Genomic DNA, 57,671 nt, shown 5'->3' on the forward strand with positions numbered 1-57,671 from the left:
TGACGGAGGTGAGGACGCCGACCACCAGCCGGTCCACGGGTTCCTTGCCCGCTTCGAGCAGCACCGAGTTCTGCCGGATCCACTCGCGGCCGCGCGCCCGGCGCATCAGCTCGAAGCCGGGCGGGCCGTCGCCGTCCATCCACAGCTCGATCAGATCACGCCGCCGCCAACAGCCCTCCAGGAAGCTGCGGGTGCCGACGAGGAACAGCTCCAGCGGATCCGTCTCGCCCGCCGCCCGCGCCGCGGCCACCGCCTCGGCCGCCTCGCGTTCGCGGGAGCTCTCGTAGTCCTCCCACAGCGCGACGAACAGCTCCGTCTTGCCGCCGAAATGGTGGTAGAGGCTGCCGACGCTCGACCCCGCCCTGCGCACCACCGCGACGATCGCCGTGTCGGTGAACCCCTGCTCGCAGAAGACCTCGCGGGCGGCGTCCAGCAGGGTCCGACGGGTCTGTTCCGTGCGGCTCCACTGCCACGCGTTGTCCTTGGCCGAGATCCGCTCCGCCTTGCGTGTCATCCGGTCGTCACCCCCTCCGTACCCACTGTTGCGCACCCACTGCCGTACCGAACCGAATTTTAGAATCAGCCAATTCTCCGCGCCAGAAGCCCGGTTGAACTTGTTCCGACCTCTTGACCGACCGCCGGGCCGCGGGCAACTTGAACTCATTCCTAGATTCCCGTTCCAGGATTCCCGCATTCGGATTGAGGGGGCACTTCCATGGTCGACTTCTCGCTGTCCACCGAGGAACGTCAGATCAGGGACACCGTGCGCGCGTTCATCACCAAGGAAGTGATGCCGCTGGAGCAGGACGTCCTGCGCAACGAACGGGCAGGTCAGCCGGGTGTCGAAGCCGAGGCCGTCGCCGAACTCCGCGCCAAGGCGCGCAGGTCCGGCTTCTGGGGCGTCAACACCCCGGAGGAGTACGGCGGGATGAACCTCGGCGCCGTCATGTCGGCGATCATCGCGATGGAGATGGGCCGTACGTTCGTCCCCTTCAGCTTCGGTGGCAGCGCCGACAACATCCTCTACGCCTGCGACGACCAGCAGAAGCAGGAGTACCTGCTGCCCACCATCGAGGGCGAGCGCCGCTCCTGCTTCGCCATCACCGAACCCGGCGCCGGCTCCGACGCCCGCAACATCCGCAGCCGCGCCGTGCGCGACGGCGACGACTGGCTGATCACCGGCGAGAAGACCTTCATCACCGGGGGCAACGAGGCCGACTTCGTGATGGTGTTCGCGGTCACCGACCCGGACAAGGGCGCCGACGGCGGTGTCACCTGCTTCCTCGTCGACCGCGACATGGGCTGGAAGTCGGAACCGATCGAGACCATGGGCCAGTGGGGCCCGGCCTCGCTCGTCTTCGACGAGGTACGCGTCCCCGGCCGCAACGTCCTCGGCGAGGTCGGCAAGGGCTTCGAGCTCGCCATGCAGTGGATCGGCCAGGGCCGCTACCTCATCCCCGCCCGGGCCATCGGCTCCGCCGAGCGCATGCTCCAGATGGGCGTCGACTACGCCCGCCAGCGGCACTCCATGGGCCGGCCCATCGCCGACTACCAGGCGATCCAGTGGCACATCGCCGACTCCCAGGTGGAGATCGAGTCCGCGAAGTGGCTCACCCTGTACGCGGCCTGGCGCGTCCAGCAGGGCCTCGACGCCCGGCACGCCTCCTCCATCGCCAAACTCAACGGAGCGGTGATGGCCAACCAGGTCGTCGACCGCGTCCTGCAGATCCACGGCGGCATGGGCTACACCAAGGAACTGCCCATCGAGCGCTGGTACCGCGAGCTGCGGCTGCTGCGCATCTTCGAGGGCACCGACGAGATCCAGAAGCGCACCATCGCCCGCAACCTCATCAAGGGGCACGTACGACTCGGCGGGATCGGCGAGTGACCGGGCGGCGCCCGCGCATCCGGATCTTCCGGGTGCGCGAGCTCGACCAGTACCCGGACGCCGGACAGCGGATGCGCATCCTGTCGATGGCGGTCCTCGCGGTCCTCATCGCCTCCTACGAGGGCCAGATCGCGCCCGTGGTGCCGCTGCTCCTCGACGACCTGGACATCACGCTGACCACCTACGGCGCCGTCTCCGCGACGGCGCTCGTCGCCGGGGCCATCGCGTCGATGGTCGGCGGACGGCTCACCGACACCGTGGGCCGGGTGCGGCTCATCGTGCCGCTGCTGATGCTCACCGCGGGCTGCTGCTTCCTGATGACGACCGTCCACTCAACCGGCCAACTCCTCGCCGTGCGGGCCGTGTTGTCGGTCGTCGACGGCATGGCGATGGCGGGCACCGCGCCGCTGGTGCGGGACTTCTCGCCGCGGATGGGCCGGGCGCAGGCCTTCGGCTTCTGGACCTGGGGCCCGGTCGGGGCGAGTTTCCTGGCCGCCGCGGTCGCCAGCCTCACGCTGCCACTGTTCGACGACTCGTGGCGCTCGCAGTTCGTCATCATGGGGGCGGTGTCCCTCGTGCTCTCCGTGGTGATCGCCTTCAACATCGCGGACCTCTCACCGGAACTGCGCGCCCGCATCGTGCAGTCCGAGCGCGAGACCCTCGGCCGGGCGGATCACACCCAACCGGCCCGTTCTCGCGACCTGTTCAAGCACCGCGCCATCTGGGCCCACGTGATCGGTATCGCGTCCTGGCTCGTGCTGTACGTGACACTCGTCGTGTACGGGCAGACGATGCTCGCCGAGAGCTTCGACCTCGACGCCGCGACGGCCTCGCAGATCATGGCGGCGTTCTGGACGCTGAACATCTTCACCCTCGTCCTGTCCGGCCGGTTCTCCGACCGGCTGCAACTGCGCAAGCCCTTCTGCGTCGCAGGAACGGTGGGCAGTGTGCTGCTCACCGGGTACCTGGCGGGTCTCGTCGGACGCGACGACGTCTCGCACCTGCACATCGCGATCACCGGCGCGCTCCTCGGCGGAGTGATGGGCTGCGCCTACGGGCCGTGGATGGCGAACTTCTCGGAGAACGCCGAGGACGTCGACCCACGCCTGCAGGGCACCGCCTGGGGCGTCTTCACCTTCCTGACCAAGGCGATGGGCGTGGTGGTGCTCATCGCCGTGCCCCGCGTCGTCGAATCGCACGGCTGGCGGGCCTGGCTGATCGTCTCGCTGTGCTGCATGGCCGTGTTCGTCCCGGCGTCGCTGCTCTTCCGCGGCCCGTGGCGCCGGGCGAAGTCGGCGCCGGTGGAATCCCCGCAGGACACCCCGGCCGCCGCCCCCGCGAGCGACTGACCAGCGTCAGCCGCGGGCCACCGCGATCGCCCCGGCGAGCCTCTCCCCGGCCTCGTACACCATGTACGGCACGCCGCCCTGCGTGCCGAACGAGGGGGCGGCCGCCCGGCCGTTCTCCGGGGCCGAGGCGCCCGAGTTGTAGAAGACGCCGAGGTGCTTGCGGAGCGAGAAGTCGGCGCCGACCTCCGTGATCATGAGGTCGCCGCCGCTCTCCTTGTCCTTGTTGTAGACGACGTAGGCGGAGCCGCCGCGCGTGAGCAGGTGCGGTCCGCCCACATTGACCGCGTCGACGTCGGAGTGCCGCACGAGCGGGGTCTGGTCGAAGGTCCAGTCGCGGCCGTCCGCCGACCAACCCCAGCAGATGTCGCGGTGGTTGGTCGTGTTGTTCAGCATGAACAGCATCACGTAGTGGGCGCCGCGAGCCGGCAGCTCGTGAGCGAAGACACGGGCGTACGAGGTCTCGGTGGTGCCCGCCGGCATCATCGACGTCGACAGGACCACCTTGTCGTACGTGAAGTGGATGCCGTCCTTCGAGCGGGCGAGCCGCGTCGTGGTGTTCTCGCCGTGGAAGTACAGCCAGAACTCCCGGTGTTGGGGCATCCACTGCACATGCGGTGAGGAGACGTGGCTGACCGAGTAGTGCGGGGACCAGTCGTTCGACACGATCGGGTTGTCCGGGTACTCCGTGAACGGGCCCTCCAGCGAGTCCCCGTACGCGAGGCAGATGCCGCCGGGCGCGTCGTGCGGCGCGTAGTACAGGTAGTAGCGGCCCAGCGGCTCGGCCAGCTTGTCGAAGACGCCGCGGACCGTCGGGAAGATGATCTCGCCCGTCGGGTTGTACTTGAGGTCGGCGGGGGAGAGTAGCGTGCGGACGTAGGTGTAGTCGGGGAATCCGCCCGGCGCGGCCGAGGCCGAGGGGACCGGGATCCCGCCCAGGGCCATGGCGGATCCCGTGACGGCGGCGGCGCGCAGGAAAGTACGACGTTGCATGAGCGCTCCTGATGTCGAGGGGTGGCGGAAAGAGGTCAGAGGTAGGTCGCGGCCGTGACGCACAGACCGCCGAGCGCCACCACCCACACGTACGGCAGCGTGCGCACCATCACCTGCTGCGGCGAGACACCCGCGTACTGGGCGCTCCACACCGTCTGGGTGCTGGTCGGGTCGGCGACGCCGAAGACCTGGTTGTACGAGGTGGCCATGCCGAGGACGGCGACGGCCGGGTAGATGCCGGTGGCGATGAGGACGCCCGCGATGCCGGCGCCGAGGCCGAACACATTGAGCGGACCCCGGTACAGGCACAGCGGCACCAGCACGGTGAAGACGAGGACGAACAGCACCGCGTTCTGCGGGCTGACCGCCTTCAACAGTGGTTCGAGCGCGTCGACCGCGCCCGGCAGATTCACCGCGGCGAGCAGGATGCCGATCGCCACGAACAGTGTGATCGGCGGGGCCGCCACCTCGAAGCCGCCGTACAGGGTGCGCAGCAGGCGGCGGTTCATGTCGCGCGGCCGCGTCGTCGTCACCAGCGCGTACAGCACACCCGCCAACAGCGAGGGAATGATGGCCAGTTCGAAGCCGAGGGCCAGTACCAGCGGAACGATCGGCGTCAGGAGCGCGTACCACGGGGCGTCGCCGAGCGGCTTCCGTTCGCGCGCCCGCGGCTTGTCCTGGACCGACCGCAGCGACCATGTGTGCTCCACACCGCGTCGCCGCGACTCGATCAGCACGTAGGCGAGGGCCGCCACGAGCGCGAACGGGAACAGCTTCACCATGAAGCCGCGCACCGTCGGGATCGGCAGGTCGAGGGCGGTGGAGAAGAACTGCCACACCGGGAGCTCGAACGGGATGCCCACGGCGATCCCCATCAGGATCGTCCCGGCGGCCGTCACCTTCGGGACACCCACCGCGATCATCGCCGGGATCCCGATGAGCCCGGCGAGCATCGCCGCGGGCGCGGACCCGGTCACCGTGCCCACGAGCGCCGACACGACGAGCACTCCGAGCGCCACGAACACCGGCCGGTCACCGCCGAATTCGACGATCTTACGGACCAGGGTGCCCGCGATGCCGGTCTCCTCCAGGAGCTTGCCGAGCCACGAACCGAGCAGGATCGCGATCATCGTTGCGGCGAGCGCCGGGGCACCTTCTTGGAGGACCGTGTCCAGGACACTGTTCTTGCCGGTCAGCGGGGCGCCCGCAAGGAACGCGATCACCACGGCGAGCAGCACGAGGGCGAACGCGGTGGGGAGTTTGCGGCTCAGCATGGCGGCCACTCCGGCCGCCATGACGAGCAGGATGACGACACCCATGTCACTTCTCGCTTCTGTCGGGGTGCACGGCTCTGTCGGGGTGTACGGCTCTAGTGGGTTGTACGGTGCCGGCGTGTTGTGTCACGGCCGTGGCGAGCGCCTCCGTGAGCAGCAGCGGGCTGCGGCCCAGGCCGCAGGCGACACGCGCATAGGCGTGCGCGGCCAGCTCGTCGGCGCCCGCGACATGCGCGTACACGCGGCGCCGCCCGAGCCGCAGCGCCGTGTGGCCGAGCGCCCGCTTGAACTCGGCCCGCACGCGCGCGTGGTGGAGATGTTCGTGGGCCCGCTCGTGGGCGAGCGCCGCCGCCCGCACCGAGCCCTCGGGGAACCAGGAGCGCCAGCCCCGCTCGTCGATGAGCCGTTCGGCGCGGTCGATGGTGTCGACGTACAGCTCGATCTGCGCGGGCCTCGACCGGAAGCGGGCGAGCAGCCCCTCGGTGAGGCCGCCGTCGCGCTCGACGATCCGCGCGGTCATCGCGTCGGGGGACAGGCGCGCCCCGAACTCCTCGGCGGCGAGCGCCCATTGGCCCATCAGGAGCGGATCCCGCCCCTCGTGCGTCGGGGTGCCGGCGAGCAGCCGTACCGCCAGGTCCAGGTCGTGGTCCCGGCCGGCGCCGCCGCTCATGCGCGGGACTCCACGACCGCCACGACCGGCTCGTCGGCCGCGCGCGCCCGCAACTCGCTGCGCGCCAGGGCCAGTAGCGCCTCGGGTTCGAGCACCCCCGACAGATCGGCGATCCGGCCGCCGACGAGCAGCCGCACCGCGGGCGCCCGCGTCCCGCCGTCCCCGTACGAGGTGGCGTCCCGCACCAGCGCCGCGAGCGCCTCGCCGGCCGCGCCCACGGTCGTCGTCTCCACCCGCGCGTCCGGCGCCCCGAGCCGCACGACACCGTCCGCGTCGACCACCCGCACCGGCCGCCGCGTGCCCCGGAGCCGGCGCCGCACCTCGGTGCCGTACACGGTGTACGCGTCGGTGCCCGCCAGCACGTCGACGGCGTCCTGCTGGGTCTTGAGGCTGGTGGCGGCCGCCTTCAGCCGCTCCGTTTCGTCGGCCCGGTGCGCCCGGTCCTGCGTGCGCAGTTCGGTGGCGCCGGTGGCGACGGCCCGCACCGTGCTGGTCTGCGGGTCGACGGTCACCTCGACCTCGACACCGTCGGCCGCGGCGCCCTGCGCGACGACCGCCCGCTCGGCCTCGGCGCGCACGGCGAGGATCTGCTCCTGCGTGGCACCCGGCACGATCCGCTCGACCTGCTCGCGCACCAGCGCGAGGGCCACGCCGATCGGGCTGATCACCTCGCTGTGCCGGGCGATCCGCCCTTCCATGTCGGTGGTCGCCGCGAGATGCGGGGTCACGGACGCGGCGCCGCCGCCCCCGCCGACCAGGACCGCGGTGTCGCGGTCGAGCCGGTAGTCCTTGACCATCGCGTCCACGACCGCTTGCACCGGCGCGGCCCCCGCGTCGAGCACGGCACGCGCCGCCCCCGCCACGTCGGTGCCGAGCCGGGCGGCCAGCGGGGCCAGCGCGGCCCGCGCCACCTCCTGGTCGCAACGCGCGAAGTCACCCTCGGGCACCCGCCCGAGCGCGTTCGCCGCACACGTCATCGTGAGCGCGAACCGGCCGCCCGCCGCGTCGAGCACCACATGGTCGTCCGGGTCGCCGGTCATCGGCGTCACCGTGGCCAGCTTCGCGTCCCGCAGATCGTCGAGCGTGGCGAAACACGCGTACGGAAGCCCGGCGATGTGCGCGCTGCGCGGCCCGACGCCCGCCACCTTGTCCTGTCCAAGACGCACCATCGAGCCGCCGCCGACCCCGACCGTACGCACATCAAGGGCGTTCAGATACGAGGTCTTGCCGAGGATCGTCGCGTGCCGCACCGCGACCTTGCCGCGCCGCACCACACTGATGTCCGTCGACGTGCCACCCGTCTCCAGGAACACCCCCTCGCTGATCCGCTCCTGCATCAGCGCGCCCGCGACCCCGGCCGCCGGACCCGACAGGACCGTGAGGAGGGGCCTGCGTCGCATCTCGGCGAGCGACATGACACCGCCGTCGCAGCGCATCACCATCAGCGGCGCGTCCACCCCCGCCTTGGTGATGGAGGAGTCGACGAGTTCCGCGGTCGCCAGCATCCGCGGCAGGATCGCCGCGTTCACCACCGCCGTACGCGTCCGCTTGTGCAGCCCGTACAGCGACGTGATCTCGTGGGCGGCCGCCATCGGCAGCCCTGAGGACTGCGCCGCGTCGAGCACGGCCTGCTCCCCGTCGGGACGGTCGACCCCGAACGGCTCGGTGGCGACGAGGACTTCGGCGCCCTCCTTCTGAACGCGGGTCACGGCGGCCCGCACCGCGTCGGTGTCGAACGGGTCCGGGACGTGGGCGTATGCGAGCGGCAGTTTCTTGCCCGGTGTGAGTTCCAGCTTGCCGAGCGCGGCGAGCCGCCGGGTCAGCACCGCGCCCGCGCCCGTGCCGATGCCGATGAGCCCGACCATCGCCACGTCGCCCTCCAGGAGCGCGTTCGTGGCCTGCGTCGTGCCGTGCGCCAGGAACGTCACATCGGCCGGAGTGCGGTCGACCTGCTCCAGGAGCCGGTCGAGTGCCTGCACGATGCCGTGCGCGACACCGTCCTCATGATGATGGCTCGTGGGCACCTTCACCTGGCCCACCAGGCCGAGCGTCGCCGCGTCGACGGCCACGGCGTCCGTGAACGTGCCGCCCACGTCGATCCCGACGCGTATCCGTGTGCTCATGTCGTACGCACCTCCTTGTGCGTTGTCGGTCGGAGCGCAGGCCGGTCGGTCAGTAGCCGCGCACATCGGGCCAGTGACGTTGCACACCCGACCGGTCGAGCAGCCGCCCGAACTCGTCGAACCACTTTTCCTCCGCCTGCACCTGATGCGGCGTCACGTCCTCGGCGAGACAGTGCGCGGCCAGCGCTCCCGCGACCGCGCCGATGTTCCACTCCACCGGGTGCAGCCGGTAACAGCCGTTGGTGATGTGGGTGGTGCCGATGTTCTTGCCGGCCGGCAGCAGATTGCGCACCCGCCGGGGAACCAGCGCGCCCAGCGGGATCTCGAACGGCACCGAGCCGACGTCGATGTAGTTGTCGCCGCCGGTCGAGGGGTGCAGATCGATGCGGTAGTTGCCGACGCCCACCGAGTCCCGGTAGCGCGTCCTGCCGTACGGACCGACGACGTCGATGGCGACGTCCTGCTCCACGACCGTCGTCACCGCCTTGATGCGCCGCGACTCGCGGACGTACGGCGCCTTCGCGAGGCCGTCCGTCGTGCCGGTCACATCGGGGCGGATCCGCAGCCCGGGGAAGCCGGTGCCGCCGTCGGCGCGCGGGGCCTCGGTCTGCAGCCAGTACAGGACGGACAGCGACAACTGCCGCGCCTCGCGCAGCGCTTCGGCCTCCTGCCCGATGTACGGCTTCAACCAGTAGTCGTTCAAAGGCCAGTTGACGAGCGTGATGTCCGAGTCGAAGGCGCCCGGCTGATGCAGCTTGCGGGCGAGGATCCGCCGGAAACCCCACAGTTCCTTGTCACCCGCGTCGGCGCTCTGGTCGGCGCTCACGGCCAGCGGGTCGAGCTCCGGGTTCGGCACGAAGGTGCGGGGGACCGGTGCGAGGCTGCGCGGGTCGGGAGCCTCGAAGCCGAGCAGCGGGCCCGGCCAGAAATCCGGCCGGTAGGAGCGCCAGAAGTCGTAGTCCTCGGGACGGTCGATGGTGTGGTCCTCACCCTCGTGGTGCGAGAGCGCGAAGCACACCGTGATGCCCTGCTGATTGTCCGGCTGCGCCTCGGCGGGCGCGTGCGGCTCACCGAACTCCCCTTGCGCCTCGGCGCCGTTGGCGTGCTCGACATCCGCGAGGGCGAGCAGCGCGCCCGTCTCCGTGGCGTCGATGACATAGGGAGGAGTGAATCCGCGGACGATCCCGGTGCGCAGATCCTGCACGGAGACCGCGGTGATGACATCGTTGTCCGACTCGGCGGACACCGCCCGGTGCTCCGTCAGAACGGTCAGCAGCCCGCTCGCCCGGTACGGCGCGAGCATGCCCTCCAGGACGGCGAGCGCGATCCGCGGCTCGTGACACAACTTGCTGACCCGGCCCGCGCCCGGGTTGAACTCGGGCAGGGCGAGCGCCTCGCCGCGCAGCGGATACCACTGCCGGTAGTACGCGCGGATGCCCTCGCGCAGCGCTCGGTACGAGGCCGTCGTGCCGAACTGCTCCACCCAAGGGTGCTCGTCCGGCGGCACGGCCTGCGCGGTGAGCTGCCCGCCGATCCAGTCGGTCTCCTCGGTGAGCACGACACGGCGTCCCGCGCGGCAGGCGGCAAGCGCCGCGGCGACACCGCCGAGGCCGCCGCCGACGATGAGGATCTCCGGTTCGGGAAACACATGACTCCTTCGTGCTGTGCGTGCGCGTGTCGTTGTGTACGTGTGTCGCTATGTACGTGTGTGGGGGTGTAGCTCTGTGGGTGTGTCGCTTACGGACGGGGTGCCGGTCCGGCCGTGAGCCCGGCCCGGAACTCGCAGGCCACCAACGGCTCGTCCGCTTCCTCACAGGCCACCTGGGCGGACAGCAGCCGTACCGCCGCCGCGCCCAACTCGTGCCGTGGCACGTCGAACCCGGTCGGTACGGGACCCGCGGCCAGCTCCGGCGGCGGGCTGCCGAGCAGCGCCAGGGAGACATCCCCCGGACACGAGAGCCCGGCCTCCGCCACCGCCCCGCTCAGCGCCTGCCACGCCGCCCCGGTGTCCGTCTCCTCGGCGACGAACGCCGTCACGCCGTCCGCGACCAGCTCCCGGACCCGCTCGGCCGTCATCTCGGCCACCGGGTCCGCGCACCGCAGCACGGAGCCGGGACCACCCGCGAGCCCCGCCCCTTCGAGCCCGTCGAGGAAGCCCTGCTGACGGTCCGTGGAGGCGGGGGCGTCGTCGTCCTCGCGCACGAGCACGATGCGGCGATGCCCCAACCCGGCGAGATGCGCGACCACGTCGCGGCTCGCGCTCACGTAGTCGGCGCCCACCCAGGCGAGCCCTTCCAGCTCCTCTCTACGCCCGAGGTGTACGACCGGGAACCCGTCGGCGACGAGCCGCTTCAGTTCGGCGCGCGGCACATGCCGGCCGAGGAAGAGACAGCCGTCGGCGAGTCGCACCCGGCTGAGCGCGTCCGGACCTCCACCGCTGGACGCGGTGAAGAGGACCAGGTCGTAGCCGCGCGCGGCGGCCTCCTGCTCCACACCCACCAGGAACGGGTAATACGAGTGCTGCACATCGGTCGGGAACGCCGACGTGAAGCTGAAGACGCCGAGCAGGTTGTTGCGGGCGGCCGCGAGGCGGCGGGCCGCCGGGTCGGGAACGTAGCCGAGGTTGCGCGCGGCTTCGAGGACGCGCTGCCGGGTTTCCTCGGATATCGTCGCGCCCTTGCCGTCACGCCGGGCGTTCAGGACCAGCGAGACGGTCGCCTGCGACACACCGGCGAGCCGCGCGACCTCGGCCTGCCGGGGACGGGACTTCCGGCCCGCCGGAGCCGGGGCACGCCCCGGCTTCGCCCGCTTCCTGGGTTGCTCCACGCCTGCCGCTCCTCGGGGTGTCCGCCGTTGGTAATGCGTATTAGGTAATGCGCATTAACGGGTACTGTGCGGGCGCCTCCCGTGCGGGGTCAAGGGGTTGTACGGAGATTTCTGATGCTCAACGAGAGTGCTGCGCACACCGGTTGAGCACGCCGAGGAACCCGGCCGCGGACGGCGACCGGGTTCCTCCAGAGATGGCGATACGCAGGTCAGCGCACGGAGAGCCGAACCAGGCGCGCGTCCGTGGCCCGCTCGCCGGTCACCTTGAAGGCGACGTAGCGGGCCGTGGCCGAGCCGAGCGACAGCGCCCGGTCCGGCCGCTTCCCGTCGAGGCGGCCCGCGAGCCGGTAGTCGAGCCCGTCGGTGCTGAGTTCCACCTCGGCGGCGGGCGCGCCGCCGACCGTCCACTGCGCCTCCACGGTGCGCAGCGCGACCTCTTCGCCGAGGTCGACGACCAGGCGCCCGCCGGGCCCCGGGCGCCACGAGGTGCCGGGGTCGCCGTCCACCGCTGTCGCCGGGTCGGACATGCCCTCGGGCAGCGGGCTGGTCGGGAAGACGGTCCGGCCGAGCGCGCGGTCGTCCGACGGGAAGGCGGTGGCGCCGGGGAGGTGCAGCGTCGTCTCCCGCGTATGGGACACCGTGGCCACGGCGTGGCGGCCCTGTGCCTCCACACGGACCCGGCAGGCCGCGCCGGAGAGTCGGATGGTGGCGCCGTCGACGACCCGCACGCGCAGACCGGCAGGCAGCCGCCCGCCCGTCAGCGGAGCCAGCGTGAACCGGGGAGCGAGCAGCACCGCCTCGGCCGCGTCGAGGTCCGCGCGGTAGGTGACACCGTCGTCGGTGACGCTCTGGTCGCCCTGGAACACGGTGCGGCGGTCACCGGGCTGCGGGACGTGGGCCGTGGTGGTGACCCGCTCGCCCGACAGGTTGAACAGGCTCAAGTACCCGTCGGTGAGACCTACTTGGACCCCGTCGGCCTTTGCCGAGGGGGCGGGCCTGCGGGCGACCGTGCGCAAGGCGCTCGCCGACGAGTCGGCGAAGCCCTCGACCACGACGGGCGCCGCCGGACCGTCCGCCGCCACGATTTTGTCGCCGTACACCGCGAGCGGGTGCTTGCCGCCGCGGACGACGAGTCCTGCCCTGCCGTCGACGTCGAGCCAGCCGCCACGGCTGCTCACGTCCGGCTCCGGCCAACTGGCGAGGTCCTCCCAGGTCTTGCCGTCGGTAGAGCCCTGGATGCGGTAGGCGCGGCCCGCGGCGGCCTCCCAGCGCAGTGTCACCTGGTCGATGTCGTGCCGTGCGCCGAGGTCCACCGCGAACCAGCTGTCCGCGCGCGGACGGTCGGCCTTGGACACGGCCCACCGGGTCGCCGGGTCACCGTCGACGGCGAGCCCCGGCCCCTTGCCCGTTTCGCTCGACGACGCGGTCGCCGCCGCGCCGCGCGCGAGGTCCGCCCCGTCGGCGCCGTCGCGCACCTCCAGGGCGAACAGCGAGTACCCGTACGTCGGATCGGGCCGCACTCCGAGCATCCGGATGTGCCGCACGGCCGTGCGCGGGACATCGACCTTGTCGACGCGCGCCGCCGTGCCCGAGCCGTCCTGCGCCCGCACGGAGACACTGCCCTCCTCGAAGCGGTACGTACGCGACCCGTCGAGCCCCGCCATGCCCGGCATCGTGAGGTTGTGGATCTCCAGGTGGCCCTCGCCCGCACCGGTCCCGGTCGTCGCGTAGACGACCGAGCCGGTCGGGAGCGTCGCGAACCCCGCGTAACCGCCGTCCAGTTGGAGGACGCTCGCGCTGCCGTCGAAGCCGTCGCGCAGGGACTCGTAGAGCCGCACCGCGCGGTGCGTGACCGTGCCCTTGGAAGAGGGAAGGAACATCGGCGTCGCGCCGCTCAGCTTGAACAGCCAGTCGTCGTGCCCCGGCTGCCAGGCGAACTTCACGAAGTCGGGCTTGCTGACGGTGCCCGCCCAGGCGGCCGGTGTCTGGTGCGAGACGAGACCGGGCCCGGTGCCGAAGTCCGTGACCCCGGACGCGTGGGCGAACAACTCCTCCGCCGAGTACGGACGGACCGGGTCGCGCCCCTCCTCCGCCGCCCACACATGCAGCAGATAGCTGATGGCCAGCTCGGCACGCGCCTCCGGCTCGTACTTCGGCTCCCCGGAGAACTTGGCCAGGCGGTGCTCCGGCGGATACTTCTGGTACGCCTCGAGCCGCTCGGCCAGCGCCTGTTCGGCACGGGCCGCCGCCCGGTCGCCCACCACCTGCGCGAAGAACGCGAGCGGGATGACGTCCCGGCCGTACAGGTGCTCGCGGTCGTTCACCATCGGCATCAACGGCTCACCGGCGTCGCTCATCACACCAAGGAGCGTGCGCCACAGCGGATCCGCGTTCGGCTGCTTCGTCAGCACCTCGGGCAGCGGCCGGCCCGCCGCCAGGAAGTGCGCGGCGTTCCGTCCCGAGGTGCGCCACAACTCCTCCTGGTAGTGCGGGCCGAAGGAGCCGTGGTTCTCGACGATGAACGTGTCGTACAGGTTCCTCGCGGTGTTGCGCGAGACGCGCACGCCGTCGACGACCGCCGGATTGGCCAGGTCGGCGGGCGGAAGCCCGGCCTCGTTGCGCGACCACGTGCCGTAGCCGGACTCCCAGTCGGCGTGGCGTGGATCGTCGGGGGCCCAGGCCAGGGCGGGCGCGAGGGTCTGCGCGTACAGACCCATCTCCTCCAGCTTGGTGTCACCGACGTGGCCGCCCTTGAGGCCGTTCGGTGTCCAGTCGCCCGAGTCGGGGTCGTCGCCCGTTCCCAACGACGTGGTGTACGCGGCCTGTTCACGCGTGATGGTGTCGATCCGGTCGCGCGTCGTGTCGTCGAGCTCGTCCCACAGGAGGCGCGCGGCGAGCACGAAGTACGACTGGAAGGTGGTGTCGAAGAACAGCTTGCGGCCCCATTCGGTGCCGCCCGTGAGCCGGTTCGACGCCGCGAAGTGCCGGATGGTGGCGAGCGTGCGCGCCTTGAGGGTGTCCCGGTCGATGCCGGCCCGGTCACCGTCGTACGTGCCCTGCGTCAGCAGGACCGCGTTGCCGAGGACGACGGCGAATCCGAAGTCCTTGGCCGTGTAGTGGCCGAGCGTCGCGTCCCACTGGGTCTCGGACCAGCGGGTGTGGTCGAGCAGCACCCGGTGGTACGTGGCCGCGATGCCGTCCGGGGGAGCGGCCGAACGGCCCGCCGCCCGCGCCGGGTTCGTGCCGGCGAGGGCAGGGAGTGCTGCCATGGCGCCGGTGAGGCCGACGGCCTGCAGGAACCTGCGGCGATGGAGCTGCGGGAGGTGGTGCGGCATGGCCAGGACCTCTTTCGCGAATCACGAGACAACGTTGTCAGGTGGAAGGGGCTCAGTATTCGATCTCTGTCGGCGGGCGTCAACGGTCGGACGGGGAGGGCGTGATGGCCTGTACGTGCCCACGGACGAGATCCTGTACGTGCCCGCGGACGAGACGTCGTCCGCGGGCAGGCACAGGCCATCACCGAGGTCAGTCGCGGGTCCGGGTGAGGATCGCGCGGAGTTCGGGCACGGGGAGCTTCGGTTCGCGGTCCGCCGTCAGCAGGCCGTTGACCTCCTGCTCGGTGTCGGTGAACTGGGTGTAGCAGAAGCCGGCGAGCCCCGAGTTCACGGCGGCCCCCACCAGCGAGGACAGCCGCTCGGCGAAGTCCTTGTCGGTGGCGACGGTGTCGTAGCCGAACCACTCGGCGCCCTCGGCCGGTTCGAAGGTGGCGCCGCCGAACTCGCTGAGCACGACCGGCTGCCCCTGGTGGCGCACCCCGTCCAGCGTGAGGCGCCGGACGCCGGGCCACTGCTCGGTCAACTCACCCTGGCGCAGGGACGCATGGCCGTAGCGTTCGCGCAGCACATCGGCGCTCTGCGTGTAGTCGTGCACGCCCCACATGTCACCGGCCGAGATCTCCCAGCCGTCGTTGGAGACGGCGGGCCGCGAGGGGTCGAGGGCCTTCGTCAGGTGGTACAGGGCGTCCATGAAGTGGCGCTGCTCGGGGACGAGCGCCGGATTGGGTGCGGACCAGGATTCGTTGAGGGGAATCCAGGCGACGATCGAGGGGTGACTCAGGTCGCGCGAGACCGCCTCGGTCCACTCGGCGACCACCCGCTCGACGGTGGTCGTGGAGAACGCGTACGCCGACGGCATCTCGCCCCACAGCACGAGGCCGAGCCGGTCCGCCCAGTACAGGAAGCGCGGATCCTCGATCTTCTGGTGGATGCGCAGCCCGTTGAGGCCGATCTCCTTGGCCAGTTCGGCCTCCCGCCGCAGCTCCTCCGCCGACGCCGCGAGGTGCGAGCCCGACCAGTAGCCCTGCTGCAACGCGAGCCGCAGGAAGTACGGCTTGTGGTTGAGCAGGAAGAGTCCGTCGTCCCAGCCGATGTCACGCAGCCCGAGGTACGACGAGACATGATCGACGGCCGCGCCGTCCGCCGCATCGTCGATGTCGACCGTCGCGTCCACGAGGTGCGGGTGCTCCGGGCTCCACAGCACACCGTCCAGGTCCTGGCCGTTGCGCAGCGCGGGCACCGCGATGTCGAACGTCGTCTCCTGTCCTTCGGCGAGGGTCCGCTGGTCGGCGAGGACGCGCCCGCCCAGCGCGAGCCGCACCGACACATGCACGGGCGACGCCGGCCACCCGCTCAGGCGCACCCGGCAGCGGACGCGGGCGTTCGCGACATCGGGAGTCCAGTGCAGCGTCGTCACGTGAAGTTCGGGCACCTCCTCCAGCCACACCGGCTGCCAGATCCCCGAGGTGCGGTGGTACCAGATGACGTGCGGGTCGTGGTGCCAGTCCTGCTTGCCGCGCGGCTGCGTCACGTCGAGCGGCTGGTCCTCCGCGCGCACCACGAGGACGTGCTCGCCGTCCCCGTCGAGCACGTCCGTGACATCGCAGGAGAAGCCGGTGTGTCCGCCCTCGTGCCGGCCGACCAGGCGGCCGTCCACCCAGACCTCCGCACGGTGGTCGACCGCACCGAAGTGCAGAAGCAGGCGGCGGCCCGGGGCGGGCCGTGTCACGTCGATCGTGCGCCGGTACCAGAGCACGGGGTGGAAGCCGGCGTCCCGCGCCCCGGACGCCTCGGACTCGGGCGGGTAGGGCACGGTCACGACGCCGGTGAACGGCGCGGTGACCTCCGGGTCCATCCAGCGCTCCGCGCGGCCGCGGTCGGCGTCGTCACGGGCGAACCGCCACGGACCGCTCAGGTCGTGCCAGTCCGGGGCCCGGACGAGCTGCGGCCGGGGGTGTCCTGCGACGTCGTGGTGGGTGTGAGACAAGGAGAACTCCGGTGGTGTGGTGCGCTGTTCAGGGGACGGGTCGGGGTGTCAGGGCGCGGTGCGGACCGTGGGGGAGCGGAGGTCGACGGCCGTGGCGGCGAAGGCCAGCGGGCCGGGCAGCAGTGGGACGAGCATCGGCATCGCCCACGCGAGGAGCGCGGCCAGGACCACGGCGCCCGCGAGGAGCAGGCTGCCGCGCGGATCGGCGACCGAGCGGACGAGACTCTCACGGGCGGACAGCCGATGCGGTTCCTCCAGCGCCGTGGCGCGCAGCCCCACGACCGCGGCGCCCAGGGCGAGCAGCAACAGGGCGGGTGCCAGCACCTGCGCTCCGGGCAGGTCGGCGCCGAGCAGCCGGCTGTCGAGGAACAGGAGCAGGGCGAAGAGCGGCGGGACGAGGCCGGCCAGCAGCGTGCGCGCGCCGAGGCGTGCGCGCAGCTCACCGACGTATCCGCGGACACTGATCTGGACGCCGCTGCGTGCCGTACCGCGCAGCGTCGCCGACGCGGCCGAGAAGGCTGCGGGCGCCGTGACGACGGGCAGGCAGGCGACGCTGGTCAGCAGGCCGACGAGCAGCATGTCCGCGAAGAGCGAGAAGCCGCCGCCGAACACCTCGCCGGGCTCCCGGCGTTGCCGTCCCGTGCCTCGTGGCGCGACAGGTGTGTGAGTCATGTGTGTGTCTCAGCCCTTCAGCCCGGAGGTCGCCATGCCCTGGACGAGATAGCGCTGGAAGACGAAGAAGAACAGCACGATCGGCAGGACGGAGATCACCGACATGGCGAACATCGGCCCGTACGCGGAGGTGCTGCCCTGGTCGACGAAGCTGCGCAGGGCGAGGGTGATGGTCGACTTCTCCGGCGAGAACAGATAGATCATCTGCGTGAAGAAGTCGTTCCACGTCCAGATGAACGTGAAGATGGCCGTGGTGATCAGCGCCGGACGGCTGAGCGGCAGCGTGATCGCCCAGTAGGTGCGGAACGGGCCGCAGCCGTCGATCCGCGCCGACTCCTCGAGCTCCCGCGGAAGCCCCCGCATGAACTGCACGATGAGGAACACGAAGAACGCCTCGGTGGCAAGGAACTTCGGCAGGATCAACGGCCAGAACGTGTCCGTGAGGCCGAGCCGGTTGAAGATGATGTACTGCGGGATCAGTACGACGTGGTGCGGCAGCATCAGCGTCGCCACCATGAACCCGAACATCGGCTTGCTCATCCGGAACCGCAGCCGCGCGAAGGCGTACGCGGCCAGCGAGCAGGACAGCACATTGCCGAGAACGGCGCCGCCGGCGATCAACAGGGTGTTGCCGAGCAGCCGGCTCACCGGCACGCCCGACACCCCGTCGAGCGCGGTCGTGTAGTTGCCCCACTCCAGGTGGCTGGGCCACAGGTCGAGGCTGGCGATGACCTCGTCGGCCGGCTTCAGCGACGTGGCGAGCAGCCAGGCCAGCGGGTACAGCAGCACCAACAGGCCCACGGCGGCGATCGTGTGCGGCACCCACCGCTTCGCGGCGATGTTCATCGGCCCTCCTCGTCGGCGTAGAAGACCCAGGACCGGGACGTCCGGAAGAGGATCAGGGTGACCACGCCGATCGCGATCAGCAGCAGCCAGGCCATCGCCGAGGCGTAGCCCATGTGCGAGGCCGTGAAGCCGCGCTCGTACAGGTACAGCGTGTAGAACAGCGTGGAATCGGCGGGCCCGCCGTCGCCGCCACTGACGGCGAACGCGGGGGTGAACACCTGGAAGGAGTTGATGACTTCGAGGACCAGGTTGAAGAAGACGACCGGGGACAGCATCGGCACGGTCACCGACACGAACTGCCGCCAGCGGCCCGCCCCGTCGAGCGCCGCGGCCTCGTACAGATCGGGCGAGATCTGCTGCAGACCCGCCAGGAAGATCACCATCGGCGCGCCGAACTGCCACACCGTCAGCAGGACGATCACGTAGATCGAGAGGTCGGCGTTGCCCACCCAGCCGCCCGTGTGGATGCCGATCGAATCCAGCGCGCGGGAGATGGTCCCGCCGTCGTTGAACAGCGCACGCCACACCAGCGCGATGGACATGCTCGCACCGAGCAGCGACGGGGCGTAGAACGCGGAGCGGTAGAAGGCCCGGCCCCGGCTGAGGTTCTTCAGCAGCATGGCCGCACCGAGGGCGAGACCCAGCTTCAGCGGGACGGCCACGACGACGTACAGCATCGTGGTGCCCACCGAGCGCCAGTAGCGGGGGTCGTCCGTGAGCATGTCGGTGTAGTTGCGCAGGCCGATCCACTTCGGCGGGTCGAACAGGTTGTAGTCCGTGAACGACAGATACAGCGACACCGCCATCGGTACGAGCGTCAGCACGACCGCGCCGATGATCCACGGCGAGAGGAACACGTAGGCGGGCCACTGCTTCTCGCGCACCCGGCGGACGCGGCCGCCGGACGTCGACCGCTCGGGGTCCTGGTGTGCGGGGGCGGGCGCCTTGGTGGTGAGTGCGCTCATGACCTCAGCTCCTTGTTGGCCTCGTCGACGAGTTCGCGCGCCGCCTGGCGGGGAGTGGCCTTGCCGTACATCACGCGCTGGTACACGCGGTTGAACGTGGGCTGGATCGCCAGGTCGGCGGGCGGCGGGGCGGTCGGCGGAGCGTCGAGGCCGTACTTCTCCATCGTCTGCGCGTAGCGGTAGATCTCCAGCTCGGGGCCCTTGAGGGTCTTGCCGACGCGTGCGGCGATCGTCCGGTTGGGCGGGGTGGACCGGGAGAACCCGAGAATGTCGCCGACCCGGCGGTCGTTGAGCAGGAAGTCGACCAACTGGGCGGCCTCCTTGGGGTGCGCGGAGTGCGCGCCGATCCCGACCAGCATGCTCGGCTTGAAGTACGCGCCCTGCCTGCCGTCGGTCGTGGGCACGGACGCGTAGTGGATGTGGTCGCCGAGCAGGTCGACATAGCCGGGGAAGGGTGCGTCCCACGTGAAGTCGGAGGCGGCGAGATGGCGGCCCATCGGGGTCATCTCGGTGTTCTTGGCCTGCACGGAGTCCCGGGGCTCGGCGACCGCGCCCGCCTTGCGGAGGCGGTCGTAGAACGTCCAGAACTCGGCGAGATCGTCCTCGGTGAAGGCGAGTTCGGTCTGGCTCTTGTAGAGCTTCCCGCCGCGGCCGCGCAGCCAGTCCTCGAAGATGTCCTCGTTGCCGCCGCCGTCGTTGGAGCCGCGCAGCGTGCGGCCGTCGGGGGCCTTCAGGTCGAGGGCGGTGATTTTCTTGTTGGCCTCCGCCCACTCCTGCCAGGTCCAGTCGTTGGGAGGTGTGCCGATCCCGGCCCGCTCGAAGATCTTCGAGTCGTAGGCGAACCCGGTGATGCCGCGACCCATCGGCAGGGCGTACTGGCCACCCCGGTACGTGCCGGTGCGCAGGAAGCTGTGGTCCATGTCGGACGTGTCGATGGTCCCGCGCTTGATGGCGTCGTCCAGGGACAGCAGCGCGTCACCGCCGGCGTACTGGGACACCTGCCGGTAGTCCAGCTGCACCACGTCGGGGATACCGCCGCCCGCGGCCTGCGTGGCCAACTTCTGGAGGTACGCGCCGAATTCACCGTTCGACGTGCGGACGGTGACGCCGGGGTGCTCCTTCTCGAAGAGGCGCACCGCCTTCTCGGTGCGCGCGGCACGGTCGTCATTGCCCCACCAGGAGAACCTGAGGGTGACACCGCTCGACGTGCCGCCGCTCGCGGTGGAACAGCCGGACAACGTGCCGGTCAGCGTGGCACCGACCCCGGCGGCCGCGGTGGTCAGGACGGCCCGGCGGCTGAGGTGGGGGCGCGGGCCGCTTCGGGGCTCGGGCATGGGAGACCTCTCGTGAGGCAGGCGTGTGGGGCACCGCGACTGGCGCGCAGGGGCTGCGACGCGCTCCGACGGCGGCGGATTCCAACGTTGTAACCAGTGGGTGTCGTCGAGGTCAACCCTCTGACGTAAATGAACGCGGACCGGAACCAGGGCTGTGAATGGCGGGCGCCACGTGCATAATCAGGGGCAACAACATGAGGGGAGCCGGTCAGTGGCAGCAGTGACGCTCAAGGACGTCGCCGAGCGGGCGGGGGTGTCGATCAAAACGGTTTCCAACGTTGTAAGGGACGCGCCACGGGTCTCGGAAGCCACGCGGACCCGCGTGATGCGCGCTGTGCAGGAGCTGGGGTACCGGCCGAACCCCTCGGCCCGCAGGCTGCGGACCGGGCGCAGCGGCCTGATCGCCCTCGCCGTCCCCGACCTGGCCACGCCCTACTTCGCGGAACTCGCCCACCATGTGCGCACGGAGGCGGCGGCTCTCGGCTTCACCGTCCTCATCGAGGAGACCCTCGGCGACACCAAGGAGGAACTGCGCCTCGCGACGGGTGTGGGTGCGTCACTCCTGGACGGTGTGATCCTCTCCCCGCTGCATGTCTCGCCGCACGAACTCGCCCCCGTCACCGACCAGTTCCCCCTCGTCCTCCTCGGCGAGCGCAGCTACCAAGGCGACCGCGTGGTGGCGGACCACGTCCTCATCGACAACGTGGCGGCCGCCCGCGAGGCCACCGCACACCTCGCGAGTCTTGGCCGCACCCGCATCGCCGCGATCGGCGTCGACAAGGCGGGCTCCGCCACCAGCCGACAACGCCTGGAGGGCTTCCAGCAGGCCCTGCACGACGCGGGCCTGACCTACGACCCCCGCCTCGCACCCCAGATCAAGGACTTCGACCGCCGCAACGGCCTCCAGGCGATGCGCACCCTCACCGCCCTCCCCGAGGATCAGCGCCCGGACGCGGTCTTCTGCTTCAGCGACCTCCTGGCCGTCGGCGCACGCCGCGCCCTGCACGAAGCGGACCTGACCATCCCCGGCGACGTGGCCCTGGCCGGCGTCGACGGCTCGGAGGAGGCCCTCTACGGCACCCCGTCGCTGACCTCAGTGGTCCCCGACAAGTCGGCGATCGCCGCGCTGGCGGTGAAGTGCCTGGTCGACCGCGTCCGCGCGGAGGACCCACCGCCGTTCGAGGTGCACATGGCGCCGCATTGGCTGGAGGTGCGGGAGTCGAGCGGGGGCGAACGGAAGCCGTTGGAGCCCTGAACGCTCCTGCTCAGCCACGCCGTTCGCCCCTCGTTGGAGTCTTGAACGCTCGTGCTCAGCCCGTCCGTTCACCCCTCGTCGGAGTCCTGAACGCCCGCGCCCCGCCCCGCCGTTCACCCCTCGAAGGACGCCGCCAGAATCTCCTGCACCCGCGCCGCGTTCGACGCGATGTGATGCCGTGCCTCCCGCTGCGCGCGCTCCGCGTCGCCCGCGCGGATCGCGGACATGAGAGGTTCGTGCTCGCCGAGCAGCTTGCGCGGGTTCTCGTTCTCGCGTTCGTGGGCGGACAACGCCATGAGGTAGAAGCGCAGTTCACGGGTGAGCCCGGCGTAGAACGCGTCGAGGCGTGCGTTGCCGAGCGTCGCCACGATCGCCCCGTGGAAGGCCAGGTCCGCGGCCACGATGTCGGCACGCCGCAGTGAGCCCGTGACCGTGACGAGGTTCTCGTACGCCGCCTCCACAGCGGCGAGTTGAGCCGTGCCGAGGGGCGCCGCGAGGGCCGCCGCCTCCAAGTGCTCGCGCGCCATGTAGAGCTCGTCGACGCTCCGCGGCGTGGGGGAGATGACCACGGCCCCGCGGTTGGCCTGGAACCGGATCAGACCGCCGTGTTCCAGCAGACGGACGGCCTCGCGCACCGTGTTGCGGGCGATGCCGAGTTCGGCGGCGATGGCGCTCTCGCGCAGGCGCTCGCCCGGCCGGAAGGAGCCGGCGAGGATCCGCTCCGACAGACCGTCGGCGATCTGCTGCGCGGTCGTGGTCCGCTGGGCCACCAGCCCTTCAAGTGCCGTCATGGCGTCATCGTAGCCACCCTGTGACCCTAGGTCCCTTCTGGCGGATCCTGCTGGAGTCGCGGGGCCTGGCACGCACATCTGCTGCGTTGTCGTCGGTTGCCAACGCTCCGCGTTGACGCCCTCCTCCGCCTTGCAGCTGCACGCACCAGGCCCCGCTCGCCTGCACCGCACGTGGACGCCGTCCGCATCCAGCCTGATCCGCCAGAAGGACCCTGGTGCCGAACAGTAGAACTGTTCTACAGTTGCGCACTGCTTCGGCCGCTCACGGCCCGTCGCCTGCGTGACCCACTGAACCGATGTTGCAGGAGGGCTCTCCACAGTGCGGACAACTCGCGAGAACGACAGGATCGATCCGGGTGAGGGGGCGGCCCCCGAGCAGCAGCCCTCCGACGCACCCCGCACCCTCAGGCAGCGGCACGTCCGCATGATCGCCCTCGGCGGCATCGTCGGCGCCAGCCTTTTCGTCGGCAGCGGCGCCGTCATCCACACCGTCGGCCCGGCCAGCATCCTGTCCTACGCCCTCGGCGGCCTCCTGGTCATCCTCGTCATGCGGATGCTGGGCGAGATGGCCACCGCCTCGCCGACTCTCGGCTCGTTCATGGAGTACGCCAGGACGTCCCTCGGTGGCTGGGCCGGATACACCATCGGCTGGCTGTACTGGTACTTCTGGGTCGGTGTCGTCGCCTTCGAGGCGGTCGCGGGCGCCAAGCTGCTGATGCTCTGGATACCCGGCGTACCGCAGTGGCTCTTCTCCCTGGTCCTGATGACACTGCTGACCGCAACGAACCTGGTGTCGACCCGCTCGTTCGGGGAGACCGAGTTCTGGCTGGCCTCCATCAAGGTCGTCACGATCGTCGTGTTCCTCGTCGCGGGCACACTCTTCGCGCTGGGGCTGTGGCCGGACGCGAAGCTGTCGGTGGGCAACGTCGCCCTCGACGGATTCGCGCCCAACGGTGTCTCGGCCATCCTGCACGGCGTCGTCCTCGTGATCTTCTCCTACGTCGGCACCGAGATCGTCACCATCGCCGCCGCCGAATCCGACAACCCAGTGAAGTCCGTCGTCAAGGCGACCTCCTCCACGGTGTGGCGGGTCATCATCTTCTACGTCGGCTCGGTCACCCTGTTGGTGATGATGACTCCGTGGGACCGGATCCCGACCGAGACCAGCCCGTACGCGGCCGCCTTCGGCAAGATGGGCGTCCCCGCGGCGACGACGATCATCAACGTCGTGGTGCTCACCTCCGTCCTCTCCGTGCTCAACTCCGGTATCTACACGGCCTCCCGCATGCTCTTCGCCCTCCAGCGCAACAAGTGGGCACCCCGCTGGGTCGCCCACCGAAGCCGCAAGGGCACCCCGTGGAAGGCGATCCTGGCCTGCACGTCCGTCGGGTACGTGACCGTCGCCATGAGCTATGTCGCCCCTGACACCATCTTCAACTTCATCATCAACTCGGCAGGCGCCGTCGGCCTGTTCGTCTACGCGATCATCGCCGGCTCGCAGCTGCGCATGCGGCGGCAGCTGGAACGCGAGTCCCCGGAGCGGCTCAAGCTGCGCATGTGGGGCTACCCGTACCTGAGTTGGGCCACCCTCGCGGCCATCATCGTCGTCCTGAGCTCCATGCTCCTGGTCCCCGACGCCCGCTCGCAGCTGTATCTGAGCGTCCTGAGCCTGGCCGCGATCCTCGCCACCTACGTGCTCGTACGGTTCCGGCGACGCGGCACCACACACTGACCGCCCACCCCCACACCTCATGGAGACCTCATGGCCCAGGAGAACCCGCCCGTCCTGCCCGGCCCCGCCCTGTGGAGCGCGCAGGCCCACCTCCCGTCCGTCCTCGGACGCCAGCTGACCATCGAACGCGCCGAGGGCAGCTACCTGTTCAGCACGGACGGCCGCCGCCTCTTCGACGGCACCGCCGGCCTGTGGCACGCCAACGTCGGTCACGCACGCCCCGAACTCGCCGACGCCGCCCACGACCAGATGCGGCGCCTGGAGACGTACCACGTGTTCGGCCGCTACCTGAACGACCGCGCCGTCGCCCTCGGCGAACGCCTCGCTGCCCTGTCACCCATCGACGACCCCAAGGTCATCCTCAACAGCGGCGGCAGCGACGCCATCGACGTCGCCTGCAAGCTCGCCCGCAGGCACTGGCAGCGCGAGGGCCGCGAGGACAAGACCATGATCCTCAGCCGCGAGTTCGCCTACCACGGGCTGCACGCCTACGGCACGAGCATCGCGGGCCTCGAATTCAACCGGACCGGCTACGGCACCGAGTCCCTGGTCCCGGAGACCGCGCGCGTGTCCACGTACGACATCGACGCGGTCGAACGCACCGTGCGGGAGATCGGTCCTGAGCACATCGCGGCGATCGTCGCCGAACCCGTCCAGGGCACCGGCGGTGTGATCCCGCCCGCGGCCGGCTACCTCGAAGGCCTGCAGCGCATCTGCCGGGAGAACGACATCCTGCTGATCATCGACGAGGTCATCACCGGATTCGGGCGCACGGGCCACATGTTCGCCACCGAACGCTACGGCCTCACACCCGACCTGATCACCTTCGCCAAGGGCGTCACCTCCGGCTACGCCCCGCTCGGCGGCGTCCTCGTCGCCCCGCACATCTGGCAGCCGTTCTACCGGGACGCCGACGACACACCCATGTTCCGGCACGGTGCCACCTACTCCGGGCACGCGACCGCCTGCGCCGTGGCACTGCGCAACCTCGACATCCTCGACGAGGAGAAGCTGGTGCCCAGGGTGGCCGAGCTGGAGCAGGTACTCGCCGACGAACTGCGGGTCCTGGGCACGCGGGAGTCCGTCGTCGAGACACGTGTCGCGGGACTGCTCGGCGGTGTCGCCCTCGTCGACGACATCAGCGCGGAGGCGGTCACCGACGAGCTCGTCGAGCACGGCTTCGTCACCCGTCCGCTGCGCGGCAACACCGTGCAGATCAGCCCGCCGTTCATCACCACCGACGAGGAACTGCGCGGGCTCGTGACCGCCATCGGCACGGTGCTCGCGGCACATGAAGGCCGGTGAAGCGATGCCGATGACGCAGGGGCAGTCCGGCGGCCTGGTCGAGTCGCGGTCGATCGACGTCGTGCCGGACGAGGAACGGCACGGCACCGCGTTCAGCCAGTTCACGCTGTGGGTGGGCGCGAACCTGCAGATCACGGCCGTGGTCACGGGCGCCCTCGCGGTGGTGCTCGGCGCGACCGCCTTCTGGGCGGTCATCGGGCTCCTCGCCGGAAACCTGCTCGGCGGCTCGGTGATGGCCCTGCACTCGGCGCAGGGACCCCGGCTCGGCCTCCCACAAATGATCTCCTCGCGGGCCCAGTTCGGGGTCCGCGGCGCGGTGGTGCCGCTCGTCCTCGCGGTGTTCATGTTCATCGGCTGCACCGCGAGCGGCACCGTCCTCGCGGGCGAGGCGGTCGGCGAACTGACCCACCTGGGACCCGTCGCGGGCATCCTCATCTTCACGGTGGTCACCGCGGTGGCGGCCGCCGTCGGCTACCGCCTCATCCACTTCCTCGGCCGCCTCGCCGGAGTGGTGTGCGGCGTGGCGTTCGTCTATCTCGGCGTACGCCTCCTGCAGCACGACGACATGGGTACGGTCCTCGCCGACCACAGCTTCGCCCTGCCGGCGTTCCTGCTCGCCGTCTCGCTGTCGGCGTCCTGGCAGCTGTCGTTCGGCCCGTACGTCGCCGACTACTCGCGCTATCTGCCGCGTTCCACCTCGGCCCGCGCGACGTTCGGCTGGACGCTGGCCGGGACCGCGCTCGGGGCCCAGTGGTCGATGGCCTTCGGGGCACTGGCCGCGGCCGCCGCGGGGGAGGCGTTCGTCGGCCACGAGGTGACGTACGTGGTGTCACTCGGCGGGGCGGGCCTGATGGCGGCGGTGCTGTACTTCGTCATCGCCCTCGGCAAGCTGACCGTCACGGTCCTCAACACCTACGGCGCGTTCATGTCGACGGTGACGAGTGTGACCGGGATGCGGCGGCGGGGCGCGGTGCCCCACCGGCTCTCGCCGCGCGGGCGGGTCGGCTACATCGCCGCGATCATCGTGGCGGGCGCCGCCCTCGCCCTCGCGGGGCGGGGCGACTTCCTCAACACGTTCTCGACGTTCCTGCTCATCGTGCTGGCCTTCTTCACCCCGTGGAGCGCGGTGAACCTGGCCGACTACTACCTGGTCGCGAAGGAGCGCTACGACATCCCGGCCCTCAACGACCCCGACGGGCGCTACGGATCCTGGCGGGCGCCGGCCCTGGTGTCGTACGGAGTGGGTCTGGTGGTCCAACTCCCGTTCATGGCAACGGACCTGTTCACCGGCCCGTTCGTCGCGCCGCTGGGCGGCGCGGACATCTCGTGGATCGTGGGTCTCACGCTGCCCGGAGTCCTGTACTGGTTCCTGGCCCGCCGCGAACGGCACCGGATCCCGGACCGGATGATCTACCCGGAGGATGCGATGCCGAGTCAGGCGTCCCGGGGCGCGACGGAGGTGCCCGCCTAGCGCGGAGTCACCTGCGCGGCCCCGCTCTCGGCGATCAACGGATGGTGACGGTCACTGCGGGACGGATTCGTGCGGGGGAGCGGCGGGCACCGGCTCCTCCCGGCGGGCCGTGCGGTCGAAGAACTCCGGGGCGACACGTGCGTAGCCGAGCATCAGCAGCCAGCCCAGGAGGAGCGTGCCGACGCCGATGAGGAAGACGCCGCCGATGTGCCAGTGCGGTGCGAAGGGCAGCGTCCAGGAGGTGTAACTGTTCGCCGGGTCCCAGTCGTTGCGCAGGCTCCACAGGCCGGCGGCGACCAGTATCAGGCCACCGATCGCGGGCAGTACGACCCGCAGCCACAGATCCCCGGCGCTGCGGCGCCACTGGTCCCGGTACGCCCAGGCCGAGGTCAGCCCGGTGAGTCCGTAGTAGAACGCGATCATCAAGCCGCAGGAGGAGACCGCGTCGCCGATCACCTGCCCGTCGCTCAGGAAGTTCATGACGATGTAGCAGATCGCGCCCGCGATCCCGGTGGCGATGGTGCCGAACTGCGGGATCGCGTACCGCGGATGCACCTTTGCGAGGATCCGCGGGCCGGCGCCGCGCCGCCCCATCGCCAGCATCGTGCGCCCCAATGTCAGGACGGTCGTCTCGGTGGAGGCCGCCGCGGACGACAGCACCATAAGGACGAGCAGATGCCACAGGAAGGACCCGAGGCCGCTGTCACCGAAGACGGCGCGGCCGATGGCGGAGAACACATCACCGAAGTTGTCGGGGTTGCCGAGGCCGACCCCCGTCGTGCCGATACCGGCGAACGCCAAGGTCGCGATGGTGGCCACCAGATAGAGCCCGAGGAGCGTCAGCGTGGACCAGGCGGCGGCCCGCCCCGGCGTGCGGTGCCGGTCGGTCGTCTCCTCGTTCACGGTGAGCGCCGTCTCCCACCCCCAGTAGATGAACAGCATCAGTACGAGCCCGCTGACGAAGGCGCTCGGCGAGGGGATCTCGAAGGGATTCAGCCACGACAGCTGCGGATGGTGTGCGCCGGGGCCGGCGCTGCCGGAGTAGACACGCACGAGCGCGACCACGGAGAGCACGGCCAGCATCCCGAACTCCAGGAACAGCAGCGCGCGTTGAACGGCGGCCGCCACCTCGATGCCCCGATAGCAGACGGCGCTCATCAGGGCGATCCAGCCGAGCCCCACCAGCAGCACCCACGGGCTCGACGGGTCCGCGCCGATCCCCTCGGCGCCGAAGAGGATGAAGACGTACTGACCCGCGACCTGCGCCAGGCTCGCGAGGACCAGGACGAACGAGGTGATGATGGCCCAGCCACCCATGAAGCCCACCCGCGGGCCGAGCACCCGGCTCGCCCAGGTGAAGATCGTGCCGCAGTCCGGCTCCTGACGGTTCAACGCCGCGTAGCCGAAGGACACGAACAGGATCGGCACAAAGGCCAGCACGACGATCGACGGTGCCTGGAAACCGACGAACGCCACGATGAACGCGAGCGTCGCCGCGAGGCTGTACGCGGGAGCGGCCGACGCCACCGACAGGATCAGGCTCGTCGTCATGCCGAGCGCGTTGGCGCGCAGACCCTGCTGAGGAGGGTCACCGGAAGGCTCGTCGGTGGTGGTGCGTGGGATGACCGGCACGGTCGAACTTCCTGTCGGGGATAGGTGAATCGCAACGTTGACGCGAAGATCAATCATGCGCGCGACGCGCGGCATGTCAAGGGTGCCGGGCGCTCCCGGTCGCAACATTGACTGAATGATCAGTGTTGCGACATGCTCTCGTGCCATGTGGGAACAGAGCGAAAAGAACCTGGTCGAGACCGAGGTCGTCATCGTCGGCGGCGGCTACGCGGGTCTCGCCGCGGCGCTCCAACTGCACGACCACGGCGTCGACTTCGCGCTCCTCGAGGCGGCGGACCGGGTCGGCGGCCGCGTACACACCGAGTCCCGGAGCGGCCTGCGCCTCGACCACGGAGGCCAGTGGATCGGCCCCACCCAGACCCGGCTGCACGCCCTCGCCACCCGCTTCGGCTGCACCACCTTCCCGACCTGGGAGACCGGAAAGCACATCGAGGTGTGGCACGACGGAGCCACCGTCCCCTACCTCGGTGCGGCGCCCGCCGACGGGCCCGGAATCACCGCGTACACCCACATCACCGAAGCCCTCGACACACTCGCCCGGACCGTGGACACCACCGAACCGTGGCGCACCCCCGGCTTCGCCGAACACGACGCGCAGACCGCGCAGTCCTACTTCCGCGCGCACACCGACGACCCGGACGCGCTGCGCCGACTCGCGCTCGCCGTCCAGGGTGTGTGGTGCGCGGAGCCGTACGAGATCTCGCTGTTCCACGTGCTCTTCTACGTCGCCGCGGCCGGCGGCTGGGAGCAGCTCATGGAGACCGGCGGCTGCGCCCAGGACAGCCGCTTCGTCACCGGCGCCGCCGGACCTGCCCGAGCCGTCGCCGAACTGCTCGGCGACCGGATCCGCCTCGGCGTCGCGGTCCGCCGCATCGAGCACGACACCGACGGCGTACGCGTCCACACCGCCGACACCGTGTACGAGGCCCACAGGGCGGTCGTCGCACTCCCGCCGCCCGCGGTCCGCGCCGTTGAATTCGCCCCGGCGCTGCCGGTCAGCAGGGAGGGCTGGCTCTCGCACAGCCCGATGGGGCGCGTCGCCAAGGTCCACGCGGTGTACGACACCCCGTTCTGGCGCGAGGCGGGCCTCTCCGGCATCGCCACGCTGTACGACGACGGTCCGCTCGGCGTCGTCTTCGACAACTCGCCCGCGGACGCGGCGCAGGGTGTGCTCGTCGGTTTCGTCTACGGCGACCGGCTCTCCGAGTGGAGCCGCCTCGACGACGCTGCCCGACGCGAGGCCGCCCTCGCGAGCCTCACCAGCGTCGTCGGGGACGCGGCCGCCTACCCCCTCGACTACACCGAGAAGAACTGGTCGAAGGACCCGCACGCACGCGGCGGGTACGAGGCCTACGTGACCCCCGGCGGCTGGACCGGCTACGCACGTCACGGCTGGCGGACACCCACCGGGACGCTGCACTGGGCCGGCACGGAGACGGCTAGTGTGTGGAACGGCTACATCGACGGCGCACTCTCCTCCGGGATCCGGGCGGCCGACGAAGTCATCACGTCACTCCCGGCGCAGGCGGAAGGCTGAATCAGCATGGGCCCCGACACCGAGGGCGAGGAGACGCTCGTCGAGCGGGCCCGCCAGGTGGTCCTCTCCGCACCCATGAGTCAGCGGGAGTTCGCCGACCGCGTCGGCATGGACCCCACCGCCCTCTCCAAGGCGCTGCGCGGCAACCGCCGTCTGCGGGACGTCGAGGTCGCCGCCATCGCCCAGGTCGGCAAGGTGTCGCAGCGCTATCTGCGGACCGGCGTCGGCCGGCCACCCGTCCCGCGGCAGGGCACGAACGGTACGCAGAGCACCCGCAGGCGCGCCGACGCCGTCGACGCCGAACTCCGGCGCACGCAGATCCTGGAGGCCACGGCCCGGCTCATCGCCCGTCGCGGCTTCCACAAGGTGCGCGTCGCGGACATCGCCGAGGCCTGCGGCACCAGCACCGGCACCGTGCACTACCACTTCCCGACGAAGGACGCCGCGCTGCGCGCCGCGCTCGTCTTCTACGCGGACCGCTTCCACACCCGTCTGGAAGCCGAGTTCGAGACCGCCGACAGCACCGTCGAGAAGCTGCGCCGCCTGATCGAGGTGCAGTTGACGACCACGGAGGAGGACGCCGACGAGTGGTCGGTGTGGGTGCAGTCGTGGAACGAGGCGATCCTCGATCCGAGCCTGCGGGACGGCCAGCGCGGTGTCTACGCCGGCTGGCACGGCGTCGTCCTGGACCTGGTGCGCACCTGCCGGCGCGAGGGCATGGCCGAAGGCGTCGACGCGGAGGCCCTGGCCGCCCGCTTCACGGGACTCGTCGACGGCCTGGCCATCCAAGTCCTGGCAGGAACGGGCGACATGGACGCGGCGCGCATGCGGGAACTGCTCCTGGACGCGTTCGAGCCGTACATCAGCCTGCGAAAGGGCAGTTGAGCGCGCCGTTCGCACGTGGGTTCTGGAGTAATCTCCAAGATCTTATGCGGAGTTGATGTGGGGGCTTCCGCGCCGGATGGGTCTCAACGATAGTGATGCACCGCGGAATTGATCTTCCGTGATGCAGAATATCCGCCCATGTAGGAGTGCCCCATGGCGCACGCCAACGGAAACATCGCACGCCGCGCAGGCCGTCTCCTGCGCACCAGTCTCTTCGCTCAAGTGCTGCTCGCCCTGCTGCTCGGAGTCCTCGTCGGACGCCTGTGGCCGGACGCCGGATCGGCCCTGCAGCCCCTCGGGGACGGCTTCGTCCGGCTCATCAAGGCGATGATCGCGCCCCTGGTGTTCTGCGTCGTCGTCGCGGGCATCACCAAGGCCGGTGACCTGAAGGCCTTCGGCCGGATCGGCGTGAAGGCGCTGATCTGGTTCGAGGTCGCCACCACCGTCGCCCTCGTCATCGGGCTGCTCGCCGGCAACATCCTGGCGCCCGGCGCCGGTATGAACGTCGACCCGGCAACCCTGGACAAGGGCGCGGTCGACGAGCAGACCGGCGGCGGGCATCTCCCGTCCACCGCCCAGTTCGTGCTGGAGTCCCTGCCGGACAGCGCCGTCGGCGCATTCGCCGAGAACTCCCTGCTCCAAGTGCTCGTCCTGGCCTGCCTCGTGGGCGCCGCGCTGCTCCACCTCGGCCAGCGCAAGGTCCCGCAGATCCTGCCCTTCATCGAGCAGGCCCAGGACGTCGTGTTCACCATCGTCGGCTACATCATGAAGCTCGCCCCGCTCGCGGTCTTCGGAGCCACCGCACACCTCGTCGGCGAATACGGCGTGGGTGCGATGTCGACGTACGGAAAGCTGATCGCCGTCTGCTACGGCGTCGCCCTGCTCTTCCTGGTGCTGCTCGGCCTCGCCCTCAAGGCGGTCACCGGTCTCAGCCTGTGGAAGTTCGTCCGCTACACCCGCGAGGAACTGCTGCTCGCCCTCGGTACCGGCTCCAGCGAGACCGTGATGCCACGGATGATGCAGAAGCTGCGCGCGGCGGGCTGCCGGGACGACGCGGTCGGGCTCGTCCTGCCCACCGGGTACTCCTTCAACCTCGACGGCGCCTCCATCTACCTCTCCATCGGCACCCTCTTCATCGCCCAGGCCGTCGGCGTCGACCTCAGTCTCGGACAGCAGGTCACGGTCGTCCTCGTGCTCATGCTGACCAGCAAGGGCATGGCGGGCGTGCCCGGTTCGGCGTTCCTCGCGCTGTCCGCGACCGCCTCCGCCCTTGGTGTCATCCCGGCCGCCGCGGTGGCGCTGCTGCTCGGCGTCGACCGGATCATGGACTCGATGCGCGTCGCCACCAACCTCCTCGGCAACTGTGTCGCGGTGTTCGCGGTGTCGCGCTGGGAGGGAGCCCTGGACCGGGTCACCGCGAAGCGGGTGATGAACGGCGAGGAACCGGGTGCGGCACCCGCGGCCACGACCGAGGGCGTGACACCTGCCGAGGACGTGACGCCCGCAGGCGAGGCGGCGCCCGCCAAGGACAGCTGACGCCCGGCCATCACCACATCAACCAACTCCCTTGCCGCGCCCAACATTTGGCAAAACTAGATTCATGCCGCATGGATCTCGACCGGCAGGGCAGACGGCCGCCCAGTAGCAGATCAAGCGAGCGACCTCGAAAGAGTGGGCCGCAGATCAGGGACGGATGTGGTGATGGCCACGCTGACTGAGTCTTCGGGCAAGACCTCGGAGCAACAAACAGCGCTACGCAGAGACATGGGTCGCATCAGCCTGCTTTTCGCGGGCGTGGGATCCATCATCGGGTCCGGCTGGCTCTTCGGCGCGTTGAACGCGGCGAAGATCGCCGGGCCCGCTTCCATATTCTCGTGGGCGATAGCCGCCGTGATGATTCTCCTCATCGGGCTGTGCTTCGCCGAACTCGGAACCATGTTCCCGGTGTCCGGGGGAGTGGTGCGCTTTCCACACCTCTCCTTCGGCTCCTTCGCCAGCTACACCATGGGCTGGATCACCTGGATCGCCGCCGCGACGGTGGCACCCATCGAGGTCGAGGGCGCCCTCCAATACGCCACGAAGTGGGCGCACTTCACCGATTTCCACAAGGCGAACGGCGCCTACACCCTGACCACACTCGGCTATGCCGTCGCGGTCGTCGCCATGGCGTTCTTCGTGCTGCTGAACTACTACGGCATCCGCTGGTTCGCCCGCGTTAACAATGTCCTCGTCTGGTGGAAACTGCTGGCCATCGCCCTGGTGATCGTGGCGTTCTTCGTGACCGCATTCCACGCGCACAACCTCGGAGCCGCCGAGTACGGGGGCTTCGCCCCCGGCGGCGCCAAGGGCATCTTCACGGCCATCTCCACGGCGGGCATCACCTTCTCCTTTCTGGGCTTTCGGCAAGGCGTGGAACTCGCGGGCGAGACCGACAATCCGCGGCGCAACGTCCCGTTCGCCGTCATCGGCTCCGTACTGCTCACCGGCCTGATCTACGTACTCCTCGAAATCGCCTTCCTCGGCGCGGTCCCCAAGAGCGACCTGCAGCACTCGCACGGCTGGCTCAACCTGGCCTTCGCCAACGACTTCGGACCGCTCGCCGCCATCTCCAGCGCCATCGGCCTGGGCTGGCTGGCCTACATCCTCTACGTGGACGCGGTGATCTCACCGGCCGACACCGGCCTCATCTACACCACCGTCACGGCCCGTATCTCCTACGCCATGGCCCGCAACCGCAACGCGCCCGCAGGGCTGGCCAAGACCACGCCCAAGGGTGCGCCGTTGGTCAGCCTGGTCGTGACCTTCGTCCTCGGGCTGATCGTCTTCCTGCCCTTCCCGAGCTGGCAGGAACTGGTCGGCTTCATCACCTCGGCGACCGTCCTGTCCTTCGGGTCCGGCCCGCTCGTCCTGGCCGTGATGCGCCGTCAGATCCCGGAGCACGAGCGGCCGTACCGGATTCCAGGCGGCGACATCATCCCGTTCCTCGGCCTCTACTCGGCGAACCTGATCGTGTATTGGGCGGGCTGGAACACCAACTACAAGCTGTTCCTCACCATTTGCATCGGCTTCGTCGTCCTGGCGGTCCTCCAGGTGCTCGACAAGGGACACGCTCCGAAGATGGACTGGAAGGCGGGCGCGAGCTGGGTGCTGCCGTGGCTCATCGGCCTCGCCGTGATCAGCTGGCTCGGCGACTACGACGGCGGGCTCGGCTGGATCGGCCTCGGTTGGGGCTTCGTCGCCAACCTCGCACTCACCGCGCTCGTCTACCTGCTGGCCCTGCGCGTACGACTCCCGCGCGAGCGCGTGCTGGAGCACATCGAGGAGGCGCGCGAGGAGTCCCGTATGGAGGACGCGGAACTGGGCGCGACGCACTGACCGTGCCTGGCCGATCCCAGGCCCACGCACCGCATGTGGAGGCCCGCCCGACAGTCCGGGCGGGCCTCCACATGTGGTGCGGTACGGCTCCTCGGATTCGCCCCTCCCCGGAAAATCGCCCAGATCGCGATATCAGTGGCAATCCCTAGCGTTACGGAATCATCACATCATCACGACCATAGGGCTCCAGGTACGGGGCAGGCGAAAAGGGAGAAGTCGAGGAAAGGAAGCCACCGATGCTGATCGTGGCTCTTTTGCTCCTGCCGGCCATGGCACTGCTCTTGCTCGGCATGGACCGCATAGAGGACCGAATGGGCGGAGTGACCCGCCCGGGATCCGGACACCATCGACTGAGTCATCTGCGCCTCGTCCACGGTGACGAGCAAAGCAGCCGAGATACGGACACCACGAGAAGGTCCGACCGTGAGGCCGCCTGAAGTGTCCGGCACGCTCAGGCCGCGTGCCCGGGCCGCCACACCGCGACACCGAGCACCGAATCCGCCATGCCGTAATAGAGGAACCAGGCATCGCGGAACCGCACCAACCCCTCGGTGAACACCACGTGGTTGACCTGGCCGTCCTGCTCGTCCGCCGACGTCGGCACGAGGAACGGCCGCTCAAGCCGGGCCACCGCCTTGGTCGGGTCGGCCGGGTCGATGAGGAGCTGACCCGTGGAGTACTGGCCCTTGGTGTACCCGCCCTTGCCGTCGGAACGGGCGTTGTAGACGAGCAGGATGTGTCCGTCGTCCGTACGCAGCGGCGGCGGACCGGGCTCGATCAGGGACCCCTCCCAGGCGTGCACGGGCTTCGCCACCGGATCGTCGTTCCCGACGGTCTCCCAGTGGATCAGATCCTTCGACCGGGCCCAGAAGACGTTGGACTCACCGAAGTACATCCAGTACGTGCCGTCGATGGGTGTACTGAGGATGGCGCCCGACTTGTTCCAGGGCTTGTCACCATGGATCGGGTCGTGCAGCTCGGGGAAGAGCGGCCCGTGCTTCTCCCAGTGCACCAGGTCCTTCGACGTCGCCAGGCACAGCAGCGCGCTCGTCCCGTCGTAGCCGGTGTACGTCATGTAGAAGGTGTCACCGATGTGCACCACCCGCGGATCCTCGCACCCACCGGGCAGCTCGTACGGCTCGCTCGGCGTGAGCACCGGCTCCGCCCTGCGCCGGAACGTGATGCCGTCATCGCTCCAGGCGAGCCCGATGCTGGACCTCTTCGCCTTGTTCTGCGCCCGGTACAGCAACGCGATCCTGCCGCCGACCACGATGGCGCAGGGGTTGTACAGATACGCCGACTCCCACTCGTGTGCCGGCTCGGGACGCAGAATCGGATTCGCGTCGCTCTTGGTGAACGGCCCCATGGGGAACGTCGCGGGACCACGCGGGAACCGTTCGGGCTTGTCCGCGGCCGCGGCGCTACCCGCGCCGGCGAGCGACCCCGTGAGCGCCGCGCCGACCACGGTCGCCGAGGCCTTGAGCATGCCGCGGCGCCCGTGCGCCTGCCGGTCGTTGTGCGCCATGTCGGGTGAACCTCCTGGTCGTCGAGTTCTCGAAAGGACGGGGCCCCGCGCACACGCACGCGGGGCCCCGTCACACCTGCCGCGTACTCAGTCCCGTACGGCCGCCAAACGCACCGTCAGGATCTGGAACGGCCGCAGTCGCAGCCGCACCCCGTCGTCCGTGACCTCGCACGCGGGCTCGTCGGCAGCGCGCGGGCGCTCCAGCAGGTCCGTGGCCGTCGCCGAGGCGAGGCGGAAACCGGGGGTCAGGAGAGCCGTGGCGCGGGCGCCCCGGGACTCGTACAGGCGGACCACGACGTCGCCCGAGCGGTCGTCGGCGAGCTTGACCGCCTCGACCACCACGGCGGGGTTGTCGATGGCGACCAGCGGTGCCACCTCCGCCGAGCCGGACACCGTCCGCTCGGGCAGGTTGAGGTGGTAGCCCTCGCGGATCGCGTCGTCGACGTCCGCGCCGATCAGCAGGGCATAGCGCAGCCGGTGCGTGCCCTGGTCGGTGTCGGGGTCGGGGAAGCGCGGCGCGCGGGCCAGGGACAGCCGGACCGTCGTCGTGGTGCCGCCGTCCTCGCGGACGTCACGCGTGACGTCGTGCCCGTACGTCGAGTCGTTGACCAGGGCCGCGCCCCAGCCCCGCTCGCCGACGTGCACGAAGCGGTGCGCGCACACCTCGAACTTGGCGGCGTCCCAGCTGGTGTTGGTGTGCGTGGGCCGCTCGACGTGCCCGAAGGGCACCTGCGCCGTGGAGTGCCCGGCCCGCACGTCCAGCGGGAACGCCGCCTTGAGCAGCTTCTCCGTCTCGTGCCAGTCGAGGACCGTGTCGACGTCCAGGCGACGCGAGCCCGGCGCGAGCGCGAGGGTCTGCTCGATACGCGAGTCACCAAAGGCACGCACGACACGGACGCCGCCGTCCACGGCGGTCACCGACTCCGCTGCCGTCAGATCCGTGACGGTGTTGCGGTAGAAGGCGTCCAGGTCCCAGGCGTCCCACTGGTTCGGGAAGTCCTGGTGCAGCTGGAGCAGGTTGGCCACCGCACCCGGCGGCAGCGCCTCCCGCTCGCCCTCGATGTCGTACGCCGAGGTGACCAGGCCCCGCTCGTCGATGACGATGCGGACCAGGCCGTTGTCCAGGACGAATCCGCCGTCCTGCGGCTGCGGGTCGACCGTGACCGCCACCGGCTCGCGGCGCACCGTCGTGCCCAGGGCGGCGGCGCCCGAGCGGGCGTGCGGAGCGGCGTTGAAGACGACCCGCGAGCCGTCCCCGGCGGCCGGCCCCGCGAGAGCTTCCTGCGCCGACCTGATCAACTCGCCCAGTTCGGCCGCGACCTGACGGTACGTCTCCTCCGCCTCCCGGTGCACCCACGCGATCGACGTACCCGGCAGGATGTCGTGGAACTGGTGCAGCAGCACCGTCTTCCACAACCGGTCGATCGCCTCGTACGGGTACGCCGCCCCCGTGCGCAGCGCCGCCGTCGCCGCCCACAACTCGGCCTCCCGCAGCAGGTGTTCGCTGCGCCGGTTGCCCTGCTTGGTGGCGATCTGACTGGTGAGCGTGCCCCGGTGGAACTCCAGGTACAGCTCGCCCACCCACACCGGCGCGTCCGGGTACTCCTCCAGGGCCTTGGCGAAGAAGTCGCCCGGCTTCTCGATCTCGACGCGCGCCGAACCCTCCAGGTCCGCGAGGCGCTCGGCGCGCGCGAGCATCTCGCGGGTGGGGCCGCCACCACCGTCGCCGTAACCGAACGGGGCGAGCGAACGGTTCGCCGCGCCCTTGTCCTGGAAGTTGCGCACACTGTGCGCGACCTCCGCGCCGGACAGATCACTGTTGTACGTGTCGACCGGCGGGAAGTGGCTGAAGATACGGGTGCCGTCGATGCCCTCCCACCAGAACGTGTGGTGCGGGAACTTGTTCGTGGTGTTCCACGAGATCTTCTGCGTGAGGAACCAGCGCACCCCGGCCAGCTTCATCAGCTGTGGCATCGCCGCGTTGTAGCCGAAGGTGTCCGGCAGCCACATGTCCTCGGTCTCGACACCGAACTCGTCGAGATAGAACCGCTTGCCGTGGATGAACTGGCGGGCCAGCGCCTCACCCCCGGTGATGTTGGTGTCCGGCTCCACCCACAGGCTGCCCGTGGGCACGAACTGCCCCGTCTTCGCCTTCTCCTGGGCTCGCTCGTACACCTCGGGCCGGTGCTCCTTGAGCCAGGCCAGCTGCTGCGCCTGGGACATCACGAACCGGAACTCCGGGTACTCGTCCATCAGTTGGGTGACATTGGAGACGGTACGCGCGACCTTGCGCACCGTCTCGCGCAGCGGCCACAGCCACGCAGTGTCGATGTGGGCGTGCCCGATCGCCGAGATGCGGTGCTCGCCGGCCGCGGCCTGTGAGGCGAGGGCCGGGGCGAGGATCGCGCGGGCGGCGGCCGCGGTGCCGCCGATGTCCTGGAGGTCCACGGCGTCCAGCGCGGAGGACAGCGCCCGCAGGATCTGCCAGCGGCGCGGCGACTGCTCGGGCAGCTCCCGCATCAGCTGGTCGAGGACCTCCATGTCGTGGACGAGGTCATAGACCTCCGCGTCGAAGACGGCCAGGTCGAGGCGGCGCAGCCGGTAGATCGGCTCACCGTTCGAGGCGCCCTCCTCGTCCAGCCACGGGGCGCGACCGCCCAGCGGCGTGATGGCGAAGGTGCGGTCCTCGGGCCCCGAGTGCATGACGAGCGGGTTCGCCGCGGCCTCGACGTAGCAGACGAACTCCTCGCCCCCGACGGCCTGTTCGGCCACCGGCAGCCAGGTGTTGCGCGGGTTGAGCGCCTTCACGGCCGTGCCGTCGGGCCGGTACGCCAGGCCCTCGGCGGAGAATCCCGGCTCGGTGGTACCGAAGCCGAGGTCGACGACGGCCTCCACACGCCGGCCCGCCCACTCCTCGGGGACGCGGCCGCTGACCTTGAACCAGTTGGTCGTCCAGGCGGGGCCCCAGGGCGCGCCCACCTCGGTGGGCCGGTACTCGGCGGCCAGCCCCTCGGCCACCGGGACGGGCTCGCCCGGCACCTGCCAGATGCCGATCTCCAGGGGGACGGAGGTGGCGTGGACGGCGGGCCGGATGCGTTCGTCGAGGACGCGCCGGAGGCGGTGCTGGACGATGTCGCGGTCGGAGTGCACAGAACACCTTTCGAAGAGCGTTGAACAGGACTGCACGGGAGGGAAGTTGGGACCTCCCGGGGGTGCGGGCTCAGCCCTTGAGGGCGCCGCCGAGGGCGAACCCGCCGCCCAGCTTGCGGGTCAGCAGCAGGTACAGCATCACCACGGGCAGCGTGTACACGAGGGAGAACGCGGCCAGCTGCCCGTACTGCGTCTGGTCATGGGCACTGAGGAACGTGAACACACTCACCGACGCCGGCAGCTTCTCCGGCGACAGCAGCAGCACGAACGGCACGAAGAAGTTGCCCCACATGCTGATGAAGGTGAACACGGTGACGACGGTGACACCCGGCCACATCAGCGGCAGCACCACACGCCCCAGCGACTGCATGGCGTTCGCGCCGTCGATCCGCGCGGCTTCCTCCAGGACGATGGGCACCCCGTCCATGAAGTTCTTCATCAGCCAGATCCCGATCGGCAGCGCGGAGGCCGCCAGGAACAGCGTCGTCGCGAACATCGAATCGATCAGCTCGACCTGCACGAACATGCTGTACACGGGGATCATCACGGCGGTGATGGGCAGCCCGGTGGTGAACAGCACGGTGTACAGGAACGGGCGGCGCAGCCGCGAGCGGTAGCGCGAGAGCGGATACGCGGCCAGGATCGACGTGACCACGCACAGCAGGGTCGCCCCGCCGCACAGCAGCAGCCCGTTGAGCAGCGGCCGGAACGTCGTCTCGGTGTTCAGGATCGCGTGGAAGTTGTCCAGCGTCGGCGGCGAGGGAACGCTCAGCTCGAAGCTGGCCGTCGAGCTGAACGACGCGAACACCATCCACACCAGCGGCAGCACGAACAGCAGGCTGATCACCAGCAGGACAACATTGACGGCGATACGTCCCGGACGGATCCGGCGGCGTGCCGTGCCCGCCGCGGGAGACGGCCGGGCGCCGCCGTCGGCGCGGCCGGCCTCGGCAGCGGGCAGCAGATCGGTGGTCGCCATCAGTCCTCCTCCACCTTGAGCAGCTTCAGATACACGGCGGAGAACAGCGCGCCCACGACCAGCAGCACCAGAGCGATCGCGGTGCCGTAGCCGATCATGCTGTTCTGGAACGCCTGCTGGTACATGAACACCGGCAGGGTCTGGCTCTTGTTGCCGGGCCCGCCCCGCGTCATGGCGTAGATCAGCCCGAAGACCGAGAGCGTCTGCAGGGTGATCAGCATCAGGTTCGTCATGATGGTGCGGCGGATCACCGGCAGCGTCACGTGCCACAGCCGGTGCCACACGCCCGCGCCGTCCATCTCGGCGGCCTCGACCAGCTCGCGCGGCACCTCGTTGAGCGCGGCGGAGTACACCATCATCGAGAACGCGGTGCCGCGCCACACATTGGCGAGACACACCGCGAGGATCGGCAGGGTGTACAGCCAGTTCTGCTGCGGCAGCCCCAGGAAGCCGAGGACGTCGTTGAGCGCGCCCTGCTTGTAGAAGAACGCGTACATCAGGTACCCGGCGACCACCTCGGGCAGCACCCAGGCGGCGATCACGACACCGTTGGTGAGCGTGCGCAGCGGCTTGGTGGCCTTCTCCGCCATCACCGCGAGGCTCAGGCCGAGGGTGTTCTGCCCGATGACGGCGGAGCCGACGACGAACACCAGGGTCAGCCACAGCGCGTTGAGGAAGTTCGGATCGTCGAGCGCCCGCGTGAAGTTGTCCAGGCCGACGAAGTTCGTCTCGGCGGCACCCGTCAGCTGGGCGTCGGTGAACGCGTCGTAGACGCAGTACAGGATCGGTCCGGCCAGGAACACGGCCAGCAGGACGATCGACGGCAGCAGCGGCATGCCGCGCAGCAGTGAGCGACTCGCGGCGCTGCGGCCCGCCGCGCGCCCACCGGGGGCGGTGGAACCGGCAGTGGCGACGGCGGATTTCATCGGGCGCCCTTGACGGTGGCGTCCGGGCCGACGGCCGTGGCCAGGTCCTGGTCATAGGTCTTGGCGGCCTCGCCCACCGAGGCCTGCCCGGTGGTCACGGACTCCATGGCCTTGGTGACGGCGTTGGAGACCTGCGGGTACTTCGGCAGCGCCGGGCGGAAGTGGGTGTACTTCACGAGGTCGGTGAAGAACTTGTTGGTCGGCGTGGCGTTGAGGTACTTCGGGTCGGCGGCCACGTCGGTGCGCACGGCGGTCGTGGACTCGATGATGTTCCACTTCACCGAGTTGTCCTTGTCCTTGATCGCCTTGGTGAACTGCCAGGCCAGATCGGGGTTCTTGGCCTTCGACGGAATCGACCAGGCCCACCCGCCCGACATGCTGACCTTGCCGGGCGCCTGGCCGTGTTGAGTCGGCATGGCGGCGGACTTCATCGTCTTCGCCCAGTCGGGCCACGGGCTCGGGCCGGTCTTCAGCCAGTTGTTGGCCATCCAGGAACCGTCGATGTTGATGGCGAGCTTGCTCTTCGGCAGCAGCTTCGTACCCACCTCGGTGCCCGCGTTCGGGCCGAGCGCGGTGGACTTGTCCAGGCCCAGGTCCTCGTCGTAGACGCTGTGCACGAACTTCAGCGCGTCCTGGAAGCCCTGCGAGCCGACGATCCACTTCTTCTTCTTGGCGTCGTACAGGGAGTCACCGGCAGCATCGGTCCCGTACAGCAGCATCTCGAAGCCCTGCATGGTGGACTGCTCACCACCGGCCTGACCGGTGTAGAGATTCATCGGAATGACGCCCGGGAGCTTCTTCTTCAACGTGCGCGCGGTGTCGAGCAGCTCCTGCCAACTCTTCGGCTGCCAGGGCGTCTTGATGCCCGCCTTCTTCAACAGCTTCTGGTTGTACCAGATGCCACGGGTGTCGGTGTCGTCCGGGACGGCGTACGTCTTGCCGTCGGTGGGGGAGGAGACGGCGTCCTTGGCGGCCTTCGCGAACTTGCTCCAGTCCGACCACTTGGACACGTACTCGTCGAGCGGCTTGAGATAGCCGCTGGCGATGTCGGAGTTGATCAGCGCGGTGTCCTCGTAGACCAGGTCGGGCGCGGTCGAGGGTGACCGCATCATCAGCTGGATCTTCGTGTAGTAGTCGTTCTCGGAGGCCGTGACCGGAACGATCTGGACCTTCTTGCCCGGGTGGGCCTTCTCGAACGACTTCTTCATCGAGGCGAGGAATTTCTGCTGCTTGTGGTCGTTCTGATCCAGGTGCTGCCAGTAGACGACCTTGATCGAGTCGCCACCGGCGGAGGATCCGGAACCACCGCAAGCGGTTGCGGACAACGTTGTCGCGATGGTGACCGCGAGGGCGGCGAAAAGCTTCTTGCGCAAGGGGTTCCTCCAGGAGGTGGCGGCTCGGCACCCGAAGACGGGCGCTCAACTGCAGGCGGTACCAGAGGTGTTGCGATGCACCGGTCGGGTGGCGATGCGGAAGCCACCGACGATGCGGGCGTTGTGCGTGATGCGTTGGCGATTACCTAAATCCAATGGATGGACTAAGTCAACGCCTGCTGCATAATCTCGACGCCGAAACCCGGTGCGCCGGCCACGAGTTGGCGGGAGTGCCGGGGCGGACTTGCCCGAAGGGAGGAACGCCATGGCGCGCAGCGGCACCAACCTGCCCAGGGTCGGCGGCTACAACCAGGCCGTCGTCCTGGCCGCCATCCGCACCAAAGGGCCGGTGAGCCGCGTCGAGTTGGGCCCACTGACCGGACTCACCAACCAGACGGTGTCCAACGTCGTACGCAGACTGCTCGACGAGGGCCTGATCGCCGAGTCGGGCCACGCACCCTCCAGCGGCGGCAAACGCCGCACCCTGCTCACCCCGCGAGCCGACGGCGCCTACGCCCTCGGGGTGCACCTCGACCCGGACGCCGCCGTGATCGTCCTCGTGGACCTCGCCGGATCGATATTGCTCAGCCGCCGCTTCGCACTGCCACGCCCCAGCGATCCCGCCGAGGTGGTCGACCGGGTGGCGCGTGCGGCGCTGCGGCTGCCGGAGCGCGCCGCGATCGACCGCAGCCGGCTCCTGGGCCTGGGCATCGCGGCGCCGGGCCCCATCGACGCGGAGACGGGCGCGGTCGTGGACCCGCCCAACTTCGACGGCTGGCGGCGCGTACCCCTGCTCGACATGTTCGCGCAGACGACGGGCATGCCGGTCGCGATGGACAACGACGCGACGGCCGCGGCGATCGGCGAGCGCTGGATCGGCGGCGAGAAACGCGCGGACGGCTTCCTCTACCTGTACATGGGCGCGGGGATCGGCGCGGGCGTCATGCTGGGCGGTCATGTGCTGCGCGGTGATTCGGGCAACGCGGGCGAGATCGGCCACGCCCAGACCGAGCCGGGTGGCCGCCGCTGCGACTGCGGTAGTGACGGTTGCCTGGGCCCGTACTGCAACCCCGCCGCGCTGGTCGAGGACCTGTTCACCCGACACGGAGGTACGGCTGCACGCCGGATCGGCCTGAGTGGTGTCCCTGGTGCGGTACGCGCCGACTGGAAGCTGTTACGGCGCGCGGCGGGCGCGGGGGACGAAGCGGCGCTCGATGTGGTGCGCCTGGCGGGGCGTCGGATGGGGCAGGCGGTGCGAGGGGCGGTGGCGCTGCTCGACGTGAGCCGGGTGGTACTGGGCGGCGAGGCGCTCGTCGGGGTGGAACAGGTGCTGGGCGAGGAGATCGACAAGGCGATCAATACGACGTCGGTGGCTCGTGCGTTGGGTGGTGTGGTGGTGGAGCCGAGTCTGATTGGTGAGACAGCGGGGGCAGTAGGGGCGGCGTCGCTTGTGCTGTATGGGCGTTACGCGCCGGGGTGGGGGATGTTGACAGAGGTGTCGGGGTGAGGGGGCGCTTGTACGCGGGGGAGCGGCGCTCCGGCGCGGGATGCCGCCCACGGAACGTCCCTCGCTGCCACCGGCACCGGCACCGGCGGCGCCCGCCTCGGTCACGGGGATGGCAGTCTGCCTGTCACCGGCCGCGACCGCCTGCCTGTCATCGGCCGGCGGTCGCGGCCGGTGCCGGATAGGGGGCGCGGAAGGTGAACGCCTCGGGCCCCGGACCGTGTTGACGGATCTGCGCGACCCGCTCCATCGCCTCGGCGGCGCTCGGCCGATGGCCGGCCGGCACCCACCACAGGGCCTGGTATGCCTCGGCCATGCGTTGGAACCACTCGCGGCGGCGGCTCAGCACCCGTAGGTGGTCGCTGTGGTAGGTGAACGCGCGCAGTGCCTCGACCGACTCCCAGACGGAGCAGTTGATGATGACCATGTCGTCGTCGCTGTCGGGCCGGAGGTCGGTGGCGTCCTCCCCTTCGTCGCCGACCATGCGCCAGACGAATCCGGGGCTGCCGTCGGCGAGCGCGTTGATCTCGGGGAGCTGTGCGACGAAGTCGGCGAGCTCGGGTCCGGTCAGCGGGGCGACGAGGCGGCCGATGTTGACCTGTGCGAGGTGGAAGTCGGTCATGGGCTCAGCATGGCCGAGCCCGTTTCTATAGTCAACACTCGCTTGTTTTAGAAATTCACCCGGATTCGCGAGCGGAATCCTGCTCGGAGTTCCGGCGGAGCGCCACGCAGCAGCCGCCCGGGCGCGGATCCATCGCCGGCGACCACGCCGCGGGTGCGAGTCCCTCCAGAAGTGCGAGATTCATCCCGCAAATGAGGGCGGGGAACTCCTCGGCCAACGAGTGGAAGGGGCAGTTGCGCAGCCGCAACGTCTCCTCGTCCCAATAGGGTTGATAACCGCGCTCGCTCAGCACGTCGACCAGATCGTCGGCGGCCACGTCGGGCTGCGCCGCCCCCGCGGACCGAGCGGCCTCCTGCAACTCCCGGTCCAGGCCCGCGTTTTCCACGGTCGAGGCGAGCAGATGACTGACGGAATCGTAGGACCGGGGCGGGAGGGACACGGCGTGCTCGCCCTCCCCGCGCCGGTACACCTTCGCCGGCCGCCCCGCTCCTGGACCGGTGCGCCCGGACAGCCGCCGCGACGACGGGACGAGCAGCCCCGCCTCGACCAGCTTGTCCAAGTGGAACGCGGCAAGCGACCGCGAGACACCGACCGCCTCCGCGGCCGCGTCACGTCCTACGTCGTCCGGTTGGGCGGCGACGTAGCGGTAGAGGCGACGGCGTACGGGGTCGCTCAGCGCGCCCACTGCTGCGAATGCGGAATCGTCATTGGTCACGCGTCGAGTCTATGACCAACGAGGGCCCTCGATAGAGCGCGAGGCGCGAGGCGCGAGGCATGCGGCGCGAGGCGTGCGGCGCGCGGTCGGGTCCGCTGCGTCCTCAACACACCGCGAGGCCCGGCACCGGCTGATCGTTCTTCCCGCCGGTGAGATACACATCGCTGACGAACACCCCGGAGTTGCCGCTGTCGTCATCGGTCTTCGCCCACCACACGTTCGTCCACTCCCCGTGGGTCTCCCGCTGCGGCCGCTTGGCCTGGCAGTAGAAGTAGTTGGTGCCCGGGCGGATGGTGCCGACGGGGCGGTGCTGGGAGTCGTACGAGGTGGCGGAGCGCCACACGCGGCAGTTGGACCTGCCGCCGCCGATGTGTGTGCAGGCGGGGGAGGGGGTGGCACTCGCGGAGACGCTGGGAGCGGCGCTCGTGGAGGCGCTGGGGGTGACGGTCGCGGGAGGCGTTGCCGACGGGGTACCGGACGGCGGGTCGGAAGGCGAATGTGACGGCGGCGTCGGCGACTTGGAGCGATCTGCGGCGACGGTCCCCGCCGCACTTCCGCTCCCCTCGTCGTCGCCCTGGCTGGTCACGAGGTACGTGGCGCCGGCCCCGACGAGCAGCGCCGCGGCGACCGCGACGGCGACGGTGCCGCGTCGCCGAGTGTCGCCACGCTGCGCGCTGACGGTCTCCGCGCCGGCCGGTCCGGGGTGTCGCGGTGGAGCGGCCATGGGGGATGCCCCGGCGGCGAAGGCATGGGGACCAGGTCTGGGCACCTGCTGCTCTGCCTGTGTCTCTGTCCCTACCTCGGGCCGGCGCAGCCGCATGGTGTCGGGGGATCGGGGTGGCAGCGGCTCACCCGCGGCCGTGGCTCTCAACAACTGCGCGGCCCGCACGGCGTCGGCCCGCAGCGCCGGATCCTTGTCCAACAGCTCGGCCAGCGCGGGCGCCAGAGGCCCGGCTCGCCGCGGCTCGGGCAGCGGTTCCGTCACTATCGCCGTGATCGTCGACCACGTGGAGGTCCGCCGGAACGGCGGCGCACCCTCGACGGCCGAGTACAACGAGGCACCCAGCGCCCACACATCCGTGGCGGGCCCCACGTCGCCGCCGCGAGCCTGCTCGGGCGCGAGGTAGTCCAGCGAACCCACCAGCTCGCCACTGCGCGTGATCCGTGTGGCGGCGCCATCATCCGGCTCCTGGAGCGCGGCGATCCCGAAGTCGGTGAGCACGACCCGGCCACCGTGCTCGAGCAGAATGTTGCTGGGCTTGACGTCCCGGTGCCACACCCCGGCCCGGTGCGCGGCCGCGAGCGCGTCCGACACCTCGGCGCCGATACGAGCCGCCTCCACGGGATCGAGGGGGCCACGCCGCTGCAACAGTCCCTGGAGCGACTCGCCGTCCACCAACTCCATCACGATCACCGGACGGCCCTCGTGCTCGACGACGTCGTGCACGGCGACCACACCGTGGTGGCGTACCCGCGCGGCCGCCCGCGCCTCGCGCTCCATCCGCAACCGCTGCTCGGTAGGATCAGGCCCGTCGGCGCCGTCGAACGACCGAAGCTCCTTGACGGCGACCTCGCGCCCCAGCCGCTCGTCGACGGCCCGCCAGACGGTCCCCATCCCGCCACTGCCGAGCCGCCCGACGACGCGATAACGCCCGGCGATCACCCGTCCGTGCCCCGCGCCGCTCGCACGCTCGTCCCCCATGGCCCGCACTCCACCCGTCTCCTGTCGGCCCTTCAGGTTCCTGCCGAACCTTGAAGCCTGGGCAATCTCACCACCACCGTAGACACCACGGACCCCGATGAGTACGCCGGCCCGTATCGGCCCCGCGATTCAACCAGGAGGATGAGGGGACCGCCTCCGTCGCCTCGGCGGTGGCGGGACGTGGTTGTGGGCCGCTGGGAACGTCAGGGTGACCACTGCCCGTTGGGCTGCTTGTTCCTTCAGGTCGGTCGGTCAGGACCCGGGGCGCGGGCCACCGGCCTCATGCATCGCTGTCCGGTCGGCCGTCCTCGGCCTGAGCGGCCTGCCTTCTGGCGAGTTCGGCCTCGTAGCGGCGTACGCGCTCGGCCAGCGGCAGCGGCGCCTCGTCCAGACCGGTGGTCGACCCACTGGCCATCCGGGCGCACACGCCCCGGCACGCGAGCGTCGGTCCCTCATCGCCGCGCGAGACGACGAAGGCGTCCGCGGTCGGCGTGGTCCGGTAGTCCGTGCCGCAGATGACACAGGTCAGACCGAAGAGTGCCTCTTCGGTCGGTGTCGAGCGACCGCTGCGACGGCTGGAAATCGAGGATTGCGAATACATCGGTCTTCCGTCCTCGGGAGCCGGCGGGCTCCCCGGCTTGCCATTCCCCGAGAGCGACACCGAAAAGGGCGACGGCATGCGAGACACACCCGGTACTCGCACCGTACTCCGCCGCGTGCCGGGCCCGTGGGCAGAGCCAGATCGGGCCGAAAGTCAGAGGGCATCGAGGCGGAGCGCTTCCTTGGGAACACGTTCCGTTCAGTTCATCGGACTACATCAACCCGGTTACGGAAGTCTCGTACTGTTTTAGTGATCAAGGCCGGGGGGTTGGCGTGAAGGCCTGACGGTGATGAGGGGGCCGGATGGGCGCTGAGCGGGAGTAGTTCGGGGCGGTGCTGCGGGAATTCCGGCCGGCCGCGTCGCTGACCATGGAGGGCCTGGCGGAGGCCTCGGGCGTCAGCGTCCGCGGCATCGGTGACCTGGAGCGGGGACGGAAGGCCGCGCCGCAACGGCGTACCGTGGCCGCGCTCGCCGACAGCCTCGGACCGAGCGGGGCGGACCGGGACCGGCTCCTGGAGGTCGCCCGCGGCGATCGCGGCACCGGATACAGCCCCACGGGCGTACGGTCGTTCCCCCGCGGCATCGACGACTTCGTCGGACGCGAACAGGAACTCGCCCAGCTCACGAAACTCGCGGAGCGCGTCGCCTCGCAGGGCCTGGCCGAGGTGACCAGCGGACCGTGGAGCGCGCGGTCCCACCCGGTGGCGGTCGCGGTGTCCGGCCCACCGGGAACGGGCAAGACGACGCTCGCCCTCCACGCCGCACGGGACCTCGCGGACCGGTTCCCGGACGGGCAGCTGGTAGTGGACCTGCGCGGCATGGACGAAGCGCCGCCGGACCCCGCCGAGTTGATGCTCGGCGTCCTCAAGGCGCTCCAGGTCGCCGACCGGGACCTCGCGAAGGCCGGCCCCCAGGGACACGCCGGACTGTACCGTCGCCTGCTGGCCGACCAGCGGGTCCTGCTGGTCCTCGACAACGCCCGGGACGAGGCCCAGATGCGCCCGCTGTTGCCGGGCGCCGGAGCGGGCATGGTCGTGGTGACGAGCCGGCGCATGCTCACGGGCCTGGAGAGCGTGCACCGCATTCCGTTGGGCGAACTGAGTCCCGACGAGGCGGCCGCGTTCCTGACCACGCTCGTCGGACCGGAGCGGGCGCAGGCCGATCCGGCCGCTCTAGCCGACGTCGCCCGGTGCTGCAGGCATCTTCGGTTGGCGCTGCGCGTGGCGGCCGCCTTCCACCTGTCCTACCGTCAGCTCACCCCGGCGGGCGCCGGCCTCTTCCGCCGCTTCTCCCTCGTTCCGGGCCCGGACACCGGTGCCCCGCCCGCGGCCCGACTGACCGGACAGCACCTGTACGACGCCGAGGACACCCCCGAGGAACTGGTGGAGGCAGGGCTGCTCGGCACCGACCGGGACCGCTAGCGCCTGCACGATCTCTTGTGCCTGTTCGCTCGTGATCGTTTTGGGGTTGGTTGGAACCGGTCCACGGCGTCCCGGCTGCCGGTTGGTGCGGCGCTGTGGGCCTGTCCTCGGCCGGCAGTGCGCTGGAGTGGCTGAGGGCCGGGAGTGCCGACTGGCTGGCCGTCTTCCGTGCTGCCGTGGCGGCTGGTCGGCACGCCGCTGTGGTGGGGGTGGCTGGGGTGTTGTGCTGGTTTTTTGGTCGGTGGTTGTTCTGGGGGTGCTGGTCCGGGGTCTTTGTCAGGGTCGGGTGGGTGGTGGGTGGTGGGTGGTGGGTTTCTGGGGGTGATTCTTTTGGTTGTGTGTGTGGGAGGTTCGGGTGGGGCTGGGAATTGTGTGGTGGGGGGTCTTTTGTTGGGTTGTGTGGGTGTTGCTGGGTGTGTTGTTGTGGTTGCGGGGTGTGTGTGGTGTTTGCAGGGTGGCGGGGTGTAGTGCTCGTCAACTGCAATCGCGAAAAGGTGGGTTATGCGTTTTTCCCGGAAAGTCGGTGTCTTGGGGTCCACCGTGTTGTGTGGTGCGCTCGCGTTGGGTGTGGCCGGTCCGGCCGGTCCGGCGTTCTCGTCGGTGATGGATTCGCGGGCCGGTGGTGTGTCCGGTGCGTCGGTTGCTCCGGTTCCGGGGGCGGATGCGCTGGCGAAGCAGAATGCGGCGCTGGCGGGGGCGGGCGCGGTCCTGCAGCCGGTGACCGGCCTTGTTGCCGGTGTGCTGAAGGCGCCCGGCGGGAAGCTGTCCAAGGAGGAGGCCGCCGGGCATGCGGCCGGCGTGAAGAAGGCGCTGGACGGTCTGACGGCCGGTGCGAAGGCGGCGGCTGACAAGGCGGGTGCGCCGGGTGCCCGCGGGCAGGCCCCGGGCGCCGAGCTTGTCGCGAAGGCGGCGGCGGACCTGCAGGCCAAGGTGGACGCTTTGGTGAAGGCGTCGGCTGCGGGGGATGCGAAGGCGACGGCTGCGGCGCTGCAGGCGACGTTGACCGGGACGGTGAATGTGGTGGTTGCGATCGTGCTCGGTGGTGATCTGCCGGCGCCGGACCTGAAGGGTCTGCCGAAGCTGCCGTCGCTGCCGGGTGTGTCGCCGGCGCAGACGCTGCCGTCGTTGTAGGTGCCTGGGGCAACTCGAGGCGGGGGGAGGGGCCGGCCCGTTCGGGGCCGGCCCCTCCCTTGTGCGCGCGACCGTAAGCGGTCCGTTCACCGGTAGCCGGCAGAGCGCACCGGTATGGGTGGCTGGGCGATGCCGGTGCTGGCACACGACGTCAGGAGCGGTTGTGGCCGAGCTTCCTGTCCCGGGTCGGGGCGAGGGCGCATGCCGCTTCTGCTCGGCCGGCGGTTTGGGGCGTGAGGGCTTGCGGCCAAGGGGTTCCGTCTCGCCGGTCGCGCGCGGGGATCCTGTTCGCGTGCGTCCTGGTGCGGCCCGCGGGCGCCGAATTGCGTGGTGCCGGAGACGGGGACGGGGTGGATCCCTTTCCACCTCAACCGGGGGAAAGGTGCGCGGGCTTGGGCTGCAAGGCCACTTCCGCCACGCCGTCCCCACGGGTGGCGAAGCCGCGCCATTGCCGAAGGTTCTGTCGTCAAACTCCCGTCTGCCCGGCGGCGTCTGACACGCTCGCGGCGTTGCCGAAAGGCCTGAGTAGCTCCACGACGAGGGCTTTCCGGCGCCTTGCGGTCGCACGTTTCCCCAAGCTCTCGGCTTCGCTCGAGCAGGGGTGGCCCCATTAGGCACTGTTTCTCGGATCAGGTGCGGAGCCAGATGATGAGGGTTGCGAGTGTGACGGTGCCGAGGTAGATGTAGGCGCGTTTCTCGTAGCGGGTGGCGACGGCACGGAACCCCTTGAGGCGGTTGATGGCTCGCTCGACGGTGTTGCGCTTCTTGTAGTGCTCGCTGTCGAATCCGGTGGGCCGGCCGCCGCCCGACCCGCGATTCTTCCGGTGCCTTCGCTGGTCGACGCGTTCGGGGATGGTGTGTCGGATTCCGCGTCGGCGCAGGTAGCGGCGGTTGTTCCGGGACGTGTAGGCCTTGTCTGCCAGCACGCTGTCGGGTCGGCTGCGGGGCCGTCCAACCCCTTGGCGGGGCACCGAAATCAGCTCCAGTACCCGCTCGAGCTGAGGGCCGTCACCGTAGTGTCCGGGTGTCAGGACGAGGGTGAGGGGCCGGCATCGTCCGTCGGCGGCGAGGTGGATTTTGGTGGTGAAGCCGCCGCGGGAGCGTCCCAGGCATTCGCCGATCTGACCACCTCCTCCAGCCGGACGACCAATTTCCGCAGCACCGGATCGACCCGGTTCGTCCCCGCTGCCGCCCCCTTTTGAGGCGTGGCGGGTGGAGACTGTTTCCTCGCGCCCGCGGCGTGCTGGTGAGCGCGTACTGCGGTGGAGTCCACCGAGACGTCCCAGTCGATGCGGCCCTCGGCATCAGCGGCGGCCTGGACGCGAGACAGCAGCATCACCCACGTCCCGTCCGCCGACCAGCGCCGATGCCGCTTGTAGACGGTCTCCCACGGACCGAACCGCTCGGGCAGGTCCCGCCACTGCACCCCCGTCCGCACCCGGTACAGCACTCCGTTGATCACCCGCCGGTGATCACTCCACCGGCCTCCGCGCGCACCACCACGAGGCAGCAACGACTCAAGCCGGTCCCACTCCGCATTCGTCAGATCCCCACGCCCCATCCACCCAGACTGGCCCCAACTCCCCACTCACGTAAGGAGATCCGAGAAACAGCCCCTAGGGGCTCTCGTTTGGATCACCGTGCGGACCAGAGGAAGATTCCGGCGACGTGGAGTCCGGCCAGGTAGATCGTGGCTGTCTTCTCGTAGCGGGTCGCGATGCCGCGCCACTGCTTGAGGCGGTTGATGCACCGCTCGACGGTGTTGCGCTGCTTGTATGCCTCACGGTCGAAGGCAGGTGGCCTGCCGCCGTCACTTCCTCGCCGCATGCGATGACGGAGCTGGTCCGCCGGGGCCGGAATGACGGTGCGGATGCCGCGCCTGCGCAGGTGGTCTCGGATCGCGCGTGAGGAATAGGCCTTGTCGGCCAGGACCATGTCGGGTCTGGTGCGGGGCCGTCCCCGGTGTCGTGGAACCCGCAGACGGGCCATGACTGCTGTGAACGCGGGTGCGTCGCCGGCCTGTCCGGCGGTCAGGACGAAGGCCAGAGGCCGGCAACGGCCGTCGCAGGCCAGGTGGATCTTTGTGGTCAGTCCGCCGCGGGAGCGGCCGATGGCGTGGTCGGCCGGTTCGCCAGCCGGGGCCCCTTTTTGCGGGCCCCGGCCGCGTGCTGGTGGGCGCGCACGATCGTGGAGTCCACGGAGACGGCCCAGTTAAGGTCCTCGTCGGCGTCGGCCTGGGCCATCAGCGCGGTGAAGACGCGTTCCCAGGTGCCGTCGATGGCCCACATCCGCAGCCGGTTGTAGACGCCTCGCCAGTTGCCGTACCGCTCCGGCAAGCACATCCACGGGGTGCCGGTCTGGAACTTAAAGGCGATCGCATCGATCACCTCGCGGTGGTCTCGCCACCGGCCGCCCCGCTTCGGCGCCCGGTCGGGGAGTAACGGCTCAATCCGCGCCCACTGCACGTCAGTCAACGACACACCCGGACCAACGATCAGATGATCTGAACGAAACGGCCTAGGCCGCCGGGCCGCCCTTGGGGCGACGACGGGAGTTTGACGACAGGTCTTAAGAAGGCTGACGCGCCGCTCGATGGTGTAGTGCTGCGTGTGTGTCTCGCGCTCGGGAGCCGGTGGCCTGCTGTGCCGTGTCCGGCCGCGGGGGTGGGGCCGGCCGGGACCGGAGCGACGGTGTACCGCGTGTGGCCTGGTTCACGTCATACGGCGGCGGATGCCCGTCTGCTCGAGGGCCGGTCGGTGCGCCGGGGCGGGCGATCAAGTGCCGGCCCCGGCGTGGGGCGGTGTGGTCAGGGTCGTGGCTCGTCGAGGTACTGGTCGGCCCAGGCGCTGATGATGTGCGCGGCGCGCTGCGCCTGTCCCCGCGCGGTCAGCAGGTGGTCGGCTCCTTCGAGGGAGATGAAACTGCGGGGGTGGCGGGCTTCCTGGAAGATTTCCGCGGCGTTGTCGATGTCGACGGTGGAGTCGGTGGGGGAGTGCGCGACCAGCAGCGGAAGGTTCAGTTCGCCGATCGTCTCGCGCAGATGCGCCTTGCGGACGTCCTCGACGAAGGCACGTTTGAGGACGAGGGTGCGCCCGCCCACGAACCATTCGTGGGAGCCCTCGCTGAGTACGCGGTCCAGGACCGTGTCGTACTGGCGCTCGACGTGGCTGGGGTCGACGGGTGCGGCGATGGTGGCGAGGGCGCGCAGGCCGGGGATGTCGCGGGCGGCGGCGAGGGCGGCGGCGCCGCCCCAGGAGTGGCCGACCAGCAGATCCACGGGAGTCCCGCGCTCGGCCATGAAGGCCGCGGCTTGGATGGTGTCCTGGACCTTGACGGTGAAGGAGCCGTCTCCCCAGTCGCCGTCGGAGTCGCCGATGCCAAGGTTGTCGAAACGCATCGTTCCGATGCCCTCGCGGGCCAGCTGCTTGCTGACGCGGGAGGCGGCCGGCGAGTCCTTGCCGAGGGTGAAGCCGTGCGCGAAGAGTCCCCAGCCGCGGACCTCGCCCTCCGGCAGGTCGATCACTCCGGCCAGTTCGGGGCCGACGACGCTGGGGAATCTCACTTTTTCTTTCATCTGTGGTGCTCACCTAGGCAGGAACCGGTCGGGGGACAGGGGCGCGCGTGGCACCGGCCGGTGCCACGCGCGAGCCGGTGAGCAGCATGTCACGCGCTGATCACTCCTCTCGACAGTTCAACTGTTGACCGCTCAGGGGGGAGGGCCGGGCGGCCCCCGCCGGCGCACACGGTCCGGCGGGCACCGGGCACCGGGCACCGGGCGGCGGGCACCGGCCCGGGCGGGCACCGGGCCGGCACATACCGGGCCGGGCGGGTGCCGGTCCGGCGTATAGCGGTCCGGCGGGTGCCGGTCCGGTGGTTTCGCCGGGTGGCGGTGGCGTGGTGTGTGGAGCAGGGGTGGTGTGGCTGGGCCGAGGGGGAGTCGGGGCCGGGCCCGCCGGGTACCGCGCCCGGACGGCCCGGACGGCCCGGACGGCCCGGACAGCCCGGACAGCCCGGACGGTCCGGGCGGTCCGGGTGGCGGCAGTGGCCTGCTCGTGGGTGTCGTTGTCTGTGCCGGTCGTTAGCTGTACGGCGTTGCCGGGAAGTGCCATCACCACCGGTGCGCGGCCACAGCGCTGCACGGGCGGCCCCTGAACAGCCCGCCTTCCCCCGTTCGTACGCTTTCCGTACGGTCGATGTACGCGATGTGTGCGGTTGGTGGGGTAGGGTCTGGGTCGGGAGGTGTTCCATGTCCGAGTCCGAGTCCGGGTCCGGGTCCGGGGCTGAGTCCGGGGCTGATTTGTTTGATGCGGTCGATGCGCTGGTGGCGTCGCGTGCGTCGTTGCCGCCCGCGCAGGAGCGCAAGCGGTTGCGCGTGGCGCATGGTCTGACGCTGGATCAGGTGGCGGTGGCGTTGAAGGTGCGGCGGGCCACGGTGTCCGGCTGGGAGTCGGCGAAGAAGCCGACGGAGCCGCGTGGTCCGGAGCGGGAGGCGTATGCGCGGCTGCTGGGCCGGCTCGCGGAGCTTTATCCCGCCCCGGCGGAACCGGGCGCGCCGGTGTCCGCCGCGTTCACCGTCGCGCCCGGTCCGGCGCACGCGCGGAGTCTGTCCCCGGGCCGGGCCCCCGGGGCTGCGGCCGTGACTGCAGCCGAGACTCGCCAGCCCCAGCCCCAGCCCCAGCCCCAGCCCCAGCCCCAGCCCGCGGCCCCGGCTGCGACGGCTTCGGCCCCGGATCCCGCGGCCGCGGTCGTGTCCGGGGCTGGGACGGCTCCGGCTCCGGGCCCCGCGCGGCGTGCGGCGCGGAGCGCCGGGCCGTCGTCGACGCCGCGCCGCCCCGGTGCGAAGAAGCCGGCCCCGGCGGCGAACTCCCCGGCCCCGGCGGCCGATTCCCCGGCGCCGGCGGCGAACACCCCGGCGCGGGCGGCGGATTCCCCGGCCCCGGCGGCCGGTACCGCGGTGGCCGGTACCGCGGTGGCCGGTGCCGGTGCCGGTGCCGGTGCGCGGTTCGCGAACGGCCCGCTGGCTGTCGTCGATGTCGATGCGGAGGGGCGGGTGGTGGCGTACTGCACCGGTGGTCTGGTCCTGGACGTGCCCGCCAGGTCGATGCCGGCCCTGGTGGAGTGGACGCTGACGGAGGCGGAGCTCGGGCAGCCGAAGCTGTCCGGGCCGGGCAAGGACGCCGACCCGCTGCTCGTGCTCACCGAAGCCGCGCTGGAGCGTTACGGTCTCCCGGCCGCCCTCACGGAACAGGAACGGCTGGCCGGCCGTCTCCCGGACAGCCACCGGGCCGTCAGGCAGCTGGCCCGCGCGGACTGGAAGCTGACCAAGCGCGGCTTCGGGCCCTGGGCACGCATCTACCGGCCCGCCACGGGTACGGAGCGGGCGTGTGTGCAGCTGTGCATCCCGTCCTGGCAGGCGCTGGACACCCGGCACTGGGACACGGCCGGACAGCTCCCGCCAGCCGAACTCGCCCGCGTCCTGGGCGTGTACGCCTCGCGGGTGATGACGCCGCGCGGTTCGACGGCGGTGACCGGTCTGGAGCTGATGACCGCGCTGCACCCGCCGACGCGGGCCTCGGGTCCGGACGGCGACGGTATCCGGCACTCCGAGCACAATCCCGGCTCGCTGGGCAGGGATCCGGTCGATCCGGCGCCGTGCGAGGCCCCCGACGGCCACCCGCTGCTCAGGGACCTGCCCCGTTTCCACGTCCGCGGCCCCGGCGAGAAGCTGTTCGAGGAGGCCCTGGACTGGGCGCGGCCGATGACGGACGCCGAGTGCACGCTGCGTCATCTGGTCGGCATCGACGTCAATATGGCCTTCGCGGCCGGCGCCAACGGCCTCCATGTCGGCCTCGGCGCGCCTGCGCATGTCACGGACCCGGTCTTCGACGCGAAGCTGCCCGGCAGTTGGCTGGTGGATCTCTCCCACGTCGATCTGTCGAGGGTGAAGACCGGCAGGGACCGGTGGGTGGAGCTGGACGGTTCGCTGCTGCCCTCCCCGTTCACACCGAAGGGCGAACGGCCGACGGGGCCGGCCTGGTATGCGACCCCGACCGTCGCCTACGCGGCCGAGCTCGGCTACGAGGTCCGCCCAATCGAGGCGTGGGTGCGCTACGACAGCGGCCGCTATCTGGACGGCTGGTACCAGCGGCTGCGCGACGCCTACCTCGCCACGATGGCCGACCTCGGCGTCGCCGCGGACCTGCCGCCCGGGGACTTCCTGGCGGCGATGGACGGCTACCGGGACCGCGACCCCCAGCTGGCGATCGTCGGCTCGGCGATCAAGGCGACCGTGAAGGGTGGTCTGGGCAAGCTGCGCGAGCGTCCCCGCGGGGAGGGCTGGCGGCCGGGCGAGCCGTGGCGCGCGCTGGCCCGCCCGACCTGGCGCCCGGACATCCGCGCGGCGGTCATCGCCCGCACCCGCATCAACCTGCACCGCAAGATCGTCAAGCATGCGGCGTTCACGGGGCAGTACCCGGTTGCGGTGCTGTCCGACTGTGTCGTCTACGCCGCGGGCGGGCCGGGTCCGCTGGATTTCCTGCCCTACCGGGACGGCAAGCCGCTGCCCGGCGGTTTCCGGCTCGGCATCAACCCCGGCCTGGTCAAGCACGAGGGCACCCAGTCCGTTTTGTGGGGTGAGGAGGTCCGCGAGCGGTTTGACGCCCCGGAGCTGAACCTCGCCCGTTACATCAAGGACGGCACCGTCACCGACGCCGACACCGGTGAGCAGGGGAGGGGAGGGCGATGAGCCTGTTCGCCGATGGTCTGGACGCCGCGGTGCAGAAGGCGTTCACGCGCCCGGCACCCAAGAGGGCGGGCCCGCAGATGCGCTACCTGGTCAGACAGCTGGGCGGCACCAGGAAGGCGGCCCAATTGCTGGGCGTCTCCCAGCGCACCGTCGAGCGCTATGTGAAGGACCAGATCAAAAAGCCCCGCCCGGATCTCGCCGCGCGCCTGGAACGCGAGGTGAAGAGGCGCTGGCAGCCGCAGGTCCGCGCCAAGGCGCGGCAGAAGGCGGCCAGCACGGACGGCCTCGTCATCGACACCCGCGCCCGCATGGGCTACACCGCCCCGATCGGCACCACCGACCAGGACCGCATCCGGCACCTGACCGTCGCGCTGCCGCCCGTCCACGCCGGCCGCCTCTTCGATGCCCGGCAGGCCGGCGCCTCCGATGAGGAACTCCGCCGGATCGCGGCCGACGCGCTGCGCGAGGTGTACTTCCAGGACGGCGGCCGCCGCGCGGGCAGCCTGGAAGAGGTCCGCTTCACCGATATCGAGCACCTGGAGTTCGACCTGTAGCGGCCGTTGCTCCGAACAGCCCGCGGGGGCCTGCCGGACGGCCCCGCGGGCAGGCGCGCCGTGCCCGCGGCATCCGGCCCTGCCGGCGACGGGCGGCCACGGGCCCGTCCCCACGCGCCTGCCGCTCGCACAGCTGCTGGATGGGGGGCAGGGCGGTCTTCGCCGCCCGGCGTGCCGGAGCACCCGGGCCCGTCTGCCGGCCGGCAGGGTGTGAGCCGCCCGCGTCCGTCCGCGTCCGCTCGTGTCCGCCGTACGTACCGCCGGTCCCGGCCGTGCCGGCACGGGAACCGGCGGCGTTCCTCGGCCCGGTGCGTGAGCGGCTTCCCGAAGCCTGAAACGGCCCCTTCTGCCGGACGGTCCGGCCCCGTCGCAGACTGCGGCTGGAGCAGGGAAGACAGAGGGGGCAGCAGAGGATGATCCGGGATCGTCCCCGAAGCCGAAGCCGAAGCCGAAGCCGAAGCCGAAGCCGAAGCCGAAGCCG

The 57,671-nt window shown here is 70.4% G+C and carries 41 protein-coding genes and 1 pseudogene (1 of these 42 cut by a window edge); 15 read left to right on the plus strand and 27 right to left on the minus strand.

Translation table 11 applies throughout. The annotated features are described in order from the left end of the window. Positions 1-514, minus strand: the 5' portion of a protein-coding gene (locus OHA73_RS45335) for a TetR/AcrR family transcriptional regulator (RefSeq protein WP_267073076.1). Its footprint begins 143 nt before the window's first position; only the first 514 of its 657 coding nucleotides appear in the window; its start codon is at positions 512-514; the stop codon falls past the left edge of the window. Positions 515-715: 201 nt separating this feature from the next. Between OHA73_RS45335 and OHA73_RS45340 the strand changes: the two genes are divergently transcribed. Further along, positions 716-1,888 (plus strand): acyl-CoA dehydrogenase family protein, encoded by a 1,173-nt coding sequence (locus tag OHA73_RS45340; RefSeq protein WP_267073075.1) that lies wholly within the window; start codon positions 716-718, stop codon positions 1,886-1,888. Continuing rightward, positions 1,885-3,237: an MFS transporter gene (locus OHA73_RS45345; protein WP_267073074.1), complete on the plus strand. Its 1,353-nt coding sequence runs from the start codon at positions 1,885-1,887 to the stop codon at positions 3,235-3,237. Before OHA73_RS45340 ends, OHA73_RS45345 begins: the two co-directional genes overlap by 4 nt. A 6-nt stretch (positions 3,238-3,243) precedes the next feature. Here OHA73_RS45345 and OHA73_RS45350 read toward each other — a convergent pair whose 3' ends face one another. The 12 genes from OHA73_RS45350 to OHA73_RS45405 form a co-directional block, all read right to left on the minus strand. Continuing rightward, entirely contained in the window at positions 3,244-4,227 is a 984-nt protein-coding gene (locus tag OHA73_RS45350; protein WP_267073073.1) for a twin-arginine translocation signal domain-containing protein, read from the minus strand. Between the two features lie 35 nt (positions 4,228-4,262). Continuing rightward, positions 4,263-5,546 (minus strand): TRAP transporter large permease subunit, encoded by a 1,284-nt coding sequence (locus tag OHA73_RS45355; protein WP_266725390.1) that lies wholly within the window; start codon positions 5,544-5,546, stop codon positions 4,263-4,265. A gap of 1 nt (position 5,547) precedes the next feature. After that, the gene (locus tag OHA73_RS45360; protein WP_267073072.1) at positions 5,548-6,171 is read right to left on the minus strand and encodes a hypothetical protein; all 624 of its coding nucleotides are present in this window, start codon (positions 6,169-6,171) and stop codon (positions 5,548-5,550) included. Then, the gene (locus OHA73_RS45365; RefSeq protein ID WP_267073071.1) at positions 6,168-8,294 is read right to left on the minus strand and encodes a hydantoinase/oxoprolinase family protein; all 2,127 of its coding nucleotides are present in this window, start codon (positions 8,292-8,294) and stop codon (positions 6,168-6,170) included. The genes OHA73_RS45360 and OHA73_RS45365 overlap by 4 nt, the downstream gene beginning before the upstream one ends. 49 nt (positions 8,295-8,343) lie before the next feature. After that, positions 8,344-9,942, minus strand: coding sequence for an FAD-dependent oxidoreductase (locus OHA73_RS45370; protein ID WP_267073070.1), 1,599 nt, complete (start codon positions 9,940-9,942; stop codon positions 8,344-8,346). 89 nt (positions 9,943-10,031) lie between these two features. Beyond that, complete coding sequence (locus OHA73_RS45375; protein ID WP_327658367.1) at positions 10,032-11,120, minus strand: LacI family DNA-binding transcriptional regulator; 1,089 nt, start codon at positions 11,118-11,120, stop codon at positions 10,032-10,034. A gap of 209 nt (positions 11,121-11,329) precedes the next feature. Continuing rightward, entirely contained in the window at positions 11,330-14,455 is a 3,126-nt protein-coding gene (locus OHA73_RS45380; RefSeq protein WP_267073068.1) for a discoidin domain-containing protein, read from the minus strand. A 190-nt stretch (positions 14,456-14,645) separates the two neighbouring features. Then, positions 14,646-16,442, minus strand: coding sequence for a sugar-binding domain-containing protein (locus OHA73_RS45385; RefSeq protein ID WP_266725401.1), 1,797 nt, complete (start codon positions 16,440-16,442; stop codon positions 14,646-14,648). A gap of 48 nt (positions 16,443-16,490) precedes the next feature. Then, positions 16,491-17,114, minus strand: coding sequence for a hypothetical protein (locus OHA73_RS45390; protein ID WP_266725402.1), 624 nt, complete (start codon positions 17,112-17,114; stop codon positions 16,491-16,493). Positions 17,115-17,123: 9 nt separating this feature from the next. Further along, positions 17,124-17,960 (minus strand): carbohydrate ABC transporter permease, encoded by an 837-nt coding sequence (locus OHA73_RS45395; protein WP_266725404.1) that lies wholly within the window; start codon positions 17,958-17,960, stop codon positions 17,124-17,126. Next, positions 17,957-18,925, minus strand: coding sequence for a carbohydrate ABC transporter permease (locus OHA73_RS45400; protein WP_267073067.1), 969 nt, complete (start codon positions 18,923-18,925; stop codon positions 17,957-17,959). Before OHA73_RS45400 ends, OHA73_RS45395 begins: the two co-directional genes overlap by 4 nt. Next, positions 18,922-20,259 carry an ABC transporter substrate-binding protein gene (locus OHA73_RS45405; RefSeq protein WP_267073066.1) on the minus strand — a complete coding sequence of 446 codons (1,338 nt, stop codon included), beginning with the start codon at positions 20,257-20,259 and terminating at the stop codon, positions 18,922-18,924. Before OHA73_RS45405 ends, OHA73_RS45400 begins: the two co-directional genes overlap by 4 nt. Positions 20,260-20,470: 211 nt before the next feature. Here OHA73_RS45405 and OHA73_RS45410 point away from each other — a divergent pair, with 211 nt between their 5' ends. Next, a complete protein-coding gene (locus tag OHA73_RS45410; RefSeq protein WP_267073065.1) occupies positions 20,471-21,514 on the plus strand; it encodes a LacI family DNA-binding transcriptional regulator in 1,044 nt (347 codons plus the stop codon). Positions 21,515-21,627: 113 nt separating this feature from the next. Here the strand turns inward: OHA73_RS45410 and OHA73_RS45415 are convergent, their stop codons facing one another. Beyond that, positions 21,628-22,305: a GntR family transcriptional regulator gene (locus OHA73_RS45415; protein ID WP_267073064.1), complete on the minus strand. Its 678-nt coding sequence runs from the start codon at positions 22,303-22,305 to the stop codon at positions 21,628-21,630. A gap of 319 nt (positions 22,306-22,624) precedes the next feature. On the opposite strand from OHA73_RS45415, the gene OHA73_RS45420 reads away from it, so the two are divergent. Genes OHA73_RS45420 through OHA73_RS45430 form a run of 3 tightly spaced genes read left to right on the plus strand, consistent with a single transcriptional unit; the run spans position 22,625 to position 26,813 of the window. Beyond that, a complete protein-coding gene (locus tag OHA73_RS45420; RefSeq protein ID WP_267073063.1) occupies positions 22,625-24,037 on the plus strand; it encodes an amino acid permease in 1,413 nt (470 codons plus the stop codon). Positions 24,038-24,067: 30 nt separating this feature from the next. Beyond that, the gene (locus OHA73_RS45425) at positions 24,068-25,342 is read left to right on the plus strand and encodes an aminotransferase family protein (protein WP_267073062.1); all 1,275 of its coding nucleotides are present in this window, start codon (positions 24,068-24,070) and stop codon (positions 25,340-25,342) included. Next, positions 25,329-26,813, plus strand: coding sequence for a purine-cytosine permease family protein (locus OHA73_RS45430; protein ID WP_267073061.1), 1,485 nt, complete (start codon positions 25,329-25,331; stop codon positions 26,811-26,813). Before OHA73_RS45425 ends, OHA73_RS45430 begins: the two co-directional genes overlap by 14 nt. Positions 26,814-26,864: 51 nt before the next feature. Here the strand turns inward: OHA73_RS45430 and OHA73_RS45435 are convergent, their stop codons facing one another. After that, complete coding sequence (locus OHA73_RS45435; protein WP_267073060.1) at positions 26,865-28,445, minus strand: APC family permease; 1,581 nt, start codon at positions 28,443-28,445, stop codon at positions 26,865-26,867. A 145-nt stretch (positions 28,446-28,590) separates the two neighbouring features. Between OHA73_RS45435 and OHA73_RS45440 the strand changes: the two genes are divergently transcribed. From OHA73_RS45440 to OHA73_RS45455, 4 genes are all read left to right on the plus strand, one after another. Further along, on the plus strand, positions 28,591-29,982 hold the full coding sequence (locus OHA73_RS45440; protein WP_267073059.1) for a flavin monoamine oxidase family protein: 1,392 nt from the start codon (positions 28,591-28,593) through the stop codon (positions 29,980-29,982). A gap of 6 nt (positions 29,983-29,988) precedes the next feature. Beyond that, a complete protein-coding gene (locus tag OHA73_RS45445) occupies positions 29,989-30,867 on the plus strand; it encodes a TetR/AcrR family transcriptional regulator (protein ID WP_267073058.1) in 879 nt (292 codons plus the stop codon). 153 nt (positions 30,868-31,020) lie between these two features. Further along, positions 31,021-32,403 (plus strand): cation:dicarboxylate symporter family transporter, encoded by a 1,383-nt coding sequence (locus OHA73_RS45450; RefSeq protein WP_266725422.1) that lies wholly within the window; start codon positions 31,021-31,023, stop codon positions 32,401-32,403. A gap of 165 nt (positions 32,404-32,568) precedes the next feature. Beyond that, positions 32,569-34,242 (plus strand): APC family permease, encoded by a 1,674-nt coding sequence (locus OHA73_RS45455; RefSeq protein WP_327658368.1) that lies wholly within the window; start codon positions 32,569-32,571, stop codon positions 34,240-34,242. Positions 34,243-34,693: 451 nt separating this feature from the next. Here the strand turns inward: OHA73_RS45455 and OHA73_RS45460 are convergent, their stop codons facing one another. The 5 genes from OHA73_RS45460 to OHA73_RS45480 all read right to left on the minus strand — a co-directional run bounded on the left by OHA73_RS45460 (position 34,694) and on the right by OHA73_RS45480 (position 42,195). Further along, entirely contained in the window at positions 34,694-35,767 is a 1,074-nt protein-coding gene (locus OHA73_RS45460) for a glycoside hydrolase family 130 protein (protein WP_267073056.1), read from the minus strand. Between the two features lie 87 nt (positions 35,768-35,854). Next, positions 35,855-38,917 (minus strand): alpha-mannosidase, encoded by a 3,063-nt coding sequence (locus OHA73_RS45465; RefSeq protein ID WP_327658369.1) that lies wholly within the window; start codon positions 38,915-38,917, stop codon positions 35,855-35,857. A 70-nt stretch (positions 38,918-38,987) separates the two neighbouring features. After that, positions 38,988-39,896 carry a carbohydrate ABC transporter permease gene (locus OHA73_RS45470; RefSeq protein ID WP_266725430.1) on the minus strand — a complete coding sequence of 303 codons (909 nt, stop codon included), beginning with the start codon at positions 39,894-39,896 and terminating at the stop codon, positions 38,988-38,990. Then, the gene (locus tag OHA73_RS45475) at positions 39,896-40,822 is read right to left on the minus strand and encodes a carbohydrate ABC transporter permease (RefSeq protein ID WP_406514614.1); all 927 of its coding nucleotides are present in this window, start codon (positions 40,820-40,822) and stop codon (positions 39,896-39,898) included. Before OHA73_RS45475 ends, OHA73_RS45470 begins: the two co-directional genes overlap by 1 nt. After that, positions 40,819-42,195 (minus strand): extracellular solute-binding protein, encoded by a 1,377-nt coding sequence (locus OHA73_RS45480; protein ID WP_267073054.1) that lies wholly within the window; start codon positions 42,193-42,195, stop codon positions 40,819-40,821. Before OHA73_RS45480 ends, OHA73_RS45475 begins: the two co-directional genes overlap by 4 nt. A gap of 265 nt (positions 42,196-42,460) precedes the next feature. Between OHA73_RS45480 and OHA73_RS45485 the strand changes: the two genes are divergently transcribed. Then, positions 42,461-43,702 (plus strand): ROK family transcriptional regulator, encoded by a 1,242-nt coding sequence (locus OHA73_RS45485; protein ID WP_267073053.1) that lies wholly within the window; start codon positions 42,461-42,463, stop codon positions 43,700-43,702. A 148-nt stretch (positions 43,703-43,850) separates the two neighbouring features. Here the strand turns inward: OHA73_RS45485 and OHA73_RS45490 are convergent, their stop codons facing one another. From OHA73_RS45490 to OHA73_RS45510, 4 genes are all read right to left on the minus strand, one after another. Further along, on the minus strand, positions 43,851-44,321 hold the full coding sequence (locus OHA73_RS45490; RefSeq protein WP_267073052.1) for a DUF3291 domain-containing protein: 471 nt from the start codon (positions 44,319-44,321) through the stop codon (positions 43,851-43,853). 55 nt (positions 44,322-44,376) lie between these two features. After that, positions 44,377-45,036 (minus strand): helix-turn-helix transcriptional regulator, encoded by a 660-nt coding sequence (locus tag OHA73_RS45495; RefSeq protein WP_266725438.1) that lies wholly within the window; start codon positions 45,034-45,036, stop codon positions 44,377-44,379. 103 nt (positions 45,037-45,139) lie between these two features. Continuing rightward, positions 45,140-46,738 (minus strand): serine/threonine-protein kinase, encoded by a 1,599-nt coding sequence (locus OHA73_RS45500; RefSeq protein ID WP_267073051.1) that lies wholly within the window; start codon positions 46,736-46,738, stop codon positions 45,140-45,142. 280 nt (positions 46,739-47,018) lie between these two features. Next, a complete protein-coding gene (locus OHA73_RS45510; RefSeq protein WP_266725811.1) occupies positions 47,019-47,339 on the minus strand; it encodes a hypothetical protein in 321 nt (106 codons plus the stop codon). Positions 47,340-47,671: 332 nt separating this feature from the next. Between OHA73_RS45510 and OHA73_RS45515 the strand changes: the two genes are divergently transcribed. Both OHA73_RS45515 and OHA73_RS45520 read left to right on the plus strand, forming a co-directional pair. After that, entirely contained in the window at positions 47,672-48,760 is a 1,089-nt protein-coding gene (locus OHA73_RS45515) for a helix-turn-helix domain-containing protein (RefSeq protein WP_267073050.1), read from the plus strand. A 528-nt stretch (positions 48,761-49,288) separates the two neighbouring features. Further along, a complete protein-coding gene (locus OHA73_RS45520; protein WP_327653719.1) occupies positions 49,289-49,891 on the plus strand; it encodes a hypothetical protein in 603 nt (200 codons plus the stop codon). A 629-nt stretch (positions 49,892-50,520) separates the two neighbouring features. Here OHA73_RS45520 and OHA73_RS45525 read toward each other — a convergent pair. The 3 genes and pseudogenes from OHA73_RS45525 to OHA73_RS45535 form a co-directional block, all read right to left on the minus strand. After that, positions 50,521-51,452 (minus strand): IS5 family transposase gene (locus OHA73_RS45525; protein ID WP_327658412.1). Its coding sequence is split into 2 segments (ribosomal slippage): positions 50,521-51,051 and positions 51,054-51,452, totalling 930 coding nucleotides; the frame shifts between segments, so codons are not numbered across the junction. Between the two features lie 74 nt (positions 51,453-51,526). Beyond that, a pseudogene (locus OHA73_RS45530) lies at positions 51,527-52,386 on the minus strand (IS5 family transposase). 311 nt (positions 52,387-52,697) lie between these two features. Further along, complete coding sequence (locus tag OHA73_RS45535; RefSeq protein ID WP_327653718.1) at positions 52,698-53,453, minus strand: alpha/beta hydrolase family protein; 756 nt, start codon at positions 53,451-53,453, stop codon at positions 52,698-52,700. A gap of 684 nt (positions 53,454-54,137) precedes the next feature. On the opposite strand from OHA73_RS45535, the gene tap reads away from it, so the two are divergent. Continuing rightward, positions 54,138-56,636, plus strand: coding sequence for a telomere-associated protein Tap (tap, locus tag OHA73_RS45540; protein ID WP_327653717.1), 2,499 nt, complete (start codon positions 54,138-54,140; stop codon positions 56,634-56,636). Continuing rightward, positions 56,633-57,190 (plus strand): telomere-protecting terminal protein Tpg, encoded by a 558-nt coding sequence (tpg, locus tag OHA73_RS45545; protein ID WP_267072664.1) that lies wholly within the window; start codon positions 56,633-56,635, stop codon positions 57,188-57,190. Before tap ends, tpg begins: the two co-directional genes overlap by 4 nt. Positions 57,191-57,671: the final 481 nt, after the last annotated feature.

It is taken from the genome of Streptomyces sp. NBC_00483, from assembly GCF_036013745.1.
In the GTDB taxonomy this organism is placed as follows: domain Bacteria; phylum Actinomycetota; class Actinomycetes; order Streptomycetales; family Streptomycetaceae; genus Streptomyces.

What these genes read in the sequence shown, in the direction of transcription:
- OHA73_RS45340 (WP_267073075.1), top strand. Translation starts at nt 716, where the DNA reads ATGGTCGACTTCTCGCTGTCCACCGAGGAACGTCAGATCAGGGACACC.
- OHA73_RS45350 (WP_267073073.1), bottom strand. Translation starts at nt 4,227, where the DNA reads ATGCAACGTCGTACTTTCCTGCGCGCCGCCGCCGTCACGGGATCCGCC.
- OHA73_RS45355 (WP_266725390.1), bottom strand. Translation starts at nt 5,546, where the DNA reads ATGGGTGTCGTCATCCTGCTCGTCATGGCGGCCGGAGTGGCCGCCATG.
- OHA73_RS45360 (WP_267073072.1), bottom strand. Translation starts at nt 6,171, where the DNA reads ATGAGCGGCGGCGCCGGCCGGGACCACGACCTGGACCTGGCGGTACGG.
- OHA73_RS45365 (WP_267073071.1), bottom strand. Translation starts at nt 8,294, where the DNA reads ATGAGCACACGGATACGCGTCGGGATCGACGTGGGCGGCACGTTCACG.
- OHA73_RS45380 (WP_267073068.1), bottom strand. Translation starts at nt 14,455, where the DNA reads ATGCCGCACCACCTCCCGCAGCTCCATCGCCGCAGGTTCCTGCAGGCC.
- OHA73_RS45390 (WP_266725402.1), bottom strand. Translation starts at nt 17,114, where the DNA reads ATGACTCACACACCTGTCGCGCCACGAGGCACGGGACGGCAACGCCGG.
- OHA73_RS45395 (WP_266725404.1), bottom strand. Translation starts at nt 17,960, where the DNA reads ATGAACATCGCCGCGAAGCGGTGGGTGCCGCACACGATCGCCGCCGTG.
- OHA73_RS45400 (WP_267073067.1), bottom strand. Translation starts at nt 18,925, where the DNA reads ATGAGCGCACTCACCACCAAGGCGCCCGCCCCCGCACACCAGGACCCC.
- OHA73_RS45405 (WP_267073066.1), bottom strand. Translation starts at nt 20,259, where the DNA reads ATGCCCGAGCCCCGAAGCGGCCCGCGCCCCCACCTCAGCCGCCGGGCC.
- OHA73_RS45415 (WP_267073064.1), bottom strand. Translation starts at nt 22,305, where the DNA reads ATGACGGCACTTGAAGGGCTGGTGGCCCAGCGGACCACGACCGCGCAG.
- OHA73_RS45425 (WP_267073062.1), top strand. Translation starts at nt 24,068, where the DNA reads ATGGCCCAGGAGAACCCGCCCGTCCTGCCCGGCCCCGCCCTGTGGAGC.
- OHA73_RS45430 (WP_267073061.1), top strand. Translation starts at nt 25,329, where the DNA reads ATGAAGGCCGGTGAAGCGATGCCGATGACGCAGGGGCAGTCCGGCGGC.
- OHA73_RS45440 (WP_267073059.1), top strand. Translation starts at nt 28,591, where the DNA reads ATGTGGGAACAGAGCGAAAAGAACCTGGTCGAGACCGAGGTCGTCATC.
- OHA73_RS45445 (WP_267073058.1), top strand. Translation starts at nt 29,989, where the DNA reads ATGGGCCCCGACACCGAGGGCGAGGAGACGCTCGTCGAGCGGGCCCGC.
- OHA73_RS45450 (WP_266725422.1), top strand. Translation starts at nt 31,021, where the DNA reads ATGGCGCACGCCAACGGAAACATCGCACGCCGCGCAGGCCGTCTCCTG.
- OHA73_RS45455 (WP_327658368.1), top strand. Translation starts at nt 32,569, where the DNA reads ATGGCCACGCTGACTGAGTCTTCGGGCAAGACCTCGGAGCAACAAACA.
- OHA73_RS45460 (WP_267073056.1), bottom strand. Translation starts at nt 35,767, where the DNA reads ATGGCGCACAACGACCGGCAGGCGCACGGGCGCCGCGGCATGCTCAAG.
- OHA73_RS45470 (WP_266725430.1), bottom strand. Translation starts at nt 39,896, where the DNA reads ATGGCGACCACCGATCTGCTGCCCGCTGCCGAGGCCGGCCGCGCCGAC.
- OHA73_RS45475 (WP_406514614.1), bottom strand. Translation starts at nt 40,822, where the DNA reads ATGAAATCCGCCGTCGCCACTGCCGGTTCCACCGCCCCCGGTGGGCGC.
- OHA73_RS45485 (WP_267073053.1), top strand. Translation starts at nt 42,461, where the DNA reads ATGGCGCGCAGCGGCACCAACCTGCCCAGGGTCGGCGGCTACAACCAG.
- OHA73_RS45490 (WP_267073052.1), bottom strand. Translation starts at nt 44,321, where the DNA reads ATGACCGACTTCCACCTCGCACAGGTCAACATCGGCCGCCTCGTCGCC.
- OHA73_RS45500 (WP_267073051.1), bottom strand. Translation starts at nt 46,738, where the DNA reads ATGGGGGACGAGCGTGCGAGCGGCGCGGGGCACGGACGGGTGATCGCC.
- OHA73_RS45510 (WP_266725811.1), bottom strand. Translation starts at nt 47,339, where the DNA reads ATGTATTCGCAATCCTCGATTTCCAGCCGTCGCAGCGGTCGCTCGACA.
- tap (WP_327653717.1), top strand. Translation starts at nt 54,138, where the DNA reads ATGTCCGAGTCCGAGTCCGGGTCCGGGTCCGGGGCTGAGTCCGGGGCT.
- tpg (WP_267072664.1), top strand. Translation starts at nt 56,633, where the DNA reads ATGAGCCTGTTCGCCGATGGTCTGGACGCCGCGGTGCAGAAGGCGTTC.